Source organism: Ohtaekwangia sp. (genome assembly GCF_036786105.1).
In the GTDB taxonomy this organism is placed as follows: domain Bacteria; phylum Bacteroidota; class Bacteroidia; order Cytophagales; family Cyclobacteriaceae; genus Ohtaekwangia.
This window is the reverse complement of sequence record NZ_DAIQRQ010000008.1, coordinates 17,530-58,231: the sequence shown is the minus strand read 5'-3', so window position 1 is coordinate 58,231 and position 40,702 is coordinate 17,530. Positions and strand designations below refer to the sequence as shown.

The 40,702-nt window shown below is 44.8% G+C and carries 35 protein-coding genes and 1 pseudogene; 13 read left to right on the top strand and 23 right to left on the bottom strand.

The features are described from left to right. Window positions 1-26 precede the first annotated feature (26 nt). The 4 genes from V7Q33_RS06090 to lon form a co-directional block, all read right to left on the bottom strand. Window positions 27-1,106: a DUF4421 family protein gene (locus V7Q33_RS06090; RefSeq protein WP_331978481.1), complete on the bottom strand. Its 1,080-nt coding sequence runs from the start codon at window positions 1,104-1,106 to the stop codon at window positions 27-29. Beyond that, a complete protein-coding gene (gene hslU, locus V7Q33_RS06085) occupies window positions 1,106-2,515 on the bottom strand; it encodes an ATP-dependent protease ATPase subunit HslU (protein WP_333819246.1) in 1,410 nt (469 codons plus the stop codon). The genes V7Q33_RS06090 and hslU overlap by 1 nt, the downstream gene beginning before the upstream one ends. 3 nt (window positions 2,516-2,518) lie before the next feature. Next, on the bottom strand, window positions 2,519-3,520 hold the full coding sequence (porQ, locus tag V7Q33_RS06080; RefSeq protein ID WP_333819245.1) for a type IX secretion system protein PorQ: 1,002 nt from the start codon (window positions 3,518-3,520) through the stop codon (window positions 2,519-2,521). Window positions 3,521-3,601: 81 nt separating this feature from the next. Further along, a complete protein-coding gene (gene lon / locus V7Q33_RS06075) occupies window positions 3,602-6,064 on the bottom strand; it encodes an endopeptidase La (RefSeq protein ID WP_331978475.1) in 2,463 nt (820 codons plus the stop codon). Window positions 6,065-6,324: 260 nt separating this feature from the next. On the opposite strand from lon, the gene V7Q33_RS06070 reads away from it, so the two are divergent. After that, window positions 6,325-8,211: an OmpA family protein gene (locus V7Q33_RS06070; protein WP_331978473.1), complete on the top strand. Its 1,887-nt coding sequence runs from the start codon at window positions 6,325-6,327 to the stop codon at window positions 8,209-8,211. A gap of 455 nt (window positions 8,212-8,666) precedes the next feature. On the opposite strand, the gene rseP is transcribed toward V7Q33_RS06070, so the two are convergent. The 3 genes from rseP to V7Q33_RS06055 all read right to left on the bottom strand — a co-directional run bounded on the left by rseP (window position 8,667) and on the right by V7Q33_RS06055 (window position 12,884). Then, window positions 8,667-10,007 carry an RIP metalloprotease RseP gene (gene rseP / locus V7Q33_RS06065; protein WP_331978471.1) on the bottom strand — a complete coding sequence of 447 codons (1,341 nt, stop codon included), beginning with the start codon at window positions 10,005-10,007 and terminating at the stop codon, window positions 8,667-8,669. 61 nt (window positions 10,008-10,068) lie between these two features. After that, the gene (locus tag V7Q33_RS06060) at window positions 10,069-11,232 is read right to left on the bottom strand and encodes a 1-deoxy-D-xylulose-5-phosphate reductoisomerase (protein ID WP_331978469.1); all 1,164 of its coding nucleotides are present in this window, start codon (window positions 11,230-11,232) and stop codon (window positions 10,069-10,071) included. Between the two features lie 152 nt (window positions 11,233-11,384). Next, window positions 11,385-12,884: a GH3 auxin-responsive promoter family protein gene (locus V7Q33_RS06055; protein ID WP_331978467.1), complete on the bottom strand. Its 1,500-nt coding sequence runs from the start codon at window positions 12,882-12,884 to the stop codon at window positions 11,385-11,387. Between the two features lie 86 nt (window positions 12,885-12,970). Between V7Q33_RS06055 and V7Q33_RS06050 the strand changes: the two genes are divergently transcribed. Together V7Q33_RS06050 and V7Q33_RS06045 are read left to right on the top strand one after the other, a co-directional pair. Continuing rightward, window positions 12,971-13,555, top strand: coding sequence for a Uma2 family endonuclease (locus tag V7Q33_RS06050; RefSeq protein ID WP_333819242.1), 585 nt, complete (start codon window positions 12,971-12,973; stop codon window positions 13,553-13,555). Between the two features lie 103 nt (window positions 13,556-13,658). Beyond that, window positions 13,659-15,110, top strand: coding sequence for a trypsin-like peptidase domain-containing protein (locus V7Q33_RS06045; protein ID WP_331978463.1), 1,452 nt, complete (start codon window positions 13,659-13,661; stop codon window positions 15,108-15,110). A 172-nt stretch (window positions 15,111-15,282) separates the two neighbouring features. On the opposite strand, the gene V7Q33_RS06040 is transcribed toward V7Q33_RS06045, so the two are convergent. The 9 genes from V7Q33_RS06040 to V7Q33_RS06000 form a co-directional block, all read right to left on the bottom strand. Then, window positions 15,283-16,194: a YitT family protein gene (locus V7Q33_RS06040; protein WP_331978462.1), complete on the bottom strand. Its 912-nt coding sequence runs from the start codon at window positions 16,192-16,194 to the stop codon at window positions 15,283-15,285. Between the two features lie 101 nt (window positions 16,195-16,295). Then, window positions 16,296-17,597 carry an amidohydrolase family protein gene (locus tag V7Q33_RS06035; RefSeq protein ID WP_331978460.1) on the bottom strand — a complete coding sequence of 434 codons (1,302 nt, stop codon included), beginning with the start codon at window positions 17,595-17,597 and terminating at the stop codon, window positions 16,296-16,298. 11 nt (window positions 17,598-17,608) lie between these two features. Beyond that, window positions 17,609-18,973: an amidohydrolase gene (locus tag V7Q33_RS06030; protein ID WP_331978458.1), complete on the bottom strand. Its 1,365-nt coding sequence runs from the start codon at window positions 18,971-18,973 to the stop codon at window positions 17,609-17,611. A gap of 10 nt (window positions 18,974-18,983) precedes the next feature. Next, a complete protein-coding gene (locus V7Q33_RS06025; RefSeq protein WP_333819239.1) occupies window positions 18,984-20,687 on the bottom strand; it encodes an amidohydrolase family protein in 1,704 nt (567 codons plus the stop codon). 124 nt (window positions 20,688-20,811) lie between these two features. Then, on the bottom strand, window positions 20,812-21,159 hold the full coding sequence (locus V7Q33_RS06020; RefSeq protein ID WP_331978454.1) for a translation initiation factor: 348 nt from the start codon (window positions 21,157-21,159) through the stop codon (window positions 20,812-20,814). Between the two features lie 3 nt (window positions 21,160-21,162). Continuing rightward, window positions 21,163-21,936, bottom strand: a complete 774-nt coding sequence (locus V7Q33_RS06015; protein ID WP_333819236.1) for a J domain-containing protein — start codon at window positions 21,934-21,936, stop codon at window positions 21,163-21,165. Beyond that, window positions 21,933-22,337 (bottom strand): DUF3052 domain-containing protein, encoded by a 405-nt coding sequence (locus V7Q33_RS06010; protein ID WP_333819234.1) that lies wholly within the window; start codon window positions 22,335-22,337, stop codon window positions 21,933-21,935. The genes V7Q33_RS06015 and V7Q33_RS06010 overlap by 4 nt, the downstream gene beginning before the upstream one ends. A gap of 99 nt (window positions 22,338-22,436) precedes the next feature. Next, entirely contained in the window at window positions 22,437-23,006 is a 570-nt protein-coding gene (locus V7Q33_RS06005; protein WP_331978448.1) for a hypothetical protein, read from the bottom strand. A 108-nt stretch (window positions 23,007-23,114) separates the two neighbouring features. After that, window positions 23,115-24,479, bottom strand: coding sequence for an LPP20 family lipoprotein (locus V7Q33_RS06000; RefSeq protein ID WP_333819232.1), 1,365 nt, complete (start codon window positions 24,477-24,479; stop codon window positions 23,115-23,117). 144 nt (window positions 24,480-24,623) lie between these two features. On the opposite strand from V7Q33_RS06000, the gene V7Q33_RS05995 reads away from it, so the two are divergent. Continuing rightward, on the top strand, window positions 24,624-25,133 hold the full coding sequence (locus tag V7Q33_RS05995) for a hypothetical protein (RefSeq protein WP_331978444.1): 510 nt from the start codon (window positions 24,624-24,626) through the stop codon (window positions 25,131-25,133). A gap of 122 nt (window positions 25,134-25,255) precedes the next feature. On the opposite strand, the gene V7Q33_RS05990 is transcribed toward V7Q33_RS05995, so the two are convergent. Next, complete coding sequence (locus V7Q33_RS05990; RefSeq protein WP_333819230.1) at window positions 25,256-25,753, bottom strand: SRPBCC family protein; 498 nt, start codon at window positions 25,751-25,753, stop codon at window positions 25,256-25,258. A gap of 69 nt (window positions 25,754-25,822) precedes the next feature. Then, a complete protein-coding gene (locus V7Q33_RS05985; RefSeq protein ID WP_331978440.1) occupies window positions 25,823-27,952 on the bottom strand; it encodes an elongation factor G in 2,130 nt (709 codons plus the stop codon). Window positions 27,953-28,330: 378 nt separating this feature from the next. Between V7Q33_RS05985 and V7Q33_RS05980 the strand changes: the two genes are divergently transcribed. Then, complete coding sequence (locus V7Q33_RS05980; protein ID WP_333819227.1) at window positions 28,331-29,173, top strand: DUF4412 domain-containing protein; 843 nt, start codon at window positions 28,331-28,333, stop codon at window positions 29,171-29,173. A 59-nt stretch (window positions 29,174-29,232) separates the two neighbouring features. On the opposite strand, the gene V7Q33_RS05975 is transcribed toward V7Q33_RS05980, so the two are convergent. Both V7Q33_RS05975 and V7Q33_RS05970 read right to left on the bottom strand, forming a co-directional pair. Next, window positions 29,233-30,102 (bottom strand): TonB family protein, encoded by an 870-nt coding sequence (locus V7Q33_RS05975; RefSeq protein WP_331978436.1) that lies wholly within the window; start codon window positions 30,100-30,102, stop codon window positions 29,233-29,235. Between the two features lie 87 nt (window positions 30,103-30,189). Next, window positions 30,190-31,581 carry an arginine decarboxylase gene (locus V7Q33_RS05970; RefSeq protein ID WP_331978434.1) on the bottom strand — a complete coding sequence of 464 codons (1,392 nt, stop codon included), beginning with the start codon at window positions 31,579-31,581 and terminating at the stop codon, window positions 30,190-30,192. Window positions 31,582-31,938: 357 nt separating this feature from the next. Here V7Q33_RS05970 and V7Q33_RS05965 point away from each other — a divergent pair, with 357 nt between their 5' ends. From V7Q33_RS05965 to argS, 5 genes are all read left to right on the top strand, one after another. Next, a complete protein-coding gene (locus V7Q33_RS05965) occupies window positions 31,939-32,901 on the top strand; it encodes an arginase (RefSeq protein WP_331978432.1) in 963 nt (320 codons plus the stop codon). 18 nt (window positions 32,902-32,919) lie between these two features. Continuing rightward, the gene (locus V7Q33_RS05960) at window positions 32,920-33,177 is read left to right on the top strand and encodes a DUF6364 family protein (RefSeq protein ID WP_331978430.1); all 258 of its coding nucleotides are present in this window, start codon (window positions 32,920-32,922) and stop codon (window positions 33,175-33,177) included. Beyond that, window positions 33,174-33,590, top strand: coding sequence for a type II toxin-antitoxin system VapC family toxin (locus V7Q33_RS05955; RefSeq protein ID WP_333819222.1), 417 nt, complete (start codon window positions 33,174-33,176; stop codon window positions 33,588-33,590). Before V7Q33_RS05960 ends, V7Q33_RS05955 begins: the two co-directional genes overlap by 4 nt. A gap of 108 nt (window positions 33,591-33,698) precedes the next feature. Further along, window positions 33,699-34,676: a deoxyhypusine synthase family protein gene (locus V7Q33_RS05950; RefSeq protein ID WP_331978426.1), complete on the top strand. Its 978-nt coding sequence runs from the start codon at window positions 33,699-33,701 to the stop codon at window positions 34,674-34,676. Window positions 34,677-34,760: 84 nt separating this feature from the next. Further along, entirely contained in the window at window positions 34,761-36,548 is a 1,788-nt protein-coding gene (gene argS / locus V7Q33_RS05945) for an arginine--tRNA ligase (protein WP_333819219.1), read from the top strand. Window positions 36,549-36,616: 68 nt separating this feature from the next. Here argS and V7Q33_RS05940 read toward each other — a convergent pair whose 3' ends face one another. The 3 genes from V7Q33_RS05940 to V7Q33_RS05930 all read right to left on the bottom strand — a co-directional run bounded on the left by V7Q33_RS05940 (window position 36,617) and on the right by V7Q33_RS05930 (window position 39,441). Then, the gene (locus V7Q33_RS05940) at window positions 36,617-37,825 is read right to left on the bottom strand and encodes a DUF1624 domain-containing protein (protein WP_333819217.1); all 1,209 of its coding nucleotides are present in this window, start codon (window positions 37,823-37,825) and stop codon (window positions 36,617-36,619) included. 165 nt (window positions 37,826-37,990) lie between these two features. Further along, the gene (locus V7Q33_RS05935; protein WP_333819215.1) at window positions 37,991-38,527 is read right to left on the bottom strand and encodes a YceI family protein; all 537 of its coding nucleotides are present in this window, start codon (window positions 38,525-38,527) and stop codon (window positions 37,991-37,993) included. Window positions 38,528-38,856: 329 nt separating this feature from the next. Then, complete coding sequence (locus tag V7Q33_RS05930; protein ID WP_331979700.1) at window positions 38,857-39,441, bottom strand: Crp/Fnr family transcriptional regulator; 585 nt, start codon at window positions 39,439-39,441, stop codon at window positions 38,857-38,859. A gap of 118 nt (window positions 39,442-39,559) precedes the next feature. Here V7Q33_RS05930 and V7Q33_RS05925 point away from each other — a divergent pair, with 118 nt between their 5' ends. From V7Q33_RS05925 to V7Q33_RS05915, 3 genes and pseudogenes are all read left to right on the top strand, one after another. Then, the gene (locus V7Q33_RS05925; RefSeq protein WP_333819213.1) at window positions 39,560-39,697 is read left to right on the top strand and encodes a hypothetical protein; all 138 of its coding nucleotides are present in this window, start codon (window positions 39,560-39,562) and stop codon (window positions 39,695-39,697) included. A gap of 9 nt (window positions 39,698-39,706) precedes the next feature. After that, on the top strand, window positions 39,707-40,189 hold the full coding sequence (locus V7Q33_RS05920; RefSeq protein WP_331979699.1) for a YkgJ family cysteine cluster protein: 483 nt from the start codon (window positions 39,707-39,709) through the stop codon (window positions 40,187-40,189). A 127-nt stretch (window positions 40,190-40,316) separates the two neighbouring features. Further along, a pseudogene (locus V7Q33_RS05915) lies at window positions 40,317-40,702 on the top strand (sialate O-acetylesterase); the annotation flags it as partial.

Here is a 40,702-nt window from a genome sequence, read left to right as displayed (position 1 = left end):
CTTAAACTTTGAATTCTGAAATTAGTTTAAAGTCCTCCGCCCATTAACGCCTTGGGTAAATCCCATACACGTTTTTTGAGGAAGCCAAATTCGCGGAAGCGATAACCAATCAGCATTTTGAAAGTTGTATTGGAGCTAACGATCTGTGCATTGTCGAACTGCGCAGATTTACCTTGTGCCATAAAGGTAAAACCACCAAAGACGCGGTCGCCATTATACCCCAATGCAATACGACCGGCAGCATATATATTGAATTTTATATCGTTCTTCTGTACACCATCTTCATGTGTGGAGGATAACCAGTTGTGCGCAGGACCGAACGCCAGTGTGCCATTGAGAAAGAATCCTTTGTAGATGAGACTATAGGTATAGCCGGGTGCTACACCAAGCGTGGTTACTCGAAACGATTTGATGCGGGCTGCCTCACCAAAACGTTTTACATACGGCTCGCCTAATATGGCAGAATCACCGGCGGCACTAAAGCTGCTCAACGTTCCATATAGCAGAAACGAGCCGGCACTTCGCAATTGCTGGTCTACAAATGTATAGGTAGACCGGAACGAAAACTTCTTATTGTTAAATGTATAGTTTACACTCACACCGTTATTCCGGGTCTCTATATCGCCCCGGTGTGGATACGGTTGATTTGCGGGAATGCTTACTGATGGATCATCCAGGTAGAAACCTTCATATTTTTGCAGATAAGCATCAATGCCCCACTTCTTGCCAATTACATTTAACTGAAGATCGCGTGCGTCCGATTCTCCATAAATGCGTTTTGTATCTGCATTGAGTGGCACAGCAAAGGTTACTTCCAGGGCAAGCTCGAACAGATACATACCCAGGCCAAAGCTATAGGGTTTATTGGAGCGATAACTGAGCGATGTCTTTCTATTGTTGATGTCCTTCATTTCAAAATCCAGCCGGCGTTGCTTCAGCACAGGCCAGAGAAAGAAGTGATCCGGAAATGTTTTGATATACTGCAGGCGAACAGAATCATAATGAGGAGCCGCTGGAGCAACGCCTACCGTCAGGTCGTCTTGTGCTGTCACGGGCGTGCCGAGCGCCAGACAGAAGAACAGAACTACAGGGCACCAATACTTCATCAGAGAATATATTCACTTAAGTCTTTATTCTTAATCAGGCCAGAGAGCTTTTCGCGTACCATTGCTGCGTTAATAACAATGCGTGCATTCGGTCCGATTTTGTCAGGAACATCAAACAAAAATTCATTCAGCAATTTACTCATCACCGTATGAAGTCTGCGGGCTCCTATATTTTCAATTTCCGTGTTGATGGCAAAGGCGGTGTTGGCAATCTCATCAATTGCATCTTCGGCGAAGGTTATCTCCACACCTTCTGCATCAAACAATGCCTGGTATTGTTTGGTCAATGCGTTCTTCGGCTCGCGCAGTATCTGAATGAAATCTTCTTTGGTAAGATTGTTCAGCTCCACACGAATCGGAAAGCGGCCCTGTAATTCAGGAATAAGATCGGATGGTTTTGAAATATGAAATGCACCGGCTGCGATAAACAACACGTGATCGGTTTTAATAACTCCGTGTTTGGTATTTACCGTACTTCCTTCCACGATGGGAAGCAGATCGCGCTGCACACCTTCCCGGCTTACATCAGGTCCTCCACCGCCTTTGCGCGAACCGGAAGCGATCTTGTCGATCTCATCTATAAAAATTATACCGGCATTCTCGGCGCGATGTATAGCCTCTTCTTTTACTTCATCCATATCGATGAGCTTGGCAGCTTCTTCATCGAGTAAAATTCTGCGTGCTTCGGCTACGGTAACTTTACGCTTCTTGCTCTTCTTGGGCATCATGCCGTTGAGCATCTCCTGCAGGTTCATCATGGATACTTCATCCATCATACCGGCACCAATCATGCCTACGTTAGAGCCTCCGTTTCCTTTTATATTGATCTCGATTTTACGGTCTTCCAGCTCACCGTTGCGTATTTTCTCACGAAAGTGGCTGCGCGTTCGTTCATTGAGCTCAACATCGCTCGTGGGTATATCTGCCGATGTCGTTTCTGATTGCGTACTGAATCCGGTGGTCCGCGAAGGTTGTTGTGTACGAAGCGGTGGTATCAGCGCATCGAGTATAACATCTTCTACGGCTTGTGCTGCTTTCTCTTTTACTTCTTCTTTTTTGCGTGCCTTTACCATATTTACCGATTGCTCTACCAGGTCGCGCACCATGCTTTCTACATCGCGGCCTACATATCCTACTTCGGTAAATTTGGAAGCTTCCACTTTTACAAACGGTGCATCGGCCAGTTTAGCAAGCCTGCGTGCGATCTCTGTTTTACCCACACCGGTAGCACCAATCATGAGAATATTGTTAGGCACAATCTCTCCCTGTATATCCGATCGTGTGTTCATTCTGCGCCAGCGGTTACGCAAGGCAATCGCTACATTACGCTTGGCTTCCTGCTGACCAATGATATACTTATCGAGTTCCTCAACGATCTGCTTCGGTGTTAAATATTTTGCGTCCATCATAAATTATCTCCTCTTCAACATGCTGTTTAAGTTCGATGACAATGTGAGTCCGTAGCCCGCCTTGCCCGCTACATAACCACTTCTGCTAAAAACAAATTCAAACGACCGGATGCGTGCCGAAAATCCCAGCGACAATCCCGCTCCGCCTCCGGCTGCATCCAGCTTCAGTTCCTGGTGCACACGATAATTATAGCCTACCAGTACATTTACATTTTTGTGAAGCAGTACCTCCACGCCAAAGTTAAAACGCCTTAATACCTTATCCAACGTTCCGGGTTTATCCTGCCCCGCCGAAGCGTTGTAATAAGTAACATCTTTTTTTGCCAGGTTGTATGCAGTAACCGAAAATCGCAGCGGCATGTGTTCGGGTTTGAAGGATGTGCCCAGCTGTACATCGAAGGGGAGCTCCGTGCTGCTGGTTGGTGAATACTCCGAAAAAACTATTCCCAGGTTCTTTACCACCAAGCCTACGCGCAGATCTTTATCCGGATGTATAAATACGCCGCCTACATCCAGCATGGCTGCACTGGCACGATAACCTGCTATCGTGGAGAACACCATTTTTACATTGGCACCAAATCTGAAATTCAATACCTGGTGACTTTTGCCAATGACCAGTGCTGTTTCACCTGACTTAAAAGTTCCGGTCTCATTTCCACTGACATCATATCCCTGAATGGTGCCGTAGCTCAAATGCTGTATACCCATGGCTAACGTACCAATACGATTGAACTTATGTGCATACGAAAATGTAGATTGCCCTACATCGGCCACGTAAAACTGATAGGTAGCAGAAGCGAAATCCGCCAGTGAATCGGATGTGAGGGATGGATTGCTAAAGAAGAAATTCAGATCACGATCGGTGAGCGAAGCATTTACACCACCCAGCGCTGCAAGCCGTGCGTTGTTGGCTACATTCAAAAAATCAAAAGACTTCTGGCCACCGGTCTGCGCGAGGCAGGCGGTTGCCAGAAGAATCGATATTGCGAGTAGTAAAGACTTCAACACGTGTTGGGTTTACCCTGCAATATCGTAAAACATGGGAGTATTTATAAGCCGGCCATTGAATTCAATACCGGCTCTTTATCAGGCATTCGCAGGTTTCTGATCGGTGAAGACAAACTTCATCGGCTCCTTCACCTTCTCTTTCATCAAAGCCACTTTCAATACTTCATCTACGGTATCTACATAGTGAAAGGTGAGCCCTTTTATATAGTGCTTTTCGATTTCTTCAATATCGCGTCTGTTGCGTGAGCTGAGTACGAGCTCCTTTATACCACTGCGTTTTGCAGCCAGTATCTTCTCTTTTATACCTCCTACCGGCAACACCTTACCTCGCAAGGTAATTTCGCCCGTCATAGCCAGCTTCGCTTTTACTTTACGCTGGGTAAAGATCGAAGCAAGCGATGTAAACATGGTGATACCTGCAGAGGGTCCATCTTTCGGTACGGCTCCTGCCGGCACGTGTATATGCAGATCGTATTGCTGGAACAACCGGTGATCGATCTCCAGTGTTTCTGCATTCGATTTGAGATACGACAATGCAGCCATCGCAGATTCTTTCATCACATCACCTAACTGCCCGGAGATAACAAGTGCTCCTTTACCACGACTCAAACTTGATTCAACAAAAAGTATCTCTCCTCCTACCTGTGTCCAGGCAAGGCCGGTAACAACACCCGCTATATCATTGCCCTGGTATAGTTCTTCATCGAATATTTCTGCACCCAATACTTTGCGCACAGTTTCTTCACTGATTACTTTATCGAACTCTTCTTCCATCGCTACCGATTTAGCGATGTTACGTACCAGTGTACCTATCTTGCGCTCCAGGTTTCTTACCCCCGATTCGCGGGTATAGCTGTTGATCGTTTTAATAACCGCATCTTTCGAGAACTTGACCTCCGATGTCTTCAACCCGTGCTCTTTCAGTTGCTTGGGTATAAGATGTTTGATGGCGATCTCTACTTTCTCTTCCAATGTATAGCCTGTTACTTCAATAATCTCCATACGATCGCGCAATGCAGGATGTATAGTATCCAGTGAATTGGCTGTAGCTATAAAAAGTACTTTCGACAGATCGTAATCTACTTCCAGGTAATTATCGCCAAAGGTATTGTTTTGCTCCGGGTCGAGTACTTCCAGTAAGGCAGATGACGGATCGCCACGGAAATCTGATTTTACTTTATCGATCTCATCAAGTATAAATACCGGGTTGGATGACTGCGACTTCTTGATGTTCTGCAGAATCTTACCGGGCATGGCGCCTACATACGTTTTACGATGGCCGCGTATCTCGGCTTCATCGTGCACACCGCCTAACGACATGCGCACATATTTACGTTGCAGTGCTTTGGCTATAGAACGCCCCAGCGAAGTTTTACCAACGCCCGGAGGTCCGTAGAGACACAGGATTGGTCCTTTCATATCCTGCTTCAGTTTCAGCACCGCCAGGTATTCGAGAATGCGTGTCTTTACTTTCTCAAGACCGAAATGATCCTGATCTAAAATTTTTCGTGCACGCTTCAGATCAAAGTCATCGATTGTATAGTCTTCCCACGGAAGATCGAGCATAAACTCCACGTAGTTCATCGCTACCGGATACTCGGCTGCCATCGGGTTTATGCGCATCAGCTTGTCGAGTTCCTTATTGAAATGTTCGGCTGCCTGCTTGGGCCACTTCTTGGACTCGGCACGCTTGCGGAATTTTTCTACTTCTTTATCCGGGCCATCATATCCCAACTCATCCTGCAATACTTTTATCTGCTGACGCAGGAAGTAATCGCGCTGCTGCTGGTCTATATCCGTGTGTACTTTCTTTTGTATCTCGTGTTTGATCTCCAGCATCTGAACATCTTTCAGCATATACTGCAGCAAGAGTGTACCGCGATCAATGATGTTTCTCGTTTCCAGTATCTTTTGCTTATCGCCTACCTCGGCATTGAGGTTGGATGAAAGAAAATGTACCAGGAACGCCATGCTGGAAATATTATCCAGGGCAACCTGTGCTTCTTGCGGAAGTTCGGGGTTGAGTCGCAGGATTTTTGAAGCCGCGTCTTTCAGCGATTGCACTAATGCCTTGGCTTCTTTACCATTTACATTCAGCGTGGGCTCGGGCTGCAATTCAATGCGGGCGGTGAGGAATGGTTCCTCCTGCACAAACTCCCGAATCATAAAACGATTTTTACCCTGAATGATGATGGTGGTGTTACCATCCGGAAGCACCAGCATTTTGATGATCTTCGCTACTGTACCGGTGCGGTATAAATCATCGATCGCAGGTTCTTCAGCCTGTGAGTTTTTCTGGGCAATAACACCAATGATGCGATTGCCCTGATAAGCTTTCTTTACAAGCTTGATTGATTTTTGTCTTCCTACTGTGATAGGAATAACAACACCCGGAAAAAGTACCGTATTCTTGATGGGAAGAATTGAAAGTTCTTCGGGTAGGTCTTCCGGTTTTAGATCTGAATCCTGTTCAGGGTTAATCAGTTGAATGAGATCATCTGAGTCTTCCTGAACGAGTTGTATGGGTAATGCTTTGAACATGTCTTTATAAAATGCCAAACTGACACGGGCTCCACATCAGCGTCGGCTGTTAATCAGGCTCGCCTAAAGGACAATAGTAATGCCAAGAGAGTTGTAAAAGAAGTAAAATTGTATCAACTTTAACGAGTTGCGTAAATTTTTTACCAAACAAAGGTTCAGTGAAAACCTACTTTTTAATCTTAATAACGGCCTTTTGGCTGTTGGTTTACGTTCCACTCCTGGCTCAAAAACCAAAACAGAAATTCAAAAAGGGTGGAGTGGTGCAGCTTCATGATAGCCTGACAAGCTACAGCCAATCTGACATTTTTGAATTTCCCAACATCAATAAACTACCATACTATAAAGATGCTACGAAACTGGGAAGAATAAAAGCGCTTGCAGCCACAGGCGACTACGAGCAAGAGTATACTGAGATCAAAGCGTATGTGAGAAACTTCGGCATTGAAAATTTTTCTCACGACATTCAATTGCTGTGGAATTTTGCCAGGCTCTCGGAGAAACTCGGCCCTCCCGGTGAAGCAGTGTTGCTATACAAGCTTGTGTTGAAACACTACAAGCAAAGTATTGATGAGAAACAAGTACAACGCGAGTATGATACACTCACCAAAAAAGAAAAAGATCTGTATGTTCCGCTCAAGCAATACTATGAGCTTGTAGCATTCCGCAAAGAGATCGATACACTTCGTCCTCCACAGGGAGTTTTGTTGAACATGGGCTACGGTGTTAACTCCGAGAAAGAAGACTACGGCCCAACCATTGGTAACGTAGACAACGTTTTACTTTTTACTTCCAAGCGAAACTCGAAAGTGGATGCCCTGAATAAAACGTTTAACGAAGATCTGTTTTATACCATCAAGCAACCGAACGATACGGTGTGGGGATTTGCAGAAGAGTTTAAAACGATCAACACGCGCTTCAATGAAGGCTCAGCCAGTTTAAGCAAAGATGGAAAGCATCTCTTCTTTGCACGCTGCAACTCGCCCGACTCGTATGGTAACTGCGATATATTTGTATCCGACCTTCGTGCTGACAGCACGTGGGGAACACCGCGCAACCTCGGACCAAACATAAACACGGTATCGTGGGATTCGCAGCCATCGCTCTCACATTCGGGTGATACGCTATACTTTGCTTCTGATCGCATTGGAGGCTTCGGATTTTCAGATATATACTTTTCAGTAAAAAATGCCAAAGGCGAATGGCAGAGAGCACAAAACATCGGGCCAATCATCAACACGCGGGCCTTTGAAGTGAGTCCGTTCTATCATCATAAATTTAATGTGCTATATTTCAGCTCCAACGGGCAGCCTCTCAACTTTGGTGACTTCGATATTTATAAATCGTATCGCTATGGTAAAGTGTGGGGTGAGCCGAAGAACATCGGGCCACTGGTAAATGGCGCGGGCAGTGAATATTATTTCACGATCGACTCAGAATCCAATCGCCTGTATTACGCTCACTCTGCCGAAGACGATCTGAAAAATCTTGATCTATATTCTTTCCCGGTGCCGATGGAAGCACAACCGGAAGCGGTTGCCCGACTGAAAGGTAAACTGATTAACTCCGAAACAAAGAAACCATTCCATGGAATTGTATCCGTTATCGACCTGGACAAGGGTGTTGAAGTTGCCCCAAAGTTTTTGCGCGAAGATGGCTCGTTTGATTTTCACTTGATCAATAAAAGAAATTACCTGCTCATCATTCAGGGTGATGATTTCTTCCGCATCGAGCAGATATTCTATATGGAAGGCGATCGTGAAATGAACCTGGAAACGGAGCCGATCGAGACCAAGATTGCATTCAAGTCGCTTGAGTTTGAGAATGGCAAAGCGGATATACTTCCTTCCATGCACGATGACTTAAATAAGCTCGCCAACTTTATGATCGATCATCCGAAGCTATCGGTAAGTATATCAGGACATACAGATTCGCAGGGTAATGAGATGTCGAACCTGAAACTTTCACAGGCAAGAGCAGACGCTATCAAAGCCTATTTAGTATACCAGTATAAAATTGACACAAAGCGTATTGAAGCGCATGGCTACGGAAGCTCGAAGCCTATTGTGGAAGAAAAGACCGATGATGACAGAGGTTTGAACAGGCGCGTAGAGTTTGAGATACACAAGACTGAGGAGCAGGAGAAGTAAAACCTATTTCCCACAGAAATCACAGAATTGCACAGAAGAAATACAAGTCGGGAAGACGGAAAGTCCGAAAGTATCTTTGTAACTCTGAGTTCATTTAAATCAATCTCCCACGGATCTCACAGAAGTACACAGAAGAAATACAAGTAGGGAAGACGAAAAGTCCGAAAGTATCTTTGTGAAACTCTGAATTCATTTAAATCAATCTCCCACAGATCATAGAAATCAGAAAAACACAAGTCAGGAAGACGGAAAGTTCGAAAGTATCTTTGTGAAACTTTGAGTCTTCTTTGTGATCCTTTGTGTAATTGGATTTAAAATCAATCTCCCGCAGAAATCACTGATATGAAAAAAGGCTGCTATTGGCAGCCTTCATTATATATACTATATCTGCAGCTTCGCTCTCACTTACTCCTCCACACCTCTGGCAGTTGGAAGCGCGCGACTCGCAGCTATTTCTAAAACAGCTTGATAATGTCGTTGGCAAAGATGAATACCATCAGCGCTAACAAGAACACCATTCCCACTTTCTGAGCAGCTTCCAGGAATTTATCGGAAGGTTTGCGGCGAGAGATCATTTCGTAGGTGAGGAACATTACGTGGCCACCGTCCAGTGCAGGAATCGGGAGCAGGTTCATGAACGCCAACACAAGCGACAATACACCGGTGAGCGACCAGAAGCGATCCCATTTCCACTCAGCACCATACGCCTGCATAATACCAATCGGCCCTGACAGTGATTCTTTCGGAGAGAGTACACCGGTAATTACTTTACTGAACGCGGTGATCTGTGTCTTCAATGTCTGGAATGCACGCTCTGTACCCAGTGGTATAGATTCGATGAATCCGTATTTAATACTCACTTTTCCTTCTGCGAGGTAATTCTCCGGCTCCATGGGGTAGAAGCCTATCGACTTCATTCCTTTAAAATATTCGCGAAATGAAAGTATCTGTCCGTTGCGTGCAATTTTGAAAGAGATGGAGTCCACGTTACTCTCTTTGTGTGCCTGTATCAGTTTATGCGCTTCATCAAAGTAGGTTACCGGCTTGCCATCTATTTCTGTAAAAGTATCTCCACGTTGCAGGCCGATCTTTGCTGCGAGCGTTTCCTTCTCCACTTTTCCAATCATCGGAGGAATGCGATAGTCCAGGAAGTTGGCAGCATTCTCTTTTTTATTGAATTTCTGAATGAAGTTCGCAGGTATATTGATGTCGATCAATTTACCATCGCGCTCCACAGTATAGTAAGCATCGTTTGCCAGCAAGGTCTGTGGCTTTACGATATCGATCAGGTATTTGAAATCATTACCATTTACTTTCACGATTTTGTCTCCTGTCTTCAGACCAATATCTTCACCGATCGGTCCTACCTGGAAACCACCGTGGTTGTTGATCGCATCTTTCAGAATATAGGTATCGCCAAAGGCGAATGTTATACCGATAAAGATGAGTACACCTACAATTACGTTCACCACAATACCGCCCAACATTACAATGAGACGCTGCCATGCCGGCTTGGAGCGAAACTCCCACGGCTGTGGCGGCTGATTCATCGCGTCAGTATCCAACGACTCATCGATCATGCCGGAGATCTTTACATAACCTCCCAGTGGTATAGCACTGATGGCATATTCGGTTTCACCTTTTTTAAATGACCAGAGTTTAGGCGGAAAACCGATGGAAAATTGTTCCACCCGCATACCGAAGTATTTTGCCGCCAACAAATGCCCGAGCTCATGCACGGCCACCAAGAAAGACAAGCTCAACAGAAGCTGAGCCAACATAATCATCCAATCCATTCGTTATCCGTTATCGTTTTTAATACTTTTTAATTAAGTCTGTGCTACACAACGTATCGCGTTATATTGTTCGGATCATCTCGCTGGCCTTTACCCGCGTTTCACGATCGGTGTGTACATAATCCTCATACGAGGGGTTTACCACATAATCGATTTTCGCCAGGCATCGTTCAACGATATCCGACATTTCGAGAAATCCCACTTTATCCTTCAAAAACCCAGCCACGGCTATTTCATTGGCTGCATTTAACACGCACGGCATGTTTCCGCCTTTGCCGAGGGCCTCGAATGCTAATGCAAGATTACGAAAAGTTTCCGTATCCGGCTTTTCAAAGGTCAGAGACGGGTATTGTGCGAAGTCAAAACGCGGAAAATCGGCTTTCAGTCTGTTGGGATATGTCATGGCAAATTGAATGGGCAGGCGCATATCGGGTAACCCAAGCTGTGCTTTCAAAGAACCGTCTTCAAATTGCACGAACGAGTGAATGATGGACTGCGGATGCACTACCACCTCTACCTGCTCTGTTTTAAGTCCAAAGAGCCATTTGGCCTCAATTACCTCTAAACCCTTGTTCATCAGCGAGGCCGAATCGATCGTTACTTTCGCTCCCATCGACCAGTTGGGATGTTTGAGTGCCTGTGCTTTTGTTACTGCGATCAATTCATCACGGCGTTTTCCACGGAATGGACCACCAGAAGCTGTTAACACAATCTTCTCAATTTTATTATGAAACTCGCCTGCCAGGCATTGAAAAATGGCCGAATGCTCCGAATCTACCGGATAAATATTAACAGCTTTTTCACGTGCCAGCTTCGTAATGAGGTCGCCCGCCACTACCAGTGTTTCTTTATTTGCCAGCGCAATGGTTTTACCTGCTTCAATCGCCTTGATCGTAGGTCTTAAACCGGAATATCCTACCAGTGCTGTGAGCACCAGGTCGATAGTATCCATCTGCACCACGTCTGCCAGCGCTTTTTCGCCTGTGTATACTTTTATATCCTCCGTAGCCAGACTTTCTTTTACGTGCGCGTAGTGTTCTTCATTAACAATTACTACCGCATTGGGCTTGAACTTGCGTGCCTGCTCGATTAACAGGTCTGCATTGTTTTGTGCGGTGAGCACTTCCACTGCCAGTGCATCGGGTTGTGCCGCAATAACTTCCAATGCCTGCGTGCCGATAGAACCGGTAGAACCCAGTATGGCGATGTTTTTTTTATTACTCAAGGGTCAGAAATGCTAGATGAATACTGATTTAATGCTGTAAATACATGTATACGGCCCGTTGAAACGAGTTCTATACGGAAATAAGATCGATATACATTTCCGGTATTACGCAAAAGTAAAAATAAGTTCGTTATGATACATGCACCTGTTTGTTACCGCAACAGGAAAGCATCCATGGCATCGGCAATCTTTCTGTCGTTGGAAAGACGCGGTACTTTATTCTGACCACCCAGTTTTCCCTGCGACTTCATATAGTCAATGAATGCGTTTCGCTGCAGCTTTGTAATGATCAGGGGCTCCAGGATATTTCCAGAGATCAGATCATCGTAATAAACATTCAACTTGCGCATTTGGTTATCGAGTTCTTTCGAGAAAGCCTGCATATCGCCAGGCGCGGTTGCAAATTCTACCAGCCATTGGTGATGAGGCATTCCTTCTTTGGGTGCTACATTCGGAGCCACGGTAAATTCTATTAGCTCGGTGCCAGGAAATTTCTCCATGGTATATTTCATAGCCTTCTCTACTTCTTCACCAATTACGTGCTCACCAAAGGCAGATATAAAATGTTTAATGCGGCCAGTAACAACAAGTCTGTATGGATTCCTGGATATAAATTTCACCGTATCACCAATCGAATATCCCCAGAGGCCTGCATTACTATTAATGATAAGCGCATAATTCTTACCAAGCTCCACTTCTTCGATGCTGAGCCTGCGCGGATTGTCGTTGAAGTATTCTTCTGCCGGCACAAACTCATAAAACATACCGCTGTTGAGCTGCAGTAATAAGCCGGGTTCTGTTTGTGAATCCTGGTAGGCTATAAATCCTTCTGATGCCGGATAGGTTTCGATGGAATCTACTTTCTTACCGATTGTATCGAACAACTTCGCGCGGTAGGGTTCGAAGTTCACTCCACCGTATACAAACATGGAGAAATTAGGAAATATATCTTTGATCTTTTTGCCGGTGCGTGCCTGCAGACGGTCAAAGTACATTTGTGCCCACGGTGGTATACCGGAAATGAGTGTCATGTTTTCAGTTAACGTTTCATCGATGATGCGCTCCAGTTTTTCTTCCCAGTCATCAATGCAATTTGTTTTATAGCTTGGCTTCTGGTTGGTACGCAGATACGAAGGCACGTGGTGATTGGCTATACCGGAGAGCCGCCCTACTTTTATACCAGCCTTCTCCGCAAGCTCGGGGCTACCGGAAAGAAAGATCAATCCACCATCGAGAAACGAAGCGTTGCCTGTTTCGTGCACATAGCTTAACACAGCATTGCGCGAGTTGTTGAAATGATAAGGCACCGAATCTTTCGTGATAGGAATATACTTGGTGCCCGATGTGGTTCCGGAAGTCTTCGCCAGGTATAGCGGCTTGCCTTTCCACAGAACGTCCGATTCTCCTTTCACAACGCGGTCAAAGTACGGCCGCAGTAATTCGTAATCGCGCACCGGTACATGCTTCTTGAAATCATCATACGTTTTGATAGATGCAAAGTCGTGATCCTTACCAAACGCAGTTGACTTGCCTTGTTCTACCAGGTAATGCAAAATCTGCATTTGATATTTCCCTGGCTGCAACGACCACTGTTTGGTTTGTGACGCGATGTACGAGGCAAAAGGTTTTGCTAAAAAAGACCGGATTCCCATGGCCACAAAACTAACAAAATCGGCCAATCGTTACTTATCCAAACATCGCAGAAGAACGCTATCTTTAACGCTGTAAATTTCATGTTATGGATTTACTGATCAGGCATCGTGTATTTGAAGAAATGGACGACACAGAGTTTTTCGATCTGTGCCAGCAGAACCGTGACCTGAGGTTTGAGCGCAATCCCGATGGAAATATAATCGTTATGTCACCCGCCAGTTCAGTTTCAGGAGATCTTAATAGCGAAATCGACTACCAGTTACGCAAATGGAATAAAGAGCACCAGCTAGGAAAATGCTTCGACTCATCTGCAGGTTTTACATTACCCGACAATTCAGTTCGATCGCCTGATGCCTCGTTCATACTTATGGATCGGTGGAAAGCGTTGAGCACGGAGCAGCGAAAAGGCTTCGCTCACATCTGCCCTGATTTTGTGATTGAGCTAAAATCCGAGTCCGATACATTTGCAGCACTTGCGCAAAAGATGCAGGAATACCTTATAAATGGTTGCCGTATGGGCTGGCTCATTGATCCTGACAAGGAACAGGTTTTCATATTCCTTCCAGGAAAAAATGTCAGCATGGTAGAAGGTTTCCATCAATCCATAGGGGAAGACAATATTCTTCCGGGCTTTAGCCTTGACCTTCGCGAATTGAAAATGGAGCCTTGATTAAAACTTCTTCCCTGCAATCGCAGTTAAATTTTCATAACCTTCAACTTTTCGAAATAACTTTCCATCTATCTGGAATGATTCATGCTTTCAACGTTTCACTATGAAGAATACCATTAAAATTATAGTTCTTGCCTTTTTGGCCGGTTTTGGCGGATCGTATACCTTTTACCGATTGGTTGTAAAACCGGAGATTGTCAGCAATCAGCGTGACGCTCAGTTTAATACAGTCAGTTACGACTCTGCAGAACCGTTGGTTTCCGGCAGTCACACAACCCCATCGTCATCCTCTACTACAGTGCCTGCTGCCGCTGTAGACTTTAGTGACGCTGCTGCAAAAGCTACCCAAAGTGTGGTGTATATCAATAGCATTTCGCAAGGTGTTTCCTATTCGTATTGGGATTGGTTCTTTGGCGAAGGTGGTGGCAATCGCACGCAGGTGAGCAGTGGCTCGGGAGTAATTTTTACTACCGATGGCTATATCGTTACCAACAACCACGTAGTAGAAACTGCGGAGCGCATTGAGGTAAATTATAACAAACAGGTATATCCTGCTGAACTGATCGGCACAGACCCTTCCACCGATTTGGCAGTGATCAAGATCAAAGCAAATGCTCTGCCTGCTATAACGTTGGGCAGCTCTAAAACGGTGCAGGTTGGCGAGTGGGTGATCGCGGTAGGAAATCCATATTCACTTTCATCTACTGTAACGGCAGGTATTGTGAGCGCCAAGGGAAGACGCATTGGTATATTGGAAGATAAATTTCCGATTGAATCGTTTATCCAGACCGATGCCGCGATTAACCCCGGTAACTCAGGTGGTGCGCTGGTAAACAAGAATGGCGAACTGGTGGGCATCAACTCTGCTATACTTTCGAGAACAGGTTCGTATACCGGTTATGCATTTGCCATACCGATCGATATTGCCAAGAAAGTATTTAATGACCTGGTAAAGTATGGTGTGTCGCAAAAAGCATTCTTTGGCGGTAATGTAGTGGAGTACGATTACGAGAACGCCAAGAAATACGATCTGCCTACCAATGTAAAAAGCTTCAACGGTGTGTTACTCGAACAACTTGATCGTGAAGGTGCTGCTATGCAGGCCGGGTTGAAGCTGGGCGATGTTATTACCAAGATCAACAATGTGGATGTCAACAGCCAGAGTGAATTTGAAGAAGAGCTAAGCTATCATAACCCCGGTGATAAAATTACTTTCACCTACTACCGCGATGGCAAACCCAATACCGTAACGCTTACACTCGTCAATCAGAACGGTACCACCGAAATCATCAAGCGCAAGATACTCACCGATGCTTCACTGGGTGCCCAACTGGAAGGCACACGATACGGAGTAAAAGTTTTCAAGATCAAAGACAACAGTATATTCCGACAGATTGGACTGCCTGAGAATTTCACAATCGTGGCGATCAACCGCCAGCGTGTAAAAGAGCCTGAGGAGATCAGCGAGTTCTTTACAAAATTCAAAGGCCGCGGGTATATTTACGGCGTAAACAGCTCGAAGCAACAAGTGGAGATCCCATTTGTGATCAGATAAAGCTATAATAAGCTACTCGCTTCCAGGTATAAATTGAAGGCTGCCTTTAGGTGGCCTTCAGTTTTTAAATCCAGTTGCACAAAGGAACACAAAGAAGACTCAAAGTTTCACAAAGATACTTTCGGTCTTCCCGAATTGTATTTTTTCTGTAATTCTGTGGGAACCCAACCACCTATTCTGATAACGGCCGCTTCTTGATCATGCCGCCCTTTATATCATTTACACTGTTCTCCACCACGAATGCGTCAGGGTCGATCTTCGCGATTTCCATTTTCAGCTTTTGCAATTCAAGGCGTGTTATTACTGAGAAGATCACATCGAGGTCTTTTACCCTGTGACCTGTTTTGCCAAAACCACTTTTACCTTTCAGTATTGTTACGCCACGTCCCATGCGTTCGGTTATGGCATCTTTTATTTCAACACTTTTCTCTGATACAATCATAACACTGGTATATTCTTCTATACCGTGCACAACAAAATCAACCGTCTTCGAAGCAATGAGGTACGTTAGTATAGCATAGAGTGCGGTTTCTATATTAATCATATACGCAGCCACCGAGAATATAGCGATATTGAAAATAAGAATGATATCACCTACTGTAAGTGCTGTATTTCGGCTCACATATATAGCCAGCACTTCGGTTCCATCAATTACGCTGCCGCCCCGTATGGATAATCCTATACCACAGCCCAGGAAGAATCCTCCAAAGAAGGCGATCAACAGTTTATCATTCGTAATGAGCGGAAACTCGATCACCGCTAAACAAAGCGCCAGTGCGGCTATAGCAATCAACGTCTTCAGGGCAAAGATCTTGCTGATCTGTTTATAGCCCACCACAATAAACGGTATATTGATCAACACAACGAGATAAGAAAGATCTATATCCGTAAGCACATTCGTGAGCAGCGATATACCCATTACACCACCATCCAGAAAATCGTTAGGCAGCAAGAATCCTTTCAAACCAAACGCGGCACAAAGAACACCCAACGAAATAAAAACGGTGTCTTTAACAGCACGAATGATGGAAATCTTCCTGACGCGCAGTGCTTTTAATTCTGATAATCGTTGCTGTGTTGACATATTCTTCAATTTAAAAAAAGAAAGCCGCCCTGAAAAATCAGGACGGCCTCTCAATAAATTTTTAATGAAACTTTAAGATGAAGCTAACTTTACCCTATAAATCAGTTCTTGCTTAAACCTGGCTCGCGTTTCAGGAACTCATCGTATAATTCTGTCTGGCGGCTTACCATCGGAATCTTCCATCCGTCAATAAATACCTGTTTGATGTTCGTCTTCGTCTCGAAGGGATCGCCATCACAGATAAACAACGTTGCATTTTTACCAACTTCGATAGAGCCCATGCGATCGGCCACGCCAAAGATCTCTGCCGGAACAATGGTTACAGACTTCAGCGCCTCTTCACGGCCCATGCCATACGCAGCTGCGAAAGCTGCATGGTATGGCAGGTTACGAACGTTACCGCGATCTTCTTGTGTACACAGCGCTACTTTTACACCGGCCTTTTTCATCAGGCCCGGGTTTGCATACGCTTTGTCATAACGATCATAATCGCGGGAAGGCAGGTCGAGCACCGGCCCTGCGAGCACCGGTATATTTGCTTTGGCAATCTCGTCTGCAACGCGCCAACCTTCGGCTACACCGGTTAAGATTACTTTCTTTATTTTTTTATCTTTTACCCACTTCAATGCATTGAGTATATCTTTTGCGGCATTCGCCTGAATAAGTAACGCACGCTCGCCACGAACTACGGGCAACAGCGCCTGCATCTCCGGATAATACGTAATGCCTTTAGATTTCGATGCTGAATCGATCTTGTGATACTGCACGGCTTTGTCCCACGCTTCGTTTAGCTTGTTCAGTTTTTTATCGTAATCTTTCTTCAGCTCTTCATCGGTTCTGCGATCGAAGAAACCACGCCTGCCCGCATCGGGGAAAGTCATGACAACACCTTCAAAGCCTGCAAACATCTGATCAGGTGTATAGCCGTGAAGATCGATCAACGCTGCCGTTCCGGAGATGAGACTACCACGCGGTGAAGCAATCACAGTCGTTACGCCACTGATGCGTGTTACCGGTATCAGTGCTGAATTAGGATTGACTGCGGTGATTGCACGCACTTGCGGAATGATATCACCAACTTCTTCAAAGTCGCGCGTGCGTTGGTCCGAGGCAACTTCACTCAAACCGAGTTGCGTGTTGCTGTCGATCATACCCGGGTATATCCACTGCCCCTTGCAATCGATCACTTCTGCTCCTGCAGGTATAGGTATATTTGTACCCACCGCTGCAATCTTTCCTTTGCTGATGATTACCGTGCCGTTTTGTATAACCCCTTTCGTTACAGTTTCAATGGTAGCATTGGTTAACGCAAATGTGCCATCTATAGCTTTGGGTGATTGTGCCTGTACACTGAACATTCCGGCACACACCAGGATCAAAATAAAATAGAGTATTCGTTTCATGATGCGTTGTGCTAGTGAATATTAAAGATGGTTTCAAAATTCTCTTCAGCTCCTTCCATGCAATGTTCGTGTTCGTGATCACGGTCGGTAAACGTAGCAACTTCAATCTCCTGCTTGGGGTCTACATACAAACGCATATCGTCAGCATCCTTTTCACGATCGAAACGAACCACACCGTCTACCAGTGTTGTCATAGGGATGGTATAGGTTGATAACGGATGACCTTTGAAGATTGCTATATCTGCATCTTTACCTACTTCAATGGAGCCTACGCGATTCTCAATGCCCAACTGACGGGCAGGATTGATCGTGATCAGCGCGAGCGCTTCATCATCGGTAAGAGCACCATACTTTTGCGTCTTCGCAGCTTCGTGATACAGGTGCCGCATCAGTTCACCATCGTCTGAGTTGATGGAAGTGGTTACACCATTTTTTGTAAGGATCGCAGCATTGTATGCCGTTGAATAATATACTTCAAATTTATACGACCACCAGTCGGAGAATACCGATGCCATGGCACCATACGCAGCCAGTTCCGGTGCTACTTTAAATCCTTCGTTCACGTGTTGAAATACAATCTTCTTTATGCCAAAGTCTTTGCACACGTTCAGCATCATGTATATTTCATCGGCACGGTAACTGTGGCAATGGATGATGATGTTGCCTTTTAATATTTCGCCCAGTGTTTCGAGACGGTAATTATACTCCGGCGGAGCGCCACGGAAGCCTTTCTGTGCTTTCGCTTTGTTATAGACATCCCATGCGGCTATATATTCTTTTGCTTTTGAGAACGATTCACGCATTACAAATTCAACTCCCATGCGAGTGCGCGGTACAATGTTACTTCCTGCACCATGAACACGGGTCGGATTTTCACCAAGTGCAAACTTGATGGTGCGCGGTGCACCCTCCATGCGAAGTCCTTCGGGATCGCGCACGCCATAACGCAGCTTGATCGTTTCACACTGGCCTCCTATAGCATTGGCCGAACCGTGCATGGAATGTATCGTTGTAACACCGCCCGCCAGTGCACGATACAACGTAATCTCTCCGGGGTTGATAACATCGCCCACATTTACTTCGGAAGTCACCGGGTTAGTAGCTTCGTTTACATCATCTATACCTTGGTGCGAGTGCGCATCAATAATGCCGGGCATTACATACATACCGGTGGCATCAATTACTTTATACCCGGCCGGCGTTGCTATATTTTTTCCCAGCTGGCTGATCTTTCCATCCTTTACAAGCACATCGGTATTCTCCAACACACCTTTTGTAATGGTAAGCACAGTAGCATTCCTGATCAGTATATTTCCCCGTTCCTGTGCCAGCGTAACATTTACAGCCAGCACCATGATTAATAGTAATTTCTTCATACTTGCTGTTTTATGGTTTTAGCTGAGGTTTCTTCTTGCCTTCTACCGGTATATTTCCAAACTGACCAGCAGCGGCAGTTCCTTTAAAGGTGGTTCCTTCTACTGTAGCCTCTACGGTTATTTTCATGGTGTTACCGCCTTCGGTAATGGTAAAGGTATATTTCAGCTTGTTACCGTCCAGTGTAACCTCTTCGAGGTCTTGCGCCTGCGGGAACCGTGCACCGGAAATTTTGCCGCTATATTTATCGCCCTCTTTCCTGATAGTAACGACAGATTCACGCTTTCCCTGTGGCGTATCGGCTGTTACGCTCCACTCTCCTTCCAGTACAATCGATGCATCTTTCTTTGCATCAGACGATTCAATCTTATAGAGTGTACCTTCTACAAATACATACTTCACTTTCGATTTTTCATTGAAGTATGGTTTGCTGCTCACTACGAGATTGGCAATCTTTCCGGCATCTACAGAGCCGAGGCGATCACTCAATCCCAGCAATTGTGCCGGCGTAGTAGTAAGTGCTGCCAAAGCCTGATCTTCTGTAAGACCCGCTTTGATAATCCGGCGAAGGTTCGCCTGTATATCTTTTAATTTCGCATCGAGTGTTGAAAAACCGAACGGTATACCGGCCTTCTGAAACGCTACAGCCTGCGATACATAGTTAGCGATAGACTCTGCCTTGCGTTTTTCAAGAGCTTCTTTCTCCGCATCCGTCATCGTCTTTGGAACATCCTTCTTGTCTTCTTTCTTATCATCTTTTTTCTCATCCTTCTTGTCTTCTTTCTTTTCTTCCGGCAAGTCAAGACTTAAAAATATTCTGGCGCCTGATGATTTGAGCTTACCGGTAACCTCCCAGCCTTCTTTTACTCCGGCAAGGATCAACGAAAAACCCAAATCTTTCTGAAGGCCCAGTACGCGGTGTATATCCCATATTTTTTCAGCTTTGAATAACACCGGTGTACGTTTATCAATAACCGGGTAAAATGGTTCCAGCAACCGGCTGGATGACGGGCGCTCCAGTCCGCTGCGATTGGACGCATATAGCGTTGCATAGTTTTTCTCCAGCGCTGCCTGGCGGTATAGCTCGCGCCACTTGGCGATCACCGCCATAGTAGTGGCTGGATATACCCGCTCGGCAGGAGTAAGCTCCGAGTAAAAAGATGATTCTTCTATGAGCACCATATCATCAGGCGCTTTACCGGTAAGTTGAATGATAGCCCCGTTCCCTGGCAGCATGCCACCATACGGCACTACATGTGCCGTGGTAAATCCGAGTGAGCGCAGGTCTTCAACTGATTTATCGGAAGCACTTAAAAAATTACGAACATCGAGCTGCGGTGTGATACCGGCACGCTCTGCGGGTGGATTGCCTGGATCTTTCGGACGTTCTTTGTTTTCTTCCTTAGGCTTGATAACGCCTGTGCGGGAGAGACCATCGATAAAACCGGCATATACATATAGGCTATCGGCTTTGATAATGATGGCTTCCGGAGGGATCGATATATTTTTTCCTACGGCTTTGATAAGGCCGTCTTTGATGATAAGAGTGGCCATATCCACTTTTCTTCCCGGGGCCTGAACGATATTAACGTTGGTGAGCGCATACGTCCGGCTAACGGGTTTAAGATCGCGTTCTTCCTGCGCATAGAGCATCACAGATACGAACAGCAAACTTACTAGCAGGTACATCCTGCCCCATGAGTAGCGATTCTTCATTGAATTCAGATTTTGGTATAGGGCAATAAAACAGGTTTTCTACGGAAGATCAAACCGCTCAAAGAAAAGGTGAGGGCTTTGGCTTAGGGTAAAGGCAAAAAATTCAAAGTTTAAAGCTCAAAGTTTAGCCGGATCGTTTGGCTTTATAGCCCTCTTTTACCAATAGCTGCACTACTTTGTCGCGTACGTCTCCCTGGATAAGTATCTCTCCGTCTTTGGAAGAGCCGCCTACGCCACATTTTGTTTTGATGGTTTTGGTGAGCGATTCCAGGTCGGCTGCTGTACCTACAAAGCCCGATACCAGTGTTACCTGCTTGCCAGCTCTTCCACTTTTATCAAGCATTACTTTCAGATTCTGTTGCTGGGGAGGCAACGTAGCGGCTTCTTCGTTCTGCTGATATGAATATTCAAAATCGGATGACGTAGAGTATACAATGCCATCGCGTTTTTTCCAGTCGTTCTTTTTACTCATAGCTCACAAAAGTAAGTATAAATTAATGATCAGCAGAATGCCACACACCACGCACGCATTGAAATAAAACTCAGTATTTCTTCGCCTCACTACGGCCGCAATGGCCGTTCCTAAAAGTGCCAGCGGGAAAATAATAAGTCCGCGGTATACATACGCCAGGCGTTTATGATCGGCACCTTCCACAAGATACATAACGGTACCGTATACCCATGTTTCTTCGTACTGTATCATATCGCCCGGGCCTCCGCTGACACCGGTATATATTTTTATTTTCTTACCGGATTCTGTGATGATAACGGTGAATGCATTTTTCCCCCGCACAAAATAACCATCTACGATTTTCTCGTTTCGCGTTTTATAGGGAAGGAAATAATCGATAGCAAAGAGAATGGTTATCACAAGCGCTGCATAGCATAGCCATTGCACATACGGAATACACTGTTGCATAAATTCGCGCATGCGTTGCTTCTCACTTTTGAACCCGGCAGGTGGCCTCCTCCTGCGATGATAGGCCGGATCACGATGCTGAGGTCTTGCAGGCCCCTGTTCTTGTGCTACCGTTGTAAACGAACTCTGCATGCGTGAATCATACTCCCACTTCTTTACCGGGTCGCTGAGTACATCGTACGCTTCATTGATCTCCTGAAATATAGCATGCGCCCGAGGATCCGGATTTTTATCCGGATGATATTGCACGGCCAGTCTGCGGTAAGCTCGTTTTATCTCCGCTATGTGTGCTGTTGTGTGAACCCCAAGTATACTATAATAATCTTTCATCGATCTTTGAGTCTAACAACAAACTTCAAACCCGACCATACATCATTTACGGCACAAACCTTTACATCAACAAGTCCTTCTTCAAGGCCAAATTCACGGATTATATTTTCATCCAGCGTGGTAGGCACTTTCGATGATTTCTTGGGCCATGATATCCACAGCATGCCGGTCTTTTTAAGATGTTGTTTGCTCTTCACAAACTCCTTCTCAAATACCTGCTGGTCTTTTACAAAGAGATGAATAAAATCAAACTCTCCTTTCAATGAGCGCTGCACCAAAACGTCTTCCGGCAAAGGTGAAAGCCAATCGATATAGCCTTCCGGAGCCTGCAGTATAAACATGCTGAATCCGGGCTTTATACCAAGCTTCTTCAAGAGAGGGGTGCCTGAATAACCTGCCATAAGTCTTTTTACAAGATTAACTATATATTTACTTTTATTCAGCAGTATAAAAAGAAAAAGCCACCGTGCGGTGGCTTCTGTATGGGATAATTGAAAAAATTAGTTATTGCCCATTTTCTCCATTTCTTTCTCAAACGTTTCCTTGAACTTCTCGTAGTCGTAGTCAATCTTCAGACGATCGTCTTTGGAGAGGCGCTCGTTGTACGTGGCTACCAGGTCTTCTGCAGAAAGCTCTATAGCGATATACGTCTTATAGTTACCGCTTTCGGTCTTCATGAGTTTTTCGCAGATGGTCTTGAGACCTGTAAGCTTCTGGTCCACGATCTCACGGTTCAATTGCTCAAAGCGTTCTTCTACCTGCTCCTTATTGTTCATTTCGCGTGAGTTGGTGTAGTTATCCGTAACAGCTTTAACAGTTGTCTGAATACTGGCTGCGAGTTCTGCACGTGCATTGGCAAGCGCTTTCTTCTTGGAAGTCACCTGGTCCATGCTTTCGCCGATAGAGTTGGCTCTGAAGAATTTAGACGTTGTAAAGTAATCAGGACCAGAGCAAGGTACAACCACTTCTTTTTCTCCCGTAGGAGCAGCTTTTTGTTTGCTCTTACAGCCTATCATAAATGCTCCACCCAGCGCGATCAGCATAAAGGTAGAATAGGTAAGTTTTTTCATATCAATCGAAATTTTAGTTTACAAGTTATGTTTACGCAAATCAAATACCAAACTACAAAATTCAAAAACCGTTTTGGCGGTCCATCTTACACCGCCCGCAGAAACAGGCTATTGAAGCACAGTATTCAACAATTCGTTCATCCGCTCTTTTTCAAGTGTCTCAACGGATTTGTTATACGCATCGATGCTGGATTTGTCGTAATCCAGGCCATAGCCTTTAATGCGATCGAGCGTTGCCGCATAAATCTCTTTTCCCTCTTTAATAGCCGTTACGCGAATAACACTGGTAAGGTAGGTGATATAGATGCTACCGGAGATCGAGCCTTTTTCAGAGTCCGCTTTTACATCAAACCAAAGATCGGCACCACGTTTATCTTCCGTAAATTCAAAACCATTGTTGGCCAGCAGGTTCTTCAGTTTATTGCTGATCTGAAAGGTTGTTTTGTTTTGTCCGAAGCTCTTTTCATCGGCCGTCATAAATACCACGGGGCGTTGTACTTTTAACGTAACCTGCGCACGCGGCACATTCAATGTACCGGCTATCAGTTTATATACGGGCGAACCACTCGTACCACTCAACCCGTCAATATCTACTTTTACAACTACAGTTTGTTCCAGATCTTTTGAGCTTATTTTGTTCAGCAAAATCTTGGCATTGCCTTTTTCATCCGCTTTATAATTGGGAAACACATCACCAGCTCCTTTTTCGAAGGCAGCATATAGCGGCATATCGGCAGCCGGTTTGCCCGTGTCTTTATAGGTAGCTTTTGCTATAACGGTCTGGCTACTCTGATTTACCCTGCGGTTCAATTCGATTTCTGTGGGATCTACCCGCACGTTGATCTTATCCAGCACACTTTGAATGGAGGCATAGATTTCGTTCACCAGCAATACTTCTTTGTTATCGATAGTTACGCGAATGGCTTCGCCCAGGTATTTTTCAATACTGCGAAATGCCTGAAAGTAAAAGCTTACTGATTGCAGGCGCTCACCGTCTTTTTCTGCCTGCCGTGCTTTCTGCAAGTAATCAGTAGCGAGCAACGTTGCATTTCGTTTTTGTTCTTCTTTAATCTGTTTATACCGTGCTATAGAAAGACGATAATATACCCAGTAGTTACTCGCATCTTCCCACGCATCTACCAGTTCAAACTCTTCAATTTCATCAGCCGTGGTCGTTTTGATGATCTGCTCGTATTGCTCTGTAAATTTCTTATCGGCTTCAAATTGACTTAGCACAGAAGTGCTCGATACATTTACCTTTATATCGGAGATAAGGTCATTGAGCGCGCTTTTCTTGGCCGCCTGTATATAGTTGGTATTACCGTCTTTGGTGCTGTGACCAATGCCGGTATAGTAACCATCCTGGTAAGGCTCTGTTTTAAGCCAGGCTGGTTTGAGCGATTCCGGATCAGGCGGTTGCACCTTCGGGCTGCATCCGGCCAGGAGTATGAGTAGCGTTAGAAGTCGTTTCACAAAATAACCTTAAGCGATGAAGCGTTAGAATATTGCCACATTCCGTGCCAATTTTACCGCGCGAACAAATCTACGGGTGAAAGAGGTTGGAAATGTTTTAGAAACGCTAATTTTTTTACCTTTATACAAATCTACAGGCTTAATATGAAAAAGATGATCTGGGGAGTGCTGATGGCTGCCTGCGTAATGGCCTGCCAGGACAGCGAGACAACAAGCAATGACAATGATTTTACCGGCAATGAGACGGTATATGCCCTGACTGCAGGTTCTGAGTACAACATTGATGGTACGGTTACCCTGAAGGAGAAAAAGAACGGCAGCACGTTGATATCAGTAACACTTAGCGGAACCGAAGGCAACCTGGAATTTCCGGTACATATTCACCTCGGAGATGTAGCAACGGATGGCGCTACTGTATATGCACAGCTCACTCCTGTAACCGGCACAACGGGTAAAAGCGAAACCCTGCTTACCACCGCTGCCGATGAATCGACAGTAACCTATAAGCAACTTATAGCACTGAATGCCTGTTTGAAGGTACATCTTTCTGCCACGGGCGAGAACAAAAATATAATTCTTGCAGCCGGCAACATCGGCACTGCTGCCACCGCAGCAAACGGACGGCAAGAAATTGCTCCCTGCAAGAGTGAATAGCCTTAAGAAAAAGTTTAAAGCAGAAAGTAAAAAGCAGAAAGCGGTAGGTACCCTTTCTGCTTTTTCATTTTATAATATTAGCAAGCTTTAAACTTTGGGCTTTCTGCTTAATAGCTTAGTATCTATGCATTGATCACATCGTGGAGGTTCTCGTTCTTATTTCTCAAGTCGATGCCGCCTTCCAGTATAGATTTCAGGTTGGTGAGGTAGAACGTCCAGCCTTTCATACAGCCCAGGTGATAATCTACTTTTCCCTGTTCTGTAAGCGGTATATTCTCCTGAGTCAGTTCACATAATGTTTCATTCTGCTCGCGGATGATCCGCACGGTTACTATACATCCACCTGAAAATGTAAAACGAAAGCGATCCTTCCCGTTTGCTTCTAGAACTTCGCCGTATTCTGCGGTATCATCGCCGTATCCGTACCAGAGCCAACGATAAGTATCGCCCGCCTGTACCCGCGCCGTTGAATCGCGCAGAACGTTACCCGGTTTTGTAAAGGCCGCTAACCTCAAAAACCAGCTTTCGAGTCCCTGTGGTGTAGCCCAACAGGTATATATCGTTTCAGTATCTGAATTTATACTAACGCGCTTTGTAAATTTACTCCAATTGTATCCCATAAGCCGGTTTAAAAATTATTACGGCTCAATATAGTATATATACCGGTTCGGTACTTGATACGCATGAGACTAAACTTCTTCGAGTACCTGCAGCGACTTGGCAAGTTTTTGTTGCAGTTCGAACGATACGGGTACAAAATCTGAGAAACGTTGTGTAAACCTGGCTCGCCCCTGCGAAAGTGAGCGCAACGCTGTGGAATATTTATCCAGCTCTGCCAAAGGTACTCTGGCTTTTATTACCTGGTAATTGCCCCGGTTATCCATTCCCATAATGAGTGCTCTTCGTGTTTGCAGATCGCCCATTACTTCGCCCATCACTTCTTCGGGCAGCATTACCTCTACATCGTATATAGGCTCCAGCAGCTGCGGTTCTGCTTTCAGAAATGCTTCGCGAAAGGCCATCATACCTGCGATCTTGAATGATATATCGTTGGAGTCAACCGGGTGCATTTTTCCATCGTATACCATCACGCGTACATCGCGCACGTACGAACCGGTGATGGGACCTTCTTCCATTTTTTCCATCACTCCTTTCAATATCGAAGGTATAAATCGCGCATCGATCACGCCACCCACAATGCAATTATAGAATACAAGTTTACCGCCCCATTCAAGATCGATCACCTCTTTACCACGCACACTATATTCCGCAGGATCTGGCATACCTTCGATAAAGGGTTCTACCTTCAAATGCACTTCACCAAATTGCCCGGCACCGCCCGATTGTTTTTTATGACGGTAGCTGGCTGTGGCCGCCTTGCGTATGGTTTCACGATACGATATGCGCGGACTTTCAAAGTTCACATGAAGTTTATATACATTTTCCAAAAACCATTTACATACAGCCAGGTGTAATTCTCCCTGGCCCGAGATGATCAATTGCCGCAACTCCCTGGAATATGCTACCTCAATGGTGGGATCTTCCTGGTGTATCTTCTGTAATACTTCTCCTATTTTTTCATCATCGTTTTTGCTCAATGCAATCACCGCTGTACGAATGCGTGGTTCCGGAAATTCTATCGGGTTGATCGTGACATCAAATCCTTTTGCATGCAGCGTCTGATTGGTGAAGGTATCTTTTAATTTCAGCGTAGCGCCTATATCTCCCGCAATCAACCGATCGACAGGCGTTCTGGATTTACCATCCATGATAAAGAGCTGATGAATGCGTTCTGAAGCTCCGGTCTGGCTGTTGATCAATTCAGACGATGTTGTTACTTCTCCTGAAATAACTTTAAAGAAGGTAAGCTTGCCGAGGTTAGGCTCGATATGCGATTTAAACACAAACAGCACTGCGGGTGCGGCAGGATCATATTTTACCTCTTTACCATCCACTGTTTTTTCTGGTATAGCTTCGCAGGGGGCGGGTGCTACGTTATCAATAAAACCCATCATCCTGCCACTGCCCATGTTGCGTTTAGCCGACATCACAAACACGGGAAATACATCGTGATGGATCATGCCGAGTTTTAATCCTTCGCGCATCTCATCTTCATCAAGCGTGCCCTTGGCGAAGTATTTCTCCATGAGTTGTTCATCGTTCTCCGCAGCTTTCTCTACCAATGCATTGTGCAAGGCATTTGCTTTTTCTTTTTCATTATCCGGTATAGGAAGTTTCTGTGGCTTCCCTCCTTCCGGTGGAAATTTATACATTACCATTCGCAGCAAGTCGATAATAGCGTTAAAACCCTCGCCCTGGTTTACCGGGTATTGCATTTGTGTTACGGCATTGCCAAAGCGCTCGCGCAGAGAATGTAGCGCGGTATCAAAATCAGCTTTGGGGTGATCGATCTGGTTTATTGCAAAAATTGTTGGTTTCTGAAACTGATCGACATAGTTCCAGATAAGCTCCGTACCTACTTCCACGCCATGTTGGGCATTCACAATCATCACACAGGTATCTGCCACACGCACCGATGAGATGATCTCTCCTATAAAGTCATCGAAACCGGGCGTATCGATGATGTTGATTTTATAGTCGTGCCATTCTGTGTGTAGTGTAGATGCAAACACTGAGTTGCCACGTTCCTGTTCAATCTCATGGTAATCAGAAACTGTATTTTTCCCCTCAATAGAGCCCCGCCGGTGCACAATACCGGCTTCGTAGAGCATATCTTCGGCCAGCATGGTCTTGCCGGCCTTGGGCGCCCCCAGCAGAACAATGTTCTTGAGGTGCTTGTTGTCATAAACTTTCATCATGGCTGTAGCATTTAAGGTGGAGGAATGAAAATAAGGATGGCCGTTGATTGGTCACGCCTGGTGACAGCAGGTCCCATGAAGTTTTCATAGGCGGCAGTTTTTATTGTTGAAACAAAAAGGAAGGAAAGCTTAATGGAAGTTAAGGCAAAAACACCAAAGGTAAAAGCATAACGGAGCAATAGTTACCGCCACACTTTGATGTAGGCAAATGCGGAGATTAAGAGATTCTTTCTAAATTGATTGCTGTTGTCCATTATCCGTTATCCATTAATCGTTACATGTATGAAGTCAGCTGTTTCCACCTGACTTGAAGTAATGATGACGATAACGGATAGCGATTAACGGCTAACTAATAACGATTAACCTGTAACGAACACCATGAAAAAACTATTCTTCACCTTCGCCTTGCTTGTGTTGATAATGCAGAGTCGGGCGCAATCCTTTCAAGGCATTATCAAGTGGAGCTTTACAATGACGATCACCGATCCGAAGATGAAAGCACAAATGGAAGATGCGCAGAAAAAAATGAATGATCCTGCCAATCAGGCTAAGATGAAAGAGATGGAAGCTAAGATGAACGATCCGCAGTTCAAAGCCATGATGGATTCCAACCCTCAGCTTAAAGCACAGATGGAGAGCGCCATGAAAATGATGCAGAGTGGCGATATGTCGGCCATGATGCCCAAGGGCATGATAGTAAAAATAAAAGACAGCAATACGCTGATGCAGATGGAAGGCGGCATGATGGCCAACATGGAAATACTATACCTGAAAGACAAAAATCAATCGTACAAGATTGACCGCAAAGACAAAACATATTCAGTGCTACCCAACAACACAGAGCAACAGCAACAGTCGAAGCAAAACGCAGATGTAAAAGTTACCAAGACATCAGAAACGGCCAAGATACTCGGCTATACCTGCACAAAATATACGGTTGACTATACATCGGAAGGCCACACGCTGCATCAGATTCTTTGGTCTACTACGGAAATAAAAGACTGGGACATGAAGAGCATGGCGAACCAGCGCATGAGCAGCAACCAGCGCATATACTTCGATAAGATTGATGGTGTTCCTCTGAAAGTGGAAATGTACATGCCGCAAGGAAACATGGTAATGGAAGTAAAAGAGATCAACAAGCAATCATTACCGGCATCTGATTTCACTATCCCTTCAGACTTTAAAGAAGTAGCGTTAGGATTTGGCGGGAAGTATTGATTGATACTTTCAAAAAACAGAAGCCGGATACTATCAATATCCGGCTTCTGTTTATGTCTTTACCTTCCGATCTTAAATTTTATAGGCAGTACAAATCGCGATTTGACTGGAATGCTTTTGTGCCTGGCTGGTATCCAGTTTTCCATTGCCGACACCACTCTGAGTGCCTCTGCATCGCATTCCGGGCTTATACCTTTTATTACATAGCTATCTTTTACAGCCCCCTGCTTGTCAACTATAAAGCAGACGTACACAGTTCCCTGTGTTCCCGCTCTACGCGCTTGGCTGGGATACTTTACTGCACCTTGCAAATAACCCGCTAACCCATTCAAGCCGCCTTTATACTCGGCCATATTCTCGGTTACACCAAAAGTCGTATCATTTGTAATCTTACTTACGGTGAAAGACGCTACCAGCACCGAATCCTCCACCTCATTATAGGAATTACCATCTTTGTTAGTACTGGTCTGTATAACTCCTTTCCCATTCGGGAGTAACTCTACACCAGATGGCGAGAAGAAATGTATATACTTGCTCTTGGCTTCTTTCTTCCGAAAATGCATTTCTTCCATTTCAAGCGAGCCATTCTCATAGTAGGTTTTATACGTTCCTACCTTCTCATTTTCTTTGTAAGTTCCTTCTGATTTTATTCCGCCACTTTCATAATACCAGGTTACCTTTCCATCAAAAATTGGCTTAGGATCAACCTCAACACATTCTGCAACCATTTGAATTTTACCCGATATAAAATAATCACGTAGCATGATCACGTCATCCCTGTATTCTATTGTCCGGTAATAAGAGGCCAGGTGTTTATCGGAAACTGTTTTCCAGTCTTTATCAAAATATTCAGTTATACGCTCGCTGGTTTGAGCCAGCGTTGTAAATGAAGTGAAAACAAAAAAGAATTGAATAAGATAAGTTCTCATACAGGTAGATAGACGCAGGTATATATTTATAAAAAATGGCGATCCGGTTTCGCGCCGGATCACCATCACAATATTTCTCAAAAGGTATTAATATCCCAACACCTTCAACATGCTTTCGCTCGTTTGCTCTTCGGCAAAGAGGCGTGTGGTTATCTCTCCATCTTCATTGCGATCGATCAATACGTGTTTAGGAGCAGGTACCAGGCAGTGTTGAATACCTCCATAACCTCCCAGCGATTCCTGGTAAGCGCCTGTATGGAAGAAGCCAATATATAGCGGCTCTTCATCGTTGATCATCGGCAGGAACACTTCGCCGGTATGTGCTTCGGAGTTATAGTAATCCATGCTGTCGCAGGTAAGACCACCCATATTTACCTTGTGATAGGGATCATCCCACTTGTTGCAGGCCAGCAATACATATTTCTGATTCAATCCCCATGCATCCGGCAAGTGTGTAATGAACGAGCCATCGATCATATACCACAGCTCTTTATCGTTCTGCAGTTTCTGGTCAATTACATTGTAGAGCACCGCCCCACTTTCACCTACGGTATAGCTGCCAAATTCGGTAAAGATATTCGGCACCGGCACGTTGTTCTTATCGCATATCCACTTGATATTTTCCACGATCTGCTCGATCATGTATTTATAGTCATAGTGGAAAGTAAGCGAAGTCTTGATCGGGAAACCACCGCCAATGTCAATAGAATCCAGCGTAGGACAAATCTTCTTCATCTCACAATATTTGAAGACGAAGCGGCTTAGCTCACTCCAGTAATAGGCCGTATCTTTAATACCGGTATTGATAAAGAAGTGCAGCATCTTGAGCGATGCCTTGCTGCTCTTTTCAATGTTGTCTTTATAGAAAGGTATAATATCGCTATAGCGGATGCCTAGGCGGGAAGTATAGAACTCGAACTTCGGCTCTTCATCTGCTGCTACGCGTATTCCTACACGATACGATCCCTTTACATTCTTCTCATATTCCTCGAATTCGCCCATCTCATCCAGAATCGGAATGCAATTGTGGAAACCATCGTTGAGCAATTCTGAAATATAGCGGGTGTACAGCGGCATTTTAAAACCGTTGCACAGTACGTATGTGTCTTTGGTAATCTTTCCTTTGGCATACAGTGCACGCACGATCGGAATATCAAACGCAGAAGATGTTTCCATGTGCACATCTTCATTTTTCAGCGCTTCTTCCAGTACAAAAGAAAAGTGCGATGACTTGGTACAATAGCAATAGGTGTATTTGCCGTTGTATTTGAATTTCTCCAGCGCGTTGTTAAAGATCGCTTGTACCGATCGGATGTTTTCGCTTATGCGCGGAAGGTATGTTAGTTTCAGGGGGGTTCCATATTGCTTAATGATGTCCATCAGGGGAACATCGTTAAACAGCAATTCGTGGTCGCGGACCTTAAATTCTTTTTGAGGAAACTCGAAGGTCTGTTCAATCAGCTCGCGGTAGCTCTTCATGTATACCGTTATCCGTTAATTGTTAAATGATTTTGGTAGTTAAACGCGTATCGTTAAACAACTTTGTGTTACTGCCATGTGATCTATTTTTTAATTCCCTACACAAACCCGGCACACACAGACTTACCAACAACGGTTAACGACTTTACGTCCTCCAACAAAGGGTGCAATATTGGGATAAATTTGCCATCTTTGCAATAACTCAGACAGAACGCATGGTTAATCATTTCCCTTGTTCGTTTTTCTCGATCGCGCTTCCAAAGGCGCCCGGATTACCCGACTTCTAAAGGCGGGCGTGAAGGGATTTCTGTTATTTCTGATTAACCATTCATTCATAAAACCTTAATATTATTTGCCGTGAAAGAGCTAAAGATCATTGAAGTGAAGTCCGAAATCGGTGCCGGAACCCGCGGTGCAAGCCTGGGCGTAGAAGCCATGAAGATTGCCAGCTTAGACCTTAACTCCGACTTTTTTAAACAATACGAATCAGTTGAAGTAGAGAATGTAAACGAATTGCTGTTTGATGGTGCCAAGCACTCCTATGCCAAGTTTATAGACGGTGTGCTGATCATGGAAGAACGCGTTTGCCTGGAAGTCTATGAAACCATCTTTGATGAGTTCTTTCCCCTCATTATGGCAGGCGACCACAGCACTGCATACGGAACAATTGCCGGCATTAAAAAGGCACATCCCAAAGCACGACTCGGTGTAATCTGGATCGATGCACATGCCGATATCCACACACCGTTTACTACACCTTCGGGTAACATGCATGGCATGGCCCTGGCAATGGCCTGCGGTCTCGATAACTTTGAATGCAAGGTAAACGACCCGCGTGGTGAGACGCTTGAATACTGGGAGCAACTGAAGAACGTGGGCATGCCCGGCCCCAAGATATACCCGGAAGACATTGTATACATTGCGGTACGCGATCTTGAGAAACCGGAGAACTATCTTCTCAACAAATACAATGTAAACTTCATTGAAACAGAAGATGTTAAGAAACTGGGTCCTGTAACCATCGCCAGAAAAGCGCTGGAAATGCTGGACCATTGTGACATGATTTATGTTTCATTTGATGTGGACAGCATTGACAGCCGCGTTTCTACCGGCACGGGAACACCGGTACCCAACGGCCTTACTGTTGAAGAAGCCAAGACACTGAATGTTGAACTCGCCAAAGATCCAAAAGTATGCGCCTGGGAAATTGTAGAAGTAAACCCTACACTCGATACAGAAAACAGAATGGCCGAGAGCGCTTTTGAAATATTGGAGGCAACGGCAAAATCGATTGTAGACCGGCCCGTGCTAGCCGAGTAAAGTTTGTATATTAAGGCAATGGAATCGAAACTGACATTAACACTTGAAAAAAAAACCATCGAGAAAGGAAAGGCTTATGCTCGTAAAAAGAGAACAAGCCTTTCCAAGCTCGTGGAGAAGTATATAGATAAAATTACCGCCAAGCAGGAACCTGAAAAATCGGATAAAAAAGAAGAAGCCGCAGCATTTCTTAAAAAAATCTCTCTCCCGGCAAAAAACAAACACTGGGATCATAAGAAAGAATACACCCGTTACCTTATTAAAAAGTATAAATGAATTTCATTTTCGTTGACAGCGATGTTTGCCTTGACTTGTTATTAATCCGCGAACCTTTTTACCAACATTCTTCAGACATTTTTGAATTAGCTTATACAAATAAGATTAAAATCTTTGTGTCATCTGTCATATTTGCTAATGTGTATTACATCCTGCGCCAGGAATTTAAAGACGCAAAGACTAAGGACACGCTTATAGAATTCAAGAAGATAGTAAGCGTGCTGCCGGTAGGTGATTCAATCATTGATCGCTCTCTCCACTCCGATTTTAAAGACTTCGAAGACGGCATTCAATATTTCACGGCTTTAGACCATCACATGAAGTTAATATTGACGCGGAATCTCCGCGATTACAAGACCGCGAAGATCCAGGTGATGACTCCGGAGGCTTATCTTAAGACGCTAAGGGTCTAGTGCCAGATGCTGAGCTGAAGGCTGACTGTTTCCTTCTCACAATAAAAAAATCAACGAACTTCTGCGATTTTCTTAATTTCGCCCCCAGAAATTCGAAATAAAACAGCCATGAGCCAAAACAGACCGATTTCCTCCTTCATTGAGAAACACTACCTGCACTTCAATGCTGCGGCATTGGTAGATGCTGCCAAAGGATATAAAAAGCATCTTGCCGAAGGCAAGAAAATGATGGTGACATTAGCCGGTGCCATGAGTACGGGCGAGCTGGGCATCAGCTTCGCAGAGATGATCCGCCAGAACAAAGTACATATCATTTCCTGTACCGGTGCCAACCTTGAAGAAGATATCATGAACCTGGTGGCTCACTCACACTACAAGCGCATTCCTAACTATCGCGATCTTACGCCTGAACAAGAGTGGAACCTCTTGGAGAACCATCTGAACCGCGTAACCGATACCTGTATTCCTGAAGAAGAAGCTTTCCGAAGATTGCAGAAGCACCTCTTCCAGGTGTGGAAAGATGCTGAAGATAAAGGCGAGCGCCTCTTCCCGCATGAATTTATGTTCCGCCTCCTCAACAGTGGCGACCTGAAACAATATTACGAGATCGATCCGAAGAACTCCTGGATGATTGCTGCTGCAGAGAAAAATCTGCCCATGGTGGTTCCGGGATGGGAAGACTCTACGATGGGTAACATCTTCGCTTCTTACTGTGTAACGGGCGAATTGAAAGCATCTACCATGAAGTCTGGTATTGAGTATATGGTGTGGTTGGCTGATTGGTATACACAAAACTCTGGTACAGAAGGTATCGGCTTCTTCCAGATTGGTGGTGGTATAGCGGGCGATTTCCCGATCTGTGTTGTTCCAATGTTACACCAGGATCTGGAGCGTGATAACGTTCCGTTCTGGAGTTACTTCTGCCAGATCAGCGACTCTACTACCAGCTATGGCTCTTATTCCGGCGCTGTACCAAACGAAAAGATTACCTGGGGTAAACTCAGCATCGATACTCCTAAATATATCGTGGAGTCAGACGCTACTATTGTAGCACCGCTGATCTTCGCATATATACTCGAGTGGTAAGAAATTTATAAACCAAATACACGTAGCAAGGCATAAAGACACAGCGTCTCATGTCTTGCTACTTTTGTCTTACGTCTGTTCACTATGAATCTTGATCTGTTACTTCGTTCCGAAATTCAGAAAGCTGTTACGGCAGTATTCAATCAATCTGTTGACAACCTGCAGATACAACCTACCAATGCCGAGTTTGAAGGCTCACATACACTAGTGTGTTTCCCGCTAACCAAGGTATCGCGCAAGGGGCCCGAAGAAACGGCAAAGCTTGTAGGCGAATATCTGCTTCAAAATTCCGGCATCGTCAGACAGTATAATGTTGTGAAAGGTTTTCTAAACTTATCACTTAGCGACAGTGTGTGGGTTGAAGTATTGCACAGCATCGCTTCCAATCCAAACTACGGTCAGTTACCGGATAACGGACAAGAGATCATGATCGAGTATTCGTCACCGAATACAAACAAGCCTTTGCACCTGGGACACTTACGCAATAACTTTTTGGGATATAGCGTAAGCGAAATCTACAAAGCAAACGGATATAAGGTACACAAAGTACAGATCATCAACGATCGTGGTATACACATCTGTAAATCGATGGCAGCGTGGAAACTCTTTGGCCATGGAGAGACACCGCAGAGCAGCGGTATAAAGGGCGATCACCTGGTGGGTAAATATTATGTGATCTTTGACAAGACCTATAAATCGCAGATTGCCGAACTGATGGCAAACGGCCTCAGCGAAGAAGAAGCCGGCAAGCAAGCACCCATCATACAACTCGCTTCTGAGATGCTGCGCCTCTGGGAACAAAAAGATGCTGAAACTATAGCATTGTGGAAAACCATGAACGGCTGGGTATACGAAGGCTTCGGTGCTACCTACAAACGCATGGGCGTTGACTTCGAAAAATTATACTACGAGTCGGACACATACCTGCTGGGTAAAGAAATTGTGATGCAGGGATTGGAGAAAGGTATATTCTTCAAAAAAGAAGACGGCTCTGTATGGGTTGATCTCACTTCAGATGGACTGGATCAGAAAGTACTGCTCCGTGCCGATGGCACTTCAGTATATATGACGCAGGACATAGGCACGGCTATACTTCGCTTCAAGGATTTTCCACGCATCTCCGGACAAGTATATACTGTGGGCAATGAGCAGGAATATCACTTCAAGGTATTGTTCCTCATATTGAGCAAGCTCGGCTATGATTGGGCCAAGCGCTGCTTCCATTTGTCGTATGGCATGGTAGACCTTCCTACCGGTAAAATGAAATCACGCGAAGGCACCGTAGTAGATGCAGACGACCTGATGCAGGAGATGCATGAAGAAGCCGAGAAGCAAACGCGCGAGCTTGGCAAACTGGAAGGCGTGAGTGAAGAAGATGCACAGAAGCTCTTTGAAATGATTGGTATGGGCGCACTCAAGTTCTTCCTGTTGAAAGTTGATCCGAAGAAAAGAATGTTGTTCGATCCGAATGAATCCATCCAGTTACAAGGCTTCACCGGACCATTTATTCAATATACACATGCTCGTATCAAAGCGATTCTGCGCAAAGCAGAGAGTTTGAATATACAAGTAAATGCGAGTGATCTGAAAGGTATAACATCGCTGGAGCCAGCCGAGCGCGAAGGTCTCAGCCTGATCAGCGCTTTCGAAAACAAACTGAAGGATGCTGCGAAAGATTACTCGCCCTCCATCCTTGCAAACTATGCATTTGAAGTAGCAAAAGCTTACAATCAGTTCTATCAGAGCATTCCGATCTTTAACGAAGAGAACCAGGCCAAACTAAAATTCAGAATCGCATTCTCGTATGCGGTAGCAAATGTCATCAAGCGTTCAATGAAGTTACTGGGTATAGAAGTACCGGAGCGGATGTAGTGGGGTTAACATTAGAAAATTGGAAGATTAAAAATCCAGGGATCTGGAACCTAATCTTTCAATCATTTCTACAAATAACTCAGCCACCCGTAGCTGTGCGTACTCTTGTAGCGATTGTACCAGCGGCAGACTGGGTATAGAAAAATGACCAGCCCGATCCAAACGGCATACGTTGCTCCCAATGAGTAACCGAATCCATACGGTATACCCCCAAAGCTATTATTACCGAAATGAAAGTCTACTTCGCCCAGCGATTTACCACTACCGATCATATAGGAGATTAGCGATAGCGTATGAAGTAAATAGAAATGTAGCACATAGTAGAAGAACGGCACACGCCCAAAAACGAGCGCAGGTTTAAGCCACGGAAAATCTTTATTATCCAGCCACCACAAAAGAATAAACACCGGTCCTAAGGTCATGAATGTATAGAGTAATGATACGGGATACTTGGTGCAGTTTATAAAACTCATCAGCGTAAATATTGTATTCTTCTGTGTGCTCCAATGATCCGGATCACCATAGCCGTTGGTGAGCCTCAACACTATAAACAACACAATAGAAGTTATTCCTACTGCCAACAGTCGCTTTCTTCGCACAGCGCCATCTACATCTTTTGTATACCACTTTCCTATACTATATCCCAGCAGCATAATGCCGAGCCACGGGAACAATGGATAGAATGCCAGCACAGCATGTTTACTATCCAGTTGAATAAACCCGGTTTGATTCAACACAGCCCATACAGCATAACCGGTATCTTCAGGCTTCAGCGGAAAGGCATCAAATACATTGTGCCCGAATATGATTGCGAGTCCCAATATACCAATAACCACTTCGGGCAAATATACCAGTGCCGACAGCACTACCATCGAAGCACCGAGTACCCAGATTACCTGAAGAATAATAAAGTCATAGTAAAGATTGAAGAGCAGGGCAAAGCGCAATACCGTTACTTCAATAAAGACAAGCCACAACCCGCGAGTTAACAGGAAGATGGCCAGTTCCTTTTTTGTTTTGCGTTGCAGCGTAATGCGAGCCGCTACACCCGAGAGCAATACAAAAGTAGGCGCACAGAAATGCGTGATCCACCGGGTAAAGAATAATACAGGACTTGTCTTGGTGAGATCGGTTGGTGCGAACAGGTTTGCATCTGCATGAAAGAAATCGCGTGTGTGATCGAGCGCCATGATGATCATGATAACGCCTCGCAGCACATCGATCGAAGTTACCCGCGGTTTTTCCGTAAGCACTCCGTTTACAGTGGTGGTAGTCATAACAGTGGGGTGTAGGAGTAACGTTTATATACGTTATCTGCAAGATACGGGTTCATCTGTAAACATCGCTCCAGCCGCGGCAATAAGTTTCCATCACATACTCCGGTGATAAATAAAAAAAGCTACCGAAGGCAGCTTTCTTCCTGACGTGAACATAGTATATCCTTACGCCACTTTCGCCAGCTCTATGTTCATGTTAAGCTTCACATCATCTCCTACTACCATACCACCAGCTTCTGTCAATGCGCTCCAGGCCAATCCGAAATCTTTACGGTTAATCTTTCCGTTCAGCTCAAAACCGGCTTTGATATTTCCCCAAGGATCTTTCACCACACCACCGAACTCAACATCCAATGTAACCGGCTTGCTTACACCACGAATGGTAAGATCGCCGGTTAATTTATAGTCACCACCGCTTTTGGTTAATTTGCCATTGAAGGTGATTGTCTTATGTTGCGCTGCAGAAAAGAAATCATCACTCTTCAGGTGACCATCGCGATCAGCCTGGTTGGTATCGATACTGTCAACGTCAATGTTCAGTGTTGTCGTAGCGTTATTGAAATCATCGCCATCGCTTACTACTTCGCCTGAGAATTTCTTGAACGATCCTGTTACTGTAGAGATTACGAGGTGCTTTACTTTGAATTGTACTTCGCTATGGGTAGGATCAATGGCCCATTTTGTTTGAGTTGCTGTTGCCATATATGTTTCTGTTTTAAGTTGATGATACAAAAGTATGCCACCAACCCTTTTCACCACGTTGAACTAGGTTAAGAAAGAATGAAATGTCTCTTGAACAAGATTAAGAAATAGCTTTGAGTTACGAGCTATTAGACCGTTATCGGTTACAGGTTATTCGTTAACAGACGCTTCCAGGTCACAGATAACATGTAACTACTTCATCATTCGTTAATCGATATTCCTTGTTCGATATTTTTATTTCCCACAGACCTCACAGAATTACACAGATCGTTATCCATTACAATTAACGTCAACAGACTCTTACGAATAACGGATAACCTGTAACAGTCTTACTTATGCTCCATCAGCTTCCTTCGTATCTTACTCAGAAACTCTGGAGTGATGCCCAGGTAGGATGCTATATATTTCAGTGGTACATATTGCTCCAGTGACGGGTACTTTTCCCGAAAGTAAAGATAGCGTTCATCGGCGGCTGCCGAATAGCTTTGAATGATGCGATGCTGATGTGTTAACAAAGCATTTTGATATAGCAGCCGGAAGTAACGTTCCAGGCGTGGCCACTTATCAAGCATATCATCAACGCTGTTTTTTGGCAACAGAATAATTTCAGTATCGGCTAATGCACGTGTGGCATAAATAGAAGGCTCTCCCTTGGTGATACTGTGCAGATCGCCCGTCCACCAGCCGGCCGTTGCAAACTGGATCACATGATCCACTGCATCTTTGTCTGTAAAGTATGTCATAAGACAGCCCGACCGCACATAGATCATATAACGACTTATCTCTCCGCTTTTTTCGGCGAAGTCTCCCTGCTTCACAAAGTGTGGCAGCAGTATAGACGTGATCGCTTTTTCTTCCTCCTCCTGGAGAGATACATGTTGTTTGATACTGTTAATGAGGGATGCTGCAACCATGTATCTGTAAAAATACACCGTTCATTGGAACTTCGGCTTATTCTTGAAAACATTCGCACATTTGTTCGTGTAAGGTAACGTACTTTTTATACTTGCAGAGATGAATGGCGATCGGAAAGTGAAAGTATCTCGCCGAGAGCTGATCTATACACGCTGCTCGCCCGGAGATGTATATGGCCTGAACGCAAAATTCAGGCTGGCGGAAGAAAACTTTAATCTTGCGTTTCCTGCTGCTATAACCCATGCTACTGTTTAATTTTGCAGCATGGACTTACAGCAATTCAGGCTACAGGCTCAGCAGCGTGATAAAGACAACAAGAAATTTCTGCAGAGTCTGAAGAAGAAGGATGCACGAAAAGTAGACGATGTATTTCACGAGCTACACGAAGAAGTATTCGAGGAGATGGATTGCCTTACTTGTGCCAACTGCTGCAAAACCACGAGTCCTATTTTTTACCAGACGGATATTGAGCGCGTGGCGAAATCGCTGCGCATGAAGCCGGGTGATTTCATTGAAAAATACCTGCGCATTGACGAAGACAAAGATTATGTACTAAAATCTTCACCTTGCCCGTTTCTCGATACCGACAACTACTGCATGGTATACGAAGATCGCCCCAAAGCCTGCCGCGAATATCCTCACACCGATCGTAAAAAAATGGTGCAGATCATGGACCTTACGCACAAGAATACACTGGTATGCCCCGCTGTATTGGAAATGGTGGAGCGTCTTAAAAAAGTTTTCTGATTTTTTTTCGTTTAGCTTCTGGTGACTTTTAAATACTTTCGGACTTTGAACCAACCCAATATCACTGGTGGTTTATGACCGGAGCAAGATATAGTCATACCATCTCATAAAAACCCAATTGTAAATTATGAAAAGGATTTTTGTATTCCTGTTTAGCCTCGCCTGTATCGCATCGGCTGAAGCTCAGCTCAGGCTTCCTTCGCTGTTTGATGATCACATGATATTACAACAGCAATCGCCTGTACCCATCTGGGGATGGTCGCATCCATCGCAGGATATTGTTATTCATGTAAGCTGGGATACTACCACCATCAAAACAAAATCGGATAACACCACGTATTGGAGCACAACGTTATATACTCCCCCAGCCGGTGGCCCTTACACAATAACAATCAAAAATTCGTGGGGAGAACAACGCATTTTGCAGGATGTGATGATCGGCGAAGTATGGCTTTGCTCCGGCCAGTCTAATATGGAGTGGTCCATGGAAGCTGCCGGAGATGGCAAGCTGGC

Bases quoted from the DNA above. Each gene is read 5' to 3' on its own strand.
- V7Q33_RS06090 (WP_331978481.1), bottom strand. From the start codon at position 1,106: ATGAAGTATTGGTGCCCTGTAGTTCTGTTCTTCTGTCTGGCGCTCGGC.
- hslU (WP_333819246.1), bottom strand. From the start codon at position 2,515: ATGATGGACGCAAAATATTTAACACCGAAGCAGATCGTTGAGGAACTC.
- lon (WP_331978475.1), bottom strand. From the start codon at position 6,064: ATGTTCAAAGCATTACCCATACAACTCGTTCAGGAAGACTCAGATGAT.
- rseP (WP_331978471.1), bottom strand. From the start codon at position 10,007: ATGGATTGGATGATTATGTTGGCTCAGCTTCTGTTGAGCTTGTCTTTC.
- V7Q33_RS06055 (WP_331978467.1), bottom strand. From the start codon at position 12,884: ATGGGAATCCGGTCTTTTTTAGCAAAACCTTTTGCCTCGTACATCGCG.
- V7Q33_RS06050 (WP_333819242.1), top strand. From the start codon at position 12,971: ATGGATTTACTGATCAGGCATCGTGTATTTGAAGAAATGGACGACACA.
- V7Q33_RS06045 (WP_331978463.1), top strand. From the start codon at position 13,659: ATGAAGAATACCATTAAAATTATAGTTCTTGCCTTTTTGGCCGGTTTT.
- V7Q33_RS06040 (WP_331978462.1), bottom strand. From the start codon at position 16,194: ATGTCAACACAGCAACGATTATCAGAATTAAAAGCACTGCGCGTCAGG.
- V7Q33_RS06035 (WP_331978460.1), bottom strand. From the start codon at position 17,597: ATGAAACGAATACTCTATTTTATTTTGATCCTGGTGTGTGCCGGAATG.
- V7Q33_RS06030 (WP_331978458.1), bottom strand. From the start codon at position 18,973: ATGAAGAAATTACTATTAATCATGGTGCTGGCTGTAAATGTTACGCTG.
- V7Q33_RS06025 (WP_333819239.1), bottom strand. From the start codon at position 20,687: ATGAAGAATCGCTACTCATGGGGCAGGATGTACCTGCTAGTAAGTTTG.
- V7Q33_RS06020 (WP_331978454.1), bottom strand. From the start codon at position 21,159: ATGAGTAAAAAGAACGACTGGAAAAAACGCGATGGCATTGTATACTCT.
- V7Q33_RS06015 (WP_333819236.1), bottom strand. From the start codon at position 21,936: ATGAAAGATTATTATAGTATACTTGGGGTTCACACAACAGCACACATA.
- V7Q33_RS06010 (WP_333819234.1), bottom strand. From the start codon at position 22,337: ATGGCAGGTTATTCAGGCACCCCTCTCTTGAAGAAGCTTGGTATAAAG.
- V7Q33_RS06005 (WP_331978448.1), bottom strand. From the start codon at position 23,006: ATGAAAAAACTTACCTATTCTACCTTTATGCTGATCGCGCTGGGTGGA.
- V7Q33_RS05995 (WP_331978444.1), top strand. From the start codon at position 24,624: ATGAAAAAGATGATCTGGGGAGTGCTGATGGCTGCCTGCGTAATGGCC.
- V7Q33_RS05990 (WP_333819230.1), bottom strand. From the start codon at position 25,753: ATGGGATACAATTGGAGTAAATTTACAAAGCGCGTTAGTATAAATTCA.
- V7Q33_RS05985 (WP_331978440.1), bottom strand. From the start codon at position 27,952: ATGATGAAAGTTTATGACAACAAGCACCTCAAGAACATTGTTCTGCTG.
- V7Q33_RS05980 (WP_333819227.1), top strand. From the start codon at position 28,331: ATGAAAAAACTATTCTTCACCTTCGCCTTGCTTGTGTTGATAATGCAG.
- V7Q33_RS05975 (WP_331978436.1), bottom strand. From the start codon at position 30,102: ATGAGAACTTATCTTATTCAATTCTTTTTTGTTTTCACTTCATTTACA.
- V7Q33_RS05970 (WP_331978434.1), bottom strand. From the start codon at position 31,581: ATGAAGAGCTACCGCGAGCTGATTGAACAGACCTTCGAGTTTCCTCAA.
- V7Q33_RS05960 (WP_331978430.1), top strand. From the start codon at position 32,920: ATGGAATCGAAACTGACATTAACACTTGAAAAAAAAACCATCGAGAAA.
- V7Q33_RS05955 (WP_333819222.1), top strand. From the start codon at position 33,174: ATGAATTTCATTTTCGTTGACAGCGATGTTTGCCTTGACTTGTTATTA.
- V7Q33_RS05950 (WP_331978426.1), top strand. From the start codon at position 33,699: ATGAGCCAAAACAGACCGATTTCCTCCTTCATTGAGAAACACTACCTG.
- argS (WP_333819219.1), top strand. From the start codon at position 34,761: ATGAATCTTGATCTGTTACTTCGTTCCGAAATTCAGAAAGCTGTTACG.
- V7Q33_RS05940 (WP_333819217.1), bottom strand. From the start codon at position 37,825: ATGACTACCACCACTGTAAACGGAGTGCTTACGGAAAAACCGCGGGTA.
- V7Q33_RS05935 (WP_333819215.1), bottom strand. From the start codon at position 38,527: ATGGCAACAGCAACTCAAACAAAATGGGCCATTGATCCTACCCATAGC.
- V7Q33_RS05930 (WP_331979700.1), bottom strand. From the start codon at position 39,441: ATGGTTGCAGCATCCCTCATTAACAGTATCAAACAACATGTATCTCTC.
- V7Q33_RS05920 (WP_331979699.1), top strand. From the start codon at position 39,707: ATGGACTTACAGCAATTCAGGCTACAGGCTCAGCAGCGTGATAAAGAC.